The sequence below is a fragment of the Micromonospora sp. WMMD1128 genome (assembly GCF_027497235.1).
Lineage (GTDB): Bacteria > Actinomycetota > Actinomycetes > Mycobacteriales > Micromonosporaceae > Micromonospora.
Map to the genome: position 1 here is coordinate 961,164 of NZ_CP114902.1, position 54,449 is coordinate 1,015,612.

Annotated in this window: 56 protein-coding genes, 1 tRNA gene and 3 pseudogenes (2 of these 60 cut by a window edge); 32 read left to right on the plus strand and 28 right to left on the minus strand. The window is 73.9% G+C overall.

Annotated features, from left to right (window positions below; all coding sequences use genetic code 11):
* Positions 1-21, minus strand: partial view of a C40 family peptidase gene (locus O7602_RS04655; RefSeq protein WP_281586987.1) — the 5' portion only. 945 nt of this gene lie to the left of the window's left edge; only the first 21 of its 966 coding nucleotides appear in the window; the start codon lies at positions 19-21; its stop codon lies beyond the left edge, outside the window.
* 397 nt (positions 22-418) lie between these two features.
* On the opposite strand from O7602_RS04655, the gene O7602_RS04660 reads away from it, so the two are divergent.
* Complete coding sequence (locus tag O7602_RS04660) at positions 419-919, plus strand: DUF6232 family protein (RefSeq protein WP_281586988.1); 501 nt, start codon at positions 419-421, stop codon at positions 917-919.
* Positions 920-925: 6 nt separating this feature from the next.
* On the opposite strand, the gene O7602_RS04665 is transcribed toward O7602_RS04660, so the two are convergent.
* Both O7602_RS04665 and O7602_RS04670 read right to left on the minus strand, forming a co-directional pair.
* On the minus strand, positions 926-1,255 hold the full coding sequence (locus O7602_RS04665) for a DUF3817 domain-containing protein (RefSeq protein ID WP_269690258.1): 330 nt from the start codon (positions 1,253-1,255) through the stop codon (positions 926-928).
* 24 nt (positions 1,256-1,279) lie between these two features.
* Positions 1,280-1,702: a hypothetical protein gene (locus O7602_RS04670; protein WP_281586989.1), complete on the minus strand. Its 423-nt coding sequence runs from the start codon at positions 1,700-1,702 to the stop codon at positions 1,280-1,282.
* Positions 1,703-1,824: 122 nt separating this feature from the next.
* On the opposite strand from O7602_RS04670, the gene O7602_RS04675 reads away from it, so the two are divergent.
* The 3 genes from O7602_RS04675 to O7602_RS04685 are packed head-to-tail and all read left to right on the plus strand — an operon-like array spanning position 1,825 to position 3,013.
* Positions 1,825-2,124 (plus strand): DUF6158 family protein, encoded by a 300-nt coding sequence (locus O7602_RS04675; protein WP_281586990.1) that lies wholly within the window; start codon positions 1,825-1,827, stop codon positions 2,122-2,124.
* The gene (locus O7602_RS04680) at positions 2,124-2,441 is read left to right on the plus strand and encodes a hypothetical protein (protein ID WP_281586991.1); all 318 of its coding nucleotides are present in this window, start codon (positions 2,124-2,126) and stop codon (positions 2,439-2,441) included. The genes O7602_RS04675 and O7602_RS04680 overlap by 1 nt, the downstream gene beginning before the upstream one ends.
* Entirely contained in the window at positions 2,441-3,013 is a 573-nt protein-coding gene (locus O7602_RS04685; RefSeq protein WP_281586992.1) for a DUF1360 domain-containing protein, read from the plus strand. Before O7602_RS04680 ends, O7602_RS04685 begins: the two co-directional genes overlap by 1 nt.
* Positions 3,014-3,071: 58 nt before the next feature.
* Here the strand turns inward: O7602_RS04685 and O7602_RS04690 are convergent, their stop codons facing one another.
* Genes O7602_RS04690 through O7602_RS04700 form a run of 3 tightly spaced genes read right to left on the minus strand, consistent with a single transcriptional unit; the run spans position 3,072 to position 4,730 of the window.
* Positions 3,072-3,275, minus strand: coding sequence for a hypothetical protein (locus O7602_RS04690; protein ID WP_281586993.1), 204 nt, complete (start codon positions 3,273-3,275; stop codon positions 3,072-3,074).
* 24 nt (positions 3,276-3,299) lie between these two features.
* Positions 3,300-3,524 carry a hypothetical protein gene (locus tag O7602_RS04695; RefSeq protein ID WP_281586994.1) on the minus strand — a complete coding sequence of 75 codons (225 nt, stop codon included), beginning with the start codon at positions 3,522-3,524 and terminating at the stop codon, positions 3,300-3,302.
* Positions 3,525-3,575: 51 nt separating this feature from the next.
* Positions 3,576-4,730 carry a 3-deoxy-7-phosphoheptulonate synthase gene (locus O7602_RS04700; protein ID WP_281586995.1) on the minus strand — a complete coding sequence of 385 codons (1,155 nt, stop codon included), beginning with the start codon at positions 4,728-4,730 and terminating at the stop codon, positions 3,576-3,578.
* 195 nt (positions 4,731-4,925) lie between these two features.
* On the opposite strand from O7602_RS04700, the gene O7602_RS04705 reads away from it, so the two are divergent.
* Positions 4,926-5,141 (plus strand): hypothetical protein, encoded by a 216-nt coding sequence (locus tag O7602_RS04705; protein WP_281586996.1) that lies wholly within the window; start codon positions 4,926-4,928, stop codon positions 5,139-5,141.
* A gap of 87 nt (positions 5,142-5,228) precedes the next feature.
* Here O7602_RS04705 and O7602_RS04710 read toward each other — a convergent pair whose 3' ends face one another.
* Positions 5,229-7,367, minus strand: a complete 2,139-nt coding sequence (locus O7602_RS04710) for a trypsin-like serine protease (RefSeq protein WP_281586997.1) — start codon at positions 7,365-7,367, stop codon at positions 5,229-5,231.
* A 240-nt stretch (positions 7,368-7,607) separates the two neighbouring features.
* On the opposite strand from O7602_RS04710, the gene O7602_RS04715 reads away from it, so the two are divergent.
* The 6 genes from O7602_RS04715 to O7602_RS04740 all read left to right on the plus strand — a co-directional run bounded on the left by O7602_RS04715 (position 7,608) and on the right by O7602_RS04740 (position 14,446).
* Entirely contained in the window at positions 7,608-8,900 is a 1,293-nt protein-coding gene (locus O7602_RS04715) for a pitrilysin family protein (protein ID WP_281586998.1), read from the plus strand.
* Entirely contained in the window at positions 8,897-10,240 is a 1,344-nt protein-coding gene (locus O7602_RS04720) for a pitrilysin family protein (RefSeq protein WP_281586999.1), read from the plus strand. The genes O7602_RS04715 and O7602_RS04720 overlap by 4 nt, the downstream gene beginning before the upstream one ends.
* Positions 10,241-10,340: 100 nt before the next feature.
* Positions 10,341-11,363 (plus strand): aspartate-semialdehyde dehydrogenase, encoded by a 1,023-nt coding sequence (locus tag O7602_RS04725; RefSeq protein ID WP_281587000.1) that lies wholly within the window; start codon positions 10,341-10,343, stop codon positions 11,361-11,363.
* 75 nt (positions 11,364-11,438) lie between these two features.
* The gene (locus O7602_RS04730; RefSeq protein WP_281587001.1) at positions 11,439-11,855 is read left to right on the plus strand and encodes a CBS domain-containing protein; all 417 of its coding nucleotides are present in this window, start codon (positions 11,439-11,441) and stop codon (positions 11,853-11,855) included.
* 159 nt (positions 11,856-12,014) lie between these two features.
* Positions 12,015-12,386, plus strand: a complete 372-nt coding sequence (locus O7602_RS04735; RefSeq protein WP_281587002.1) for an SCP2 sterol-binding domain-containing protein — start codon at positions 12,015-12,017, stop codon at positions 12,384-12,386.
* Positions 12,386-14,446 carry a glycogen debranching N-terminal domain-containing protein gene (locus O7602_RS04740; RefSeq protein WP_281587003.1) on the plus strand — a complete coding sequence of 687 codons (2,061 nt, stop codon included), beginning with the start codon at positions 12,386-12,388 and terminating at the stop codon, positions 14,444-14,446. The genes O7602_RS04735 and O7602_RS04740 overlap by 1 nt, the downstream gene beginning before the upstream one ends.
* Positions 14,447-14,501: 55 nt before the next feature.
* On the opposite strand, the gene O7602_RS04745 is transcribed toward O7602_RS04740, so the two are convergent.
* Together O7602_RS04745 and O7602_RS04750 are read right to left on the minus strand one after the other, a co-directional pair.
* Positions 14,502-14,894, minus strand: coding sequence for a VOC family protein (locus O7602_RS04745; protein WP_281587004.1), 393 nt, complete (start codon positions 14,892-14,894; stop codon positions 14,502-14,504).
* Between the two features lie 9 nt (positions 14,895-14,903).
* Positions 14,904-15,563 carry an alpha/beta hydrolase gene (locus O7602_RS04750; RefSeq protein WP_281587005.1) on the minus strand — a complete coding sequence of 220 codons (660 nt, stop codon included), beginning with the start codon at positions 15,561-15,563 and terminating at the stop codon, positions 14,904-14,906.
* A gap of 99 nt (positions 15,564-15,662) precedes the next feature.
* Here O7602_RS04750 and O7602_RS04755 point away from each other — a divergent pair, with 99 nt between their 5' ends.
* A complete protein-coding gene (locus O7602_RS04755) occupies positions 15,663-16,415 on the plus strand; it encodes a lysophospholipid acyltransferase family protein (protein ID WP_281587006.1) in 753 nt (250 codons plus the stop codon).
* A 518-nt stretch (positions 16,416-16,933) separates the two neighbouring features.
* Here the strand turns inward: O7602_RS04755 and O7602_RS04760 are convergent.
* The 5 genes from O7602_RS04760 to O7602_RS04780 form a co-directional block, all read right to left on the minus strand.
* Positions 16,934-17,677, minus strand: coding sequence for a hypothetical protein (locus O7602_RS04760; RefSeq protein WP_281587007.1), 744 nt, complete (start codon positions 17,675-17,677; stop codon positions 16,934-16,936).
* A 74-nt stretch (positions 17,678-17,751) separates the two neighbouring features.
* Entirely contained in the window at positions 17,752-18,468 is a 717-nt protein-coding gene (locus tag O7602_RS04765) for a response regulator transcription factor (protein ID WP_281587008.1), read from the minus strand.
* Positions 18,438-19,664 (minus strand): hypothetical protein, encoded by a 1,227-nt coding sequence (locus O7602_RS04770; protein ID WP_281587009.1) that lies wholly within the window; start codon positions 19,662-19,664, stop codon positions 18,438-18,440. Before O7602_RS04770 ends, O7602_RS04765 begins: the two co-directional genes overlap by 31 nt.
* Entirely contained in the window at positions 19,654-20,832 is a 1,179-nt protein-coding gene (locus O7602_RS04775; protein WP_281587010.1) for an ATP-binding protein, read from the minus strand. The genes O7602_RS04770 and O7602_RS04775 overlap by 11 nt, the downstream gene beginning before the upstream one ends.
* Before the next feature lie 147 nt (positions 20,833-20,979).
* Positions 20,980-21,813 carry an alpha/beta hydrolase gene (locus O7602_RS04780; protein WP_281587011.1) on the minus strand — a complete coding sequence of 278 codons (834 nt, stop codon included), beginning with the start codon at positions 21,811-21,813 and terminating at the stop codon, positions 20,980-20,982.
* A gap of 103 nt (positions 21,814-21,916) precedes the next feature.
* Here O7602_RS04780 and O7602_RS04785 point away from each other — a divergent pair, with 103 nt between their 5' ends.
* The 3 genes from O7602_RS04785 to O7602_RS04795 all read left to right on the plus strand — a co-directional run bounded on the left by O7602_RS04785 (position 21,917) and on the right by O7602_RS04795 (position 23,708).
* On the plus strand, positions 21,917-22,510 hold the full coding sequence (locus tag O7602_RS04785) for a hypothetical protein (RefSeq protein WP_281587012.1): 594 nt from the start codon (positions 21,917-21,919) through the stop codon (positions 22,508-22,510).
* Positions 22,511-22,514: 4 nt separating this feature from the next.
* Positions 22,515-23,222, plus strand: a complete 708-nt coding sequence (locus O7602_RS04790) for an alpha/beta fold hydrolase (protein WP_281587013.1) — start codon at positions 22,515-22,517, stop codon at positions 23,220-23,222.
* A gap of 72 nt (positions 23,223-23,294) precedes the next feature.
* Positions 23,295-23,708, plus strand: a complete 414-nt coding sequence (locus O7602_RS04795) for a nuclear transport factor 2 family protein (protein ID WP_281587014.1) — start codon at positions 23,295-23,297, stop codon at positions 23,706-23,708.
* A gap of 41 nt (positions 23,709-23,749) precedes the next feature.
* On the opposite strand, the gene O7602_RS04800 is transcribed toward O7602_RS04795, so the two are convergent.
* Both O7602_RS04800 and O7602_RS04805 read right to left on the minus strand, forming a co-directional pair.
* Positions 23,750-23,947 carry a DUF397 domain-containing protein gene (locus tag O7602_RS04800; protein WP_281587015.1) on the minus strand — a complete coding sequence of 66 codons (198 nt, stop codon included), beginning with the start codon at positions 23,945-23,947 and terminating at the stop codon, positions 23,750-23,752.
* Positions 23,940-24,818: a helix-turn-helix transcriptional regulator gene (locus O7602_RS04805; RefSeq protein WP_281587016.1), complete on the minus strand. Its 879-nt coding sequence runs from the start codon at positions 24,816-24,818 to the stop codon at positions 23,940-23,942. Before O7602_RS04805 ends, O7602_RS04800 begins: the two co-directional genes overlap by 8 nt.
* Positions 24,819-24,996: 178 nt before the next feature.
* Between O7602_RS04805 and O7602_RS04810 the strand changes: the two genes are divergently transcribed.
* Genes O7602_RS04810 through O7602_RS04820 form a run of 3 tightly spaced genes read left to right on the plus strand, consistent with a single transcriptional unit; the run spans position 24,997 to position 25,630 of the window.
* The gene (locus O7602_RS04810; protein WP_281587017.1) at positions 24,997-25,206 is read left to right on the plus strand and encodes a hypothetical protein; all 210 of its coding nucleotides are present in this window, start codon (positions 24,997-24,999) and stop codon (positions 25,204-25,206) included.
* Entirely contained in the window at positions 25,203-25,370 is a 168-nt protein-coding gene (locus O7602_RS04815) for a hypothetical protein (protein ID WP_281587018.1), read from the plus strand. The genes O7602_RS04810 and O7602_RS04815 overlap by 4 nt, the downstream gene beginning before the upstream one ends.
* A complete protein-coding gene (locus tag O7602_RS04820; protein WP_281587019.1) occupies positions 25,358-25,630 on the plus strand; it encodes a hypothetical protein in 273 nt (90 codons plus the stop codon). The genes O7602_RS04815 and O7602_RS04820 overlap by 13 nt, the downstream gene beginning before the upstream one ends.
* Before the next feature lie 97 nt (positions 25,631-25,727).
* Here the strand turns inward: O7602_RS04820 and O7602_RS04825 are convergent, their stop codons facing one another.
* Both O7602_RS04825 and O7602_RS04830 read right to left on the minus strand, forming a co-directional pair.
* The gene (locus O7602_RS04825; protein WP_281587020.1) at positions 25,728-26,414 is read right to left on the minus strand and encodes an HAD-IA family hydrolase; all 687 of its coding nucleotides are present in this window, start codon (positions 26,412-26,414) and stop codon (positions 25,728-25,730) included.
* A 162-nt stretch (positions 26,415-26,576) separates the two neighbouring features.
* Positions 26,577-26,649: transfer RNA gene (locus O7602_RS04830), tRNA-Arg, on the minus strand.
* A gap of 169 nt (positions 26,650-26,818) precedes the next feature.
* Between O7602_RS04830 and O7602_RS04835 the strand changes: the two genes are divergently transcribed.
* Entirely contained in the window at positions 26,819-27,544 is a 726-nt protein-coding gene (locus O7602_RS04835) for a hypothetical protein (protein ID WP_281587021.1), read from the plus strand.
* 183 nt (positions 27,545-27,727) lie between these two features.
* Here the strand turns inward: O7602_RS04835 and O7602_RS04840 are convergent, their stop codons facing one another.
* Positions 27,728-28,759, minus strand: a complete 1,032-nt coding sequence (locus tag O7602_RS04840) for an alpha/beta hydrolase (RefSeq protein ID WP_281587022.1) — start codon at positions 28,757-28,759, stop codon at positions 27,728-27,730.
* Between the two features lie 191 nt (positions 28,760-28,950).
* On the minus strand, positions 28,951-29,361 hold the full coding sequence (locus tag O7602_RS04845) for an HPF/RaiA family ribosome-associated protein (protein ID WP_281587023.1): 411 nt from the start codon (positions 29,359-29,361) through the stop codon (positions 28,951-28,953).
* Between the two features lie 260 nt (positions 29,362-29,621).
* Here O7602_RS04845 and ssb point away from each other — a divergent pair.
* A pseudogene (ssb, locus tag O7602_RS04850) lies at positions 29,622-30,056 on the plus strand (single-stranded DNA-binding protein); the annotation flags it as partial.
* A gap of 691 nt (positions 30,057-30,747) precedes the next feature.
* Here the strand turns inward: ssb and O7602_RS04855 are convergent.
* Positions 30,748-31,953: a pyridoxal phosphate-dependent aminotransferase gene (locus O7602_RS04855; RefSeq protein ID WP_281587024.1), complete on the minus strand. Its 1,206-nt coding sequence runs from the start codon at positions 31,951-31,953 to the stop codon at positions 30,748-30,750.
* A gap of 271 nt (positions 31,954-32,224) precedes the next feature.
* Between O7602_RS04855 and O7602_RS04860 the strand changes: the two genes are divergently transcribed.
* From O7602_RS04860 to O7602_RS04870, 3 genes and pseudogenes are all read left to right on the plus strand, one after another.
* On the plus strand, positions 32,225-32,440 hold the full coding sequence (locus tag O7602_RS04860; protein WP_281587025.1) for a hypothetical protein: 216 nt from the start codon (positions 32,225-32,227) through the stop codon (positions 32,438-32,440).
* A gap of 60 nt (positions 32,441-32,500) precedes the next feature.
* Positions 32,501-33,442: pseudogene (locus O7602_RS04865) on the plus strand (cobalamin biosynthesis protein); the annotation flags it as partial.
* A 191-nt stretch (positions 33,443-33,633) separates the two neighbouring features.
* Complete coding sequence (locus O7602_RS04870) at positions 33,634-35,178, plus strand: cobyric acid synthase (protein ID WP_281587026.1); 1,545 nt, start codon at positions 33,634-33,636, stop codon at positions 35,176-35,178.
* 4 nt (positions 35,179-35,182) lie between these two features.
* On the opposite strand, the gene O7602_RS04875 is transcribed toward O7602_RS04870, so the two are convergent.
* Positions 35,183-35,584 (minus strand): rhodanese-like domain-containing protein, encoded by a 402-nt coding sequence (locus O7602_RS04875; RefSeq protein ID WP_281590119.1) that lies wholly within the window; start codon positions 35,582-35,584, stop codon positions 35,183-35,185.
* Between O7602_RS04875 and O7602_RS04880 the strand changes: the two genes are divergently transcribed.
* The 4 genes from O7602_RS04880 (at position 35,519) to O7602_RS04895 (ending at position 39,838) form a co-directional block, all read left to right on the plus strand.
* A complete protein-coding gene (locus O7602_RS04880; protein WP_348651309.1) occupies positions 35,519-36,379 on the plus strand; it encodes a hypothetical protein in 861 nt (286 codons plus the stop codon). The genes O7602_RS04875 and O7602_RS04880 overlap by 66 nt on opposite strands.
* A 21-nt stretch (positions 36,380-36,400) precedes the next feature.
* The gene (locus tag O7602_RS04885; protein ID WP_281587028.1) at positions 36,401-37,753 is read left to right on the plus strand and encodes a dipeptidase; all 1,353 of its coding nucleotides are present in this window, start codon (positions 36,401-36,403) and stop codon (positions 37,751-37,753) included.
* A gap of 147 nt (positions 37,754-37,900) precedes the next feature.
* Positions 37,901-38,107, plus strand: a complete 207-nt coding sequence (locus O7602_RS04890; protein ID WP_091069481.1) for a hypothetical protein — start codon at positions 37,901-37,903, stop codon at positions 38,105-38,107.
* A 147-nt stretch (positions 38,108-38,254) separates the two neighbouring features.
* Entirely contained in the window at positions 38,255-39,838 is a 1,584-nt protein-coding gene (locus O7602_RS04895) for an ATP-dependent DNA ligase (RefSeq protein ID WP_281587029.1), read from the plus strand.
* Between the two features lie 94 nt (positions 39,839-39,932).
* Here O7602_RS04895 and O7602_RS04900 read toward each other — a convergent pair.
* Positions 39,933-40,736 (minus strand): annotated as a pseudogene (locus O7602_RS04900) (SURF1 family protein); the annotation flags it as partial.
* A 134-nt stretch (positions 40,737-40,870) separates the two neighbouring features.
* On the opposite strand from O7602_RS04900, the gene O7602_RS04905 reads away from it, so the two are divergent.
* Positions 40,871-42,241, plus strand: coding sequence for a cobyrinate a,c-diamide synthase (locus O7602_RS04905; RefSeq protein WP_281587030.1), 1,371 nt, complete (start codon positions 40,871-40,873; stop codon positions 42,239-42,241).
* A gap of 124 nt (positions 42,242-42,365) precedes the next feature.
* On the opposite strand, the gene O7602_RS04910 is transcribed toward O7602_RS04905, so the two are convergent.
* A complete protein-coding gene (locus O7602_RS04910; RefSeq protein ID WP_281587031.1) occupies positions 42,366-44,498 on the minus strand; it encodes a transglycosylase domain-containing protein in 2,133 nt (710 codons plus the stop codon).
* A gap of 121 nt (positions 44,499-44,619) precedes the next feature.
* Here O7602_RS04910 and cobC point away from each other — a divergent pair, with 121 nt between their 5' ends.
* Genes cobC through cobA form a run of 3 tightly spaced genes read left to right on the plus strand, consistent with a single transcriptional unit; the run spans position 44,620 to position 48,079 of the window.
* On the plus strand, positions 44,620-45,765 hold the full coding sequence (gene cobC, locus O7602_RS04915) for an Rv2231c family pyridoxal phosphate-dependent protein CobC (protein WP_281587032.1): 1,146 nt from the start codon (positions 44,620-44,622) through the stop codon (positions 45,763-45,765).
* Positions 45,765-46,847: a nicotinate-nucleotide--dimethylbenzimidazole phosphoribosyltransferase gene (gene cobT / locus O7602_RS04920; RefSeq protein WP_281590120.1), complete on the plus strand. Its 1,083-nt coding sequence runs from the start codon at positions 45,765-45,767 to the stop codon at positions 46,845-46,847. Before cobC ends, cobT begins: the two co-directional genes overlap by 1 nt.
* The gene (gene cobA, locus O7602_RS04925; protein ID WP_281587033.1) at positions 46,844-48,079 is read left to right on the plus strand and encodes a uroporphyrinogen-III C-methyltransferase; all 1,236 of its coding nucleotides are present in this window, start codon (positions 46,844-46,846) and stop codon (positions 48,077-48,079) included. The genes cobT and cobA overlap by 4 nt, the downstream gene beginning before the upstream one ends.
* 52 nt (positions 48,080-48,131) lie before the next feature.
* Here the strand turns inward: cobA and otsB are convergent, their stop codons facing one another.
* The 4 genes from otsB to O7602_RS04945 all read right to left on the minus strand — a co-directional run bounded on the left by otsB (position 48,132) and on the right by O7602_RS04945 (position 52,936).
* The gene (gene otsB / locus O7602_RS04930) at positions 48,132-50,732 is read right to left on the minus strand and encodes a trehalose-phosphatase (RefSeq protein WP_281587034.1); all 2,601 of its coding nucleotides are present in this window, start codon (positions 50,730-50,732) and stop codon (positions 48,132-48,134) included.
* Complete coding sequence (locus O7602_RS04935) at positions 50,729-52,129, minus strand: trehalose-6-phosphate synthase (protein ID WP_281587035.1); 1,401 nt, start codon at positions 52,127-52,129, stop codon at positions 50,729-50,731. Before O7602_RS04935 ends, otsB begins: the two co-directional genes overlap by 4 nt.
* 143 nt (positions 52,130-52,272) lie before the next feature.
* Entirely contained in the window at positions 52,273-52,659 is a 387-nt protein-coding gene (locus O7602_RS04940) for a hypothetical protein (protein ID WP_281587036.1), read from the minus strand.
* Entirely contained in the window at positions 52,652-52,936 is a 285-nt protein-coding gene (locus tag O7602_RS04945) for a hypothetical protein (protein WP_281587037.1), read from the minus strand. Before O7602_RS04945 ends, O7602_RS04940 begins: the two co-directional genes overlap by 8 nt.
* A gap of 213 nt (positions 52,937-53,149) precedes the next feature.
* Here O7602_RS04945 and ettA point away from each other — a divergent pair, with 213 nt between their 5' ends.
* Positions 53,150-54,449, plus strand: partial view of an energy-dependent translational throttle protein EttA gene (gene ettA / locus O7602_RS04950; protein WP_281587038.1) — the 5' portion only. It continues 377 nt past the right edge of the window; only the first 1,300 of its 1,677 coding nucleotides appear in the window; it begins with the start codon at positions 53,150-53,152; its stop codon lies off the right edge, out of view.

Consider the following 54,449-nt stretch of genomic DNA (forward strand, 5'->3'; position numbering starts at 1 on the left):
CAGCATCCGTAAGGACGACAAGAGCGGAAAGCTCCTCTCCATGGTCGGCGGGGACGCCTGCGCGACCCGTCGACACCGACCCGGCGCCGTCCGGGCGGACGGCGGTCGACCGGACCGACCTGGACAACCTAACCCGTGATCGGAGTTGTCGGGAGTTCAAGCAGGGGCGAAAGTTGGCAAAGTGTCGGAAAGTGACAATGATGACGTTCACGGTCTGTGACCGTTTCGCGAACCGAATGGCCTCGCGTCGGGCTCCTCTGCGTAAAAGGTGAGGCTCGCCCCATTCGTCGTTCTGGGCGGATGCCGTGCCGACGGTTCGTGCCGAAGGCGAAAACCCGAGGTCGGGTGGCGGACCGGCCACACAATGGGACGCGGATCCGGGAATCCCACCACGGGACCCCGATCCCGGGAGGCCACCGTGCAGACCGATCGTTCCTCCACCCATCCGCCCGCCCCCACCCTGCTCTACGCCCGGCCCGGCATCGTGGTCACCGGCGAACGCTTCACCGTCGGCCGCAGCAGCTGGCCGGTGGCCGAGATCACCCAGCTCCGGACCGCCCGCGGACCGCACGACCGGCTCGCCGTCCGGGCGGTCGGCGTCTCCGCCGCGCTGATCGCCGCCGTCGGCGTGCTGCTCGGCTTCACCGGCGGCCTGCACCGGCTCACCGCCGGGGCGTACCTCACGCTCGGCGCGGCCGGCCTGCTGCCGCTGCTGCTCGTGCTCGCCGGCGACCGCTGGCGGCCCCCGGCGCACGAGCTGTGGGGACGGATCCGCGGCACCGAGGTGCTGCTGTTCAGCAGCGACGACGAGCGCCAGTTCGGCCAGGTCGCCCGCGCCCTCGGGCGCGCCCGGGAAGGAGCCCGCCTCGGCGGCTGGACCGACCCGCCGGGCGCCGGGCCGTGGCGGCCGGCGCGCTGAGCGCGGTCAGCCGGCGACCGGCTCCGGGGTACGGGGCCGGCGCTCGGCCGCCACCCAGTGGCTCACCCGCCGCTCGGCGTAGAACGAGACGAACGGCACCGTCCCGGCCAGCATCACCAGCAGCATCCGCTTCAACGGCCAGTCGGCCCGGCGGGACAGGTCGAACGTGAGCGCCAGATAGAGCATGTAGAGCCAGCCGTGCGCGACGCCCACCACGGCCACCACGCTCGGATTGTCGAAGCCGTACTTCAGCGGCATGCCGATCAGGACCAGCACCACCAGCGCCACGCCCACGATCCAGGCGATCACGCGGTACCGGGTAAGGGCTCCGCCCACCGTCGTCCGTCCTTCCGACCGGCCTCAGCCGGGATAGTCGCCGGGCCGCGCGCCCGGATTGGCGTTCAACCAGGAAAGGTAGCGGTTGTACGCGGCCAGATCGCCGTCGTCCGCCCCGTCGACCGGGCCCACCGGCACCCGGGCGGCGCGCACCGGCCGGCGTACCACCGGGGTCCCGGCGGCGACCGGCGCGCCGGCCGCGCTCACCGGCGGCGCGGGCTCGGCCGGCTGCCCGGGTTCGGCCCGCAGCGCCTGCCGGACCTCGCGCCACCAGACGAAGACCACGAAGCCGGCGAAGACCGGCCACTCGATCGCGTAACCGAAGCTCAACGAGTTGCCCCCGGCGGCCCGGGTGACCTGCCACCAGCCCAACCCGAGGAAGCCCACCACAAGCACGACCATGGCCACGTGGCGGACGATCCACGCCGGTGTCCGGAGCCGCTGCATGCCATCGAGGGTACCGGGGACGCCGGCCGTCTCCGACGCGGTGTCGTAGGTGGGCGTGGTTTGGTGGCACCCCCGCTGGGCAACCGTCTAGTCGCCAGCCCGAACGAGACGAGGGGGCGACGATGACCGAATCGGCAAGCCGGGACGCCAGCCCGGAGCAGCGGGTCACCGAGTGGGACGGCGACCACGCCCGCGCCGGGACCGTCGACGAGGAGCTTCCCGGCGTGGACCCCACCGAGCTGGGCGACGACGACCTCATCCGGGAGGTACGCAGCCTGCACCGGACCCGGCTGGACACGCTGCGGCACGCCACCGACTCCGCGCTCGCCAACCACCTGCGCCGCACCGCCGAACTGGAGACCGAGTACCTGGCCCGGCACCCCGGCCGGGAGGTCGACCCGCACCGGCTGCGGGACGTCTGATGGCCAGTCACGCCGAGCGCGGCATGTCCGCGCCGCCCGAGGTGGTGTTCAACACCGCGACCGACCCGGACCGCTCCTCCGCCTGGCTGCCCGAGGAACTGCGCCGCTCCGGCACCTGCCGGGTGGAGGTGCTCGACGCCGAGGACATGCGGGCCAGGTGGAGCAGCGCCGACTGGTCGGCGGAGATCGACGTGGAGCCGGCCGACGCCGGCGGCGCCCGGGTCCGGCTGGACCTGGCCGGCCCGGACCACGACCTGGCCGACGAGATCCTGGCCAACCTCGACCGCGAGGTGGCCGACAACCTGACCGCCGGTTGATGCCGGCCGGTACGACGACGAGGGAGGCCGGGTTGACCGGGAGTGGCCTGAAGCAGAAGGTGGCGCGGCTGCGCCAGGCGTACGCGCCGCACGAGCACCGACCGCTGGAGGGCTACCTGAAGGCGATGGGCACGTACGCCGGGGTGACCGCGGCCCTGGTCGGGGTGGTCCGGGCGACCGGCCGCCCGGTGCCCGAGCGGCCCACCCCGGGGGACGTGGTGCTGCTCTCCATCGCCACGCACAAGCTGAGCCGGCTGATCTCCAAGGACGCGATCACCAGCCCGTTGCGGGCGCCGTTCACCCGTTACGACCACCCGGGCGGCAGCGGCGAGGTGATGGAGCAGGTCCGCGACGAGGGCAGCCCCACCCGGCACGCGCTCGGCGAGCTGGTCAGCTGCCCGTTCTGCCTGGCGGTGTGGGTGGCCACCGGGCTCACCGGCGGCCTGGTGCTGGCGCCCCGGCTGACCCGGCTGGTGGCCACCGCGCTGACCGCGGTCGCCGCCTCCGACTTCCTCCAGATGGGCTACGCGGTGGCCCAGCGGGCGGCCGAGGGCGGCCACCAGGAGGAGTGAGCCGACGAACGACGGGGCCGGCGCGTGCGCGCCGGCCCCGCTTCGCTCGCGCCCGGGATCAGGTGGGGGTGGTGCCGTGGTCCTCGCCGGCCCAGCCCCGTGACGTCTCCGACTCCCGCTCGTCCTCCCCGGTGATGATGTCCCGGTCCACCGCGGTGCGGTCGTGCTCGTTGGCGAAGTCCGGCTCCGGCAGCGTGTCGGTGCCCTCCGGGGGCTGGCCCAGCGCCGCCAGGTGCTCGTGGTCGGGCTCGCGGTCGGTCATGCGCGTCCTCTCGTCGACGGGGGCTCAGGCGACCGTGCCGCCGAGCATGTCGGTCACCTCGTCCACCGCGTACTCGCCCTGTGGCAGCGCGGCGATCCGGGTGAGCAGCTCCGCCGGCAGCTCGGCGGCCACCGCCCGGCGGTAGATGTCCGCCTGGCTGATCCGCTCCTGGCCCTGGTAGAGGTGGTCGAGCAGGTCGTCGAGCGGCCTGGTGTCCGGCTGCTCGGTCACGGGCGCGTCGTCTGTCACGCCGACCACCTACCCGGCCCCGAACCGGTCAAACGCCACCCCGACCCCGGCTCAGGCCGGCGCGGGCAGGGTGGCGCGGCGGGCGCGGACCGCCTGCGCCAGGTGGTCGAGCACCTCGTCGGTGGTGTCCCAGCCGATGCACGCGTCGGTGATCGACCGGCCGTACTCCAGCTCCCGGGTCGGGTCCAGGTCCTGCCGGCCGGAGCGCAGGAAGCTCTCCAGCATGATCCCGACGATGCCGCGCTGGCCGGCGGCGAGCTGCGCGGCCACGTCCGCGGCGACCCGCGGCTGGTTGCGGTGGTCCTTGCCGCTGTTGGCGTGACTGGCGTCGATCACCACCCGCTCGGGCAGGCTCGCCGCGCGCAGCAGGTCCAGCGCCCCGGCCACCGACTCCGCGTCGTAGTTGGGTCGGCCGCCCCCGCCGCGCAGCACCAGGTGGCCGTCGGCGTTGCCCCGGGTGTGCATGATCGCCGGAGTGCCGGACACGTCGATGCCGGGGAAGACGTGCGGCACCCCGGCCGCCCGGATCGCGTCCACGGCGGTGGCGATGCTGCCGTCGGGGCGGTTCTTCATGCCGATCGGCATGGACAGGCCGGAGGCGAGCTGCCGGTGCACCTGGCTCTCCACCGTCCGGGCGCCGATCGCGCCCCAGGCCACCGTGTCCGCGATGTACTGCGGGGTGATCGGGTCGAGGAACTCGCAGCCCACCGGCAGGCCCAGCCGCAGCACGTCGAGCAGGAGGGCACGTGCGGTGCGCAGGCCGGTGTTCACGTCGCCCGAGCCGTCCAGCGCCGGGTCGTTGATCAGGCCCTTCCAGCCCACGGTCGAGCGCGGCTTCTCGAAGTAGACCCGCATCACCACGAGCAGGTCGTCGGCGACCCGGTCGGCGGCCTCGCGCAGCCGGCCGGCGTATTCCAGCGCGGCGGCCGGGTCGTGCACCGAGCACGGGCCGACCACCACCACCAGCCGGTCGTCGGCGCGGTCGAGCACCCGACTGACCGCGCGCCGGCCGGCCACGACGGCCTCGGCGAGGGCGGCGTCAAGCGGCAGGTGGTGGTGGAGCAGGGCCGGGGTGGTCAACGGCACGACGCGGTCGATCCGCTGGTCGATGACCCGGCGGGCATCCGGGGACGTGGTCACGGTGGGTTTCCTTTCGCCGACCGTGCCCCGGGGCCGGCGCCCGGGGACCGAGCCGGCAGCTCGCATGCGAAAGGGCAGGGAACCATCCCTGCCCGGCCGGCTCGAAGAGGTGGTGACGTCAGCTCACGGTCGAGTCACCGGCTCCTCCAGCCGGCTGCCTAAACCATCGATACGACCGCGTCACGCCGGCCAGCGTACCCGGATGCGCCCGCGAACGCCCGCGCCGTTCCGCGAAGCGGGACGCGGGGTATGGGAACAGCCATGAGCCACGACCAGAGCGACCAGGACCGGATCTCCTCCCGCGCGCACCTGCTGCCCGAGGAGGCGGCGGCGGGCAGCGACGACGCGCAGGCCCAGGCCGACGCGATCCTCGCCGAATCCGACCTCCGGGAGGAGGACCGGAACGCCGCCCCGGACACGGTGCTGGAGCACCGCAGCTCCGCCGAGACCGTCAACCCCGTCGAGCCGCCCGACTGAGCGTCACGCCCCGGCCCCGGCGGGACCCCCGGTAGGTGGCGCCGTGCCGCGCCGGCCCCGCGACGTGCGGGGCCGGCGCGGGCCGGGTCAGGGCGTCGCGACGTCGAGGACCGTGACGGTCACACCGGCGGCCGGCTCGCCCGGCACCGCCTCGCCGGGGCTGCCCAGGAACGCGTCCGCCCGGCCGTCCCGGTCGAGGTCGGCGAGGGCCACCGCGCCACCGAACGCGTCCCCGACCTCGCTGGTGCCCTGCACGTCGGGCTGCCGGATCAGTCGGCTGGCCACCAGCGACGTCGGCTGCGAGGTGGTGCGGGCCCGACCGGTGAGCACGGCCACGAAACCGGCTCCCTTGGCCCCGCCCTCCGTCGCGCCGGGGGCGCCGACGATCAGGTCGGCGCGGCCGTCGCCGTTGACGTCCCCGGTCGCCAGCGCGGAGGCGAAGAGGTCGTCGGCCCCCGGGGTCCGGCCGAACGCCAGCTCGGTGACGCTGAAGCCGGCGGCCACCTGGCTGGACGCGCCCGGGTAGACCGCGAGGGCGCCCGACTTCGCCTCGCTGCCCGGCGCCTCGCCGGTCACGCCGACCGCGATGTCGGCGTAACCGTCGCCGTCGAAGTTGCCCACCGCGAGCGCGGCGCCGAAGTTGTCGCCGGCCTCGTTGACCCCGCCGGACGTGCCCTGACTGCGGCCGAAGCCGGTGGTGACCTCCCCGGCGGCGCCCGGCACGACGTAGATGCTGCCGGCGGCGGGCAGCGTACCCGGCGCCTCGCCCGGTGCGCCGATCACGAGATCGGCGTGGACCGAGCCGGTCACGTTGCCGGCCGCCAGCGCCGCGCCGAAGCGGTCGCCGGCCTCGTTCGCGCCGCCGGCGTTGGTCTGGTCGAGGTTGTACGCGTACGTGAGGGTGCCGGTGCTGTTGCCGCGCATGACGCTCACGTCGCCGCTGTGCACGTTGTCGCTGCCCGCCTCGTTCGGGGCGCCCACGGCCAGGTCGGCGTACCCGTCGTTGTTGAAGTCCCCGGCGGCGAGCGCCGCGCCCCAGCGGTCGTCGGTCTCGTCGCCGCGCCCGATGTCCCCCTGGTCGTAGCCCTTGCCCCGGGCCAGTCCGGAGGGGCCGCCGGGGAACACCGCGATGGCGCCGGCCGCCTTGACCGTGCCGATCGCCTCGCCGGGGGTGCCGACGGCCAGGTCGGCGTACCCGTCCTTGTTGAAGTCGCCGGCGGCGAGCGCGGCGCCGAAGCCGTCCCCGGCCTCGTCCGCGGCGCCGAAGTCCGCCTGGATCAACCGGTGACCGGCGCCGAGGCTGCCGCCGGCGGCGCCCGGGAACACGGTGACGCTGCCCGAGGTCTGCCCGTTCACCGTGTCACCCGGGGCGCCGACGGCGAGGTCCGGGTAGCCGTCCTTGTTGAAGTCGCCGGTCGCCGTCGCGGCGCCGAACCGCGCGCCCGCGGCGGCCGGGAGGCCCCCGTCGGACGGGGTGACGGCGAAACGGCCGAACGGTCGGCCGCCGAACAGGCCGGTCAGGCCGCTCGCCACCGCGGCGGTGGCCTGGTTCGAGGTGTCGGTCTCGCCGAGGCACCCCAGTTGCCCCGAACCGGTCGCGACCGCCACCAGCTCCGGCTGGCCGTCGGAGCCGGTGCGCAGCCCCGCCGCGCCGCCGTCGCCCCGGCAGAGGCCGCCGGTGCCGGTGAGATCGGCCGAGTCGGTGCCGGCGGCGGTCACCGTGAAGGTCGCGCTGTGCGGGGCGTCCGGCACCCACTCGGTGGCCGTCCGGCCGAAGCCGACGAACCGGAGCTGGTCGCCGGTGTGCGGGCCGGTGGCGGCCACCGGCACCGGGCTGACCGTGGTCTCGGCCCGGGACAGGTTCGCCAGGGCCAGGCCGCGGGCGTCGTCGAAGCGGACCGCCAGCACCGGGATGCGGTGCGGGTGGCCGTCCTGGTCGGGAGCGAAGGTGGCGGTGACCGGCCCGGGCAGGTCGGCGGAGGTGAAGCAGGTCCGGGCGGTGAGCACCCAGCGGGGCGCGACGAGTGCCCCGGAGCAGGCCCGGGCGCCCGGGGCGCCGGGGCTGAGGATGTTGAGCCGGACGCTCTGGACGTCCTGGCCGGAGGGCACGGGTGTGCCGCCGGAGATGGCTACCGCCGGGGCGCGGCCGGCCGCGGAGAGCGCGGCGACCACGCTCACCACCGCCAGGATCCGGGCCCCGGTGCGGGCCGGGTGGGACTGGGACATGTTGTTCCCCCGTTGTCGCGGTCGCGGCGCGGTCGCGCCGTGCGGGTCGCCGGCCGGCGCGGGCGGACCGTCCGCAGTGGCCGGACGGCAGTCATAGTGAGCGATGGATGGCCGATTTGTCAGCCCGGGTCGGGCTCGCGGCCTCACCGTGATCCACATCACACTCCGATGGGCGGTGGGCCCGCGGCGGCGGGACGGCGATCCGGTGCCGGACGGCCGTCCTCGGCTAGCGTGGGTGCCATGCCCGACAGCGGTTTCCCCTGGCCGATCGAGACGACCCGACTGGACAACGGCCTGCGCGTGGTGGTGAGCGAGGACCGTACCGCCCCGGCGGTGGCGGTCAACCTCTGGTACGACGTGGGTTCCCGCCACGAACCGGCGGGACAGACCGGTTTCGCCCACCTCTTCGAGCACCTGATGTTCGAGGGTTCGATGCACGTGGCGAAGACCGAGCACATGAAGCTGATCCAGGGCGCGGGCGGCTCGCTCAACGCGACCACCAACCCGGACCGGACCAACTACTTCGAAACCGTCCCGGCCGAGCACCTGGAGCTGGCGCTCTGGCTGGAGGCCGACCGGATGGGCGGCCTCGTGCCGGCGCTGACCCAGGAGACGCTCGACAACCAGCGCGACGTGGTGAAGAACGAGCGGCGGCAACGCTACGAGAACGTCCCGTACGGCGACGCCTGGCTGCGGCTGCTGCCGCTGCTCTATCCGCCCGGCCACCCCTACCACCACGCCACCATCGGGTCCATGGCCGACCTGAACGCCGCCGACCTGGCCACCTTTCAGACCTTCCACGACACCTACTACGCGCCGAACAACGCGGTGCTCACGGTGGTCGGCGACACCAGCGCGGCCGAGGTGTTCGCGCTCGCCGACAAATACTTCGGCGGCGTCGGGGCGCGCACCGACATCCCACCCGCGCCGGACGGGCGCGCGGTGCCGCCCACCGGCCGGCCCGCGGTGGAGACCGTCACCTCCGACGTCCCCGCCGCCCGCGTCTACCTCGCGCACCGCACCCACCCGTTCGGCACCCCCGGGTACGACGTGACCACCGTGCTCGCCACCGTGCTCGGCAGCGGCCGGGGCAGCCGGCTCTACCAGCGGCTCGCCGACGGCGAGCGGATCGCCCAGCCGGACCTGGTCGGGGCGTACGGGGTCGACCTGGCGCACGCGCCGGCCCCGCTGATCGCCACCGCCACCGCCCGCCCCGGCGTGACCGCCGACCGGCTGCGCGACGGGCTGGCCGAGGTGGTCGACGAGCTGGCCACCGTGCCGGTGACCGCCGCCGAGCTGGAGCGGGCCAAGGCGCTGCTGAGCACGTCGTGGTGGCGGCAGATGTCCACGGTGGACGGCCGGGCCGACACGCTCGGCCGGTACGCCACCCAGTTCGGCGACCCGGCCCGGGCCGCCGACCGGCTGCCCGCCTGGCTCGCCGTCACCGCCGAGCAGATCGCCGAGCAGGCCGCCGAGCTGCTCGGCGCCGCCGACCGGGTGATCCTGACCTACCTGCCCGAGGAGACCTCATGACGCTGATCGCCGCCCGTCCCGGTCCCGGAGCCGCCCGCGCCTACCGGTTCCCGCAGGTGGTCCGGCGCGCGGTGGCCGGGGGGCAGGTGGTGGCCGCGCACCTGCCGGGGCAGAACCTCGCCGTCGCGCTGCTGCTGCTCGACGGCGGCGCGGGCCGGGAACCGGTCGGCAAGGAGGGCCTCGGCGCGGTGCTGGCCAAGGCGCTGGAGGAGGGCACCGCGCAGCGGGACGCCACCGGGTACGCGCTGGCCATCGAGGCGCTCGGCACCGAGCTGGTGACCGGGCTCGACTGGGACTCGTTCCAGGTCAGCGTGCAGGTCCCGGTGGACCGGCTGAGCGCCGCGGTGGAGCTGATGGCGGAGGCGGTCCGCACGCCCCGGCTCGACCCGGCCGACGTGCTGCGGGTCCGCGACGACGAGGCGACCGCGCTGCGGATGGACTGGGCCAACCCGGGCCCGCGCGCCGACGCGGTGCTGCGCGCCGACCTGTTCGGCGCCGAGCACCGGTGGGGCCGCCCGCTCTACGGCGACCCGGGCAGCGTGGCCGCGCTGGAGGCCGACGACGTCACGGTCTTCCACTCGGAGTGGTTCATCCGTCCCGGCACCCTGATCGTCGCCGGTGACCTGGAGCGGGTCGACCTGGACGCGCTCGGCGCGGCGGCGTTCGCCGGCACCGGCGGTGGCCCGGTGGACCGGGGCGGCCCGATCGAGGTGCCGATCGCCGACCGGCGGCGGATCATCCTGGTCGACCGGCCCGGCTCGGTGCAGTCGACGCTGCGGCTCGGTCACCCGTCCCCGCACCGCGCCCACCCCGACCACGTGCCGATGACGCTCGCCGGCACCGTGCTCGGCGGCGCGTTCACCTCCCGCCTCAACCACCTGATCCGTGAGGTGCGCGGTTACACGTACGGGATCCGGGGCGACTTCGCCTCGTCCCGGCGGTTCGGCCGGTTCGGGGTCAGCTCCGGGGTCCAGACCGCGGTGACCGTGCCGGCGCTCGTCGAGTGCGTGGGCGAGGTGTCGCGGACCCGGCTGACCGGGGTGACCGAGGAGGAGCTGGAGGTGGCCCGGTCCTGGCGGGCCGGCCAGCTCTCGGTCGAGTTGCAGAGCCCGCGGGCGATCGCGTCGGCGCTCACCACGCTCGTGGTGCACGACCTGCCGGACGACTACCACGCCCGGCTGCGGGAGGCGCTGCTCGCGGCGACCGTCGAGGAGGTCTCCGCGGCGGCTGCCGCGCACCTGCACCCGGAGGCGATGACGATGGTCGTCGAGGGCGACGCGGCGGTGATCCGGGACGAGCTGGTGGCCTCCGGCGTCGGCGAGGTGGCCGACCACGTGTGACCCGGCGGGCCGGGGCGACGGCGTGTGATTCCCGTCGCCCCGGCCCGCGCGCTGGGAAACGCTTCCCGCCCGGCCGGCCCGGCTGGGTAGCCTCGCGGGCATGAGGATCGGCATTGTGGGTGCCACCGGCCAGGTCGGTGGCGTGATGCGGCAGGTGTTGGCGGAGCGCGAGTTCCCGGCGGAGCAGGTGCGGTTGTTCGCCTCGGCCCGGTCGGCCGGGCGCACCCTGCCCTGGCGCGACGGCGAGGTCACGGTCGAGGACGCGGCCACCGCGGACTATCGCGGCCTGGACATCGTGCTCTTCTCCGCCGGCAAGGGCACCGCGAAGGAGTTGGCCCCCCGGGTCGCCGAGGCCGGCGCCGTGGTGATCGACAACTCGTCGGCGTTCCGGATGGACCCCGAGGTGCCACTCGTGGTCGCCGAGGTCAACCCGCACGCGATCGCCGACCGGCCGCGCGGCATCGTGGCCAACCCCAACTGCACCACGATGGCCGCCATGCCGGTGCTGCGCCCACTGCACGACGAGGCCGAGCTGGTCGGCCTCGTCGTCGCCACCTACCAGGCGGTCTCCGGCGCCGGCCTGGCCGGCGTGGCCGAGCTGGACGAGCAGGTCCGCAAGGTGGCCGAGGACGCGAGCGCGCTCGCGTTCGACGGTTCCGCCGTCGCGTTCCCGGCGCCGCGCTCGTTCGCCCGCCCGATCGCCTTCAACGTGCTCCCGCTCGCCGGCTCGATCGTCGACGACGGCTCCGACGAGACCGACGAGGAGCAGAAGCTGCGCAACGAGAGCCGCAAGATCCTCCAGATCCCCGACCTGAAGGTCTCCGGCACCTGCGTGCGGGTGCCGGTGTTCACCGGCCACTCGTTGCAGATCAACGCCCGGTTCGCCCGGCCGATCGACCCGGCCCGGGCCCGGGAGCTGCTCGACGGCGCACCCGGGGTGGCACTGTCCGACGTGCCCACCCCGCTCCAGGCGGCCGGCCAGGACCCGACGTACGTCGGGCGGATCCGGGCCGACGAGACCGTCGCGCACGGGCTGGCGCTGTTCTGCGCCAACGACAACCTGCGCAAGGGCGCGGCGCTCAACGCCGTGCAGCTCGCCGAGCTGGTCGCCGCCGAGCGCTGACCCCTCCGGGCGGCCGGCGTTACCCCGCCTCCGGCGGCGGGTAGACGGCCGTGCCGACACCGAGAGGGGAGCACCATGACAACGGTCGGAGAGTTCATGACGACCCGGTTGGTGACGATGGACGGCAACGACACGCTCACCGCGGCGGCGCAGGAGATGCGCGACAGCGCCATCGGCGACGTGGTGGTGACCGACGGCGACAACGTGGTCGGCATCGTGACGGACCGGGACATCACGGTCCGCGGTGTGGCGGAGGACAGGAACCCGGCCACCACCCGGCTCAACGAGATCACCAGCAAGGACGTGGTGACGGTCAGCCAGTACGACGACGCGGTGGCCGCCGCCGACCTGATGCGCACGTACGCTGTCCGCCGGCTCCCGGTGATCGAGGACGGACGGCTGATCGGCCTGGTCTCGATGGGTGACCTGGCGGTCGAGCGGGAACCCCAGTCGGTGCTGGCGGACATCAGCGCCGACGATCCCAACAACTGACCCGTCCGCCGCGACGACGCCGGTCCCCGGTTCGGGGGCCGGCGTCTCGCGTCCGCGCGGTCCGCCGCCTCACCCGATCCGGGCGAGGTTGACCCGGAACCCGCCGGGGACCCGTCGTGTCGACGAGGAGACCGCTGACCGCGGGAGGAGTCACCTGCGATGGTGGACACGACCACGAGATTCTTCGAGGACCTGGACCGGCGGGGGTTCGAGCCGCTGCTGGTCAAGACGTCCGGAACGCTCCGGTTCGACCTGCACGAGGGCGCGCGGTCCACGCACTGGCTGCTGGAGATCGACCGGGGCCGGGTGCGGGTGCGGCCGGAGGACGGTGAGGCGGACACCGTGGTCGGCACCGGGCCCCGGTTCTTCGGCGACCTCGTCGAGGGCCGGGAGAACGCCATCGCGGCGCTGCTGCGGGGCGACATGACGGTCGTCGGCGACCTGCGGCTCGTACTCCAGATCGAGCGCGTCTTCCCCGGCCCGCCGGACTCCCGCGGGCCGCGCCACACGTTCTCCGGGAGGGGCGCCTGATGGCCGGGAGCAACACCGTCCGGATCCTGGACGGCAACACGTTCGTGGTCTCCGAGGAGACCGGCGACATCGAGGCCACGCCGACCGAGCCGACCGGTCTCTTCTCGATCGACACCCGGTACCTGTCGAAGTGGGTGCTCACGGTCGACGGCGAACGGCTCAACGCCCTCTCCTACGACGACGTCCAGTACTACGAGGCCCGGTTCTTCCTGGTGCCGGGCGTGGCCACGCACTACGTCGACGCCAAGATGTCGATCATCCGGGAGCGGGTGGTGGGTGGCAGCTTCCGGGAGACGCTCACCGTCATGAACCACGACGAGAAGGCGGTCGACCTGGAGATCCGGGTGGACGCCGGCGCCGACTTCGCCGACCTCTTCCAGGTCAAGGACGAGATCCTCAACAAGAAGGGCGAGCTGTACGCCGAGGCCGAGCCGGACCGGCTGCGGCTGGGCTACCGGCGCGGGAACTTCAAGCGGGAGACGGTCGTCTCCGCGAACCAGCCGGCCCACTACGACAACCGGGGCCTCGCCTGGACGGTCCACCTGGAACCCAACGAGCAGTGGGACGTCACCATCGAGGTGGAGACCTTCGCCATCGGCCCCGGTGGCCGGGACCTGCGGATGGGACTGCGGGCACACGGCACGGAACGCCTCGCCCTGCAGCACGACCTCCAGGAGTGGATCGACCGGGCCCCCAAGGTCAACAGTGAGCACGGGCGGATCGCCGCGACCTACCGGCGGTGCCTGGTCGACCTCGCCGCGCTGCGCTTCTCACCGCTCTCCCTCGGCGGACAGGCGCTGCCCGCCGCCGGCCTGCCGTGGTTCATGACCATGTTCGGCCGGGACAGCATCCTCACCTGCCTCCAGGTGCTGCCGTTCGCCCCCGAGATGTCCCGGACCACGCTGCGCATCCTCGGCGCCCTCCAGGGCACCCGGTTCGACGACTTCCGGGAGGAGGACCCGGGCCGGATCCTGCACGAGATGCGCTACGGCGAGACCGCCGCGTTCGAGGAACAACCGCACTCGCCCTCCTACGGCTCGGTGGACGCGACTCCGCTGTTCGTGGTGCTGCTCGACGAGTACGAACGGTGGAGCGGCGACGTCGCGCTGGTCAAGGAGCTGGAACGGGAGTGCCGCGCGGCGTTGAAGTGGATCGACGACTACGCCGACCTGATCGGCAACGGCTACATCTGGTACGAGCGGCGCAACACCGAAACCGGCCTGGAGAACCAGTGCTGGAAGGACTCCTGGGACTCCGTCTCGTACGCCGACGGCTCACTGCCGCCGTTTCCGCGGGCCAGCTGCGAGGTGCAGGGGTACGCGTACGACGCGAAGATGCGGGCCGCCCGGCTGGCCCGGAAGTTCTGGGGCGATCCGGCGTACGCCGATCAGTTGGAACGGGAGGCGGCGGAGCTGAAGGCCCGGTTCAACCGCGACTGGTGGGTCGCCGAGGGCGGCTTCTACGCGCTCGCCCTGGACCCCGAGGGGCGGCAGTGCGACGTGCTCAGCTCCAACATCGGCCACCTGCTGTGGAGCGGCATCGTCGACGACGAACGGGCCCCGCAGATCGCCGCGCACCTGGTCGGGCCGCGGCTCTGGTCCGGCTGGGGAGTGCGGACCCTGGCCGAGGGCGAGGTCCGCTACAACCCGATCGGCTACCACAACGGCACGATCTGGCCGTTCGACAACTCGTTCGTCGCCTGGGGCCTGCGCCGGTACGGCTTCGCCGAGGAGGCGGCCACCGTCGCCAACGGGATCCTGGAGGCGGCGACGTACTTCGACGGACGGCTGCCGGAGGCGTTCGGCGGCTACCAGCGGGAGCTGACCAAGTTCCCGGTGGAGTACCCGACCGCATGCACCCCGCAGGCATGGTCGACCGGGGCGCCGCTGCTGCTGATCCGGACCATGCTCGGGTTGGAGCCGCACGAGGGTCACCTGGCGGTGGACCCGCGGCTGCCGGTGGGCATGGGGCGGATCGAGGTGCTTGACATTCCGGGCCGATGGGGGCGGGTGGACGCGTTCGCCCGAGGTCGGCTGGACCTGCACAACCTGGCCGGCTGACCGGGCCGGCGTGGTGGCTGAGTGGCTCAGTGGCCGGCTGGTCCGGCGTGGTGGCTCAGTGGCCGGCCGGCGGCTCGACGGTGTGCGCCTCGTGCGGCGGCAGCAGGCAGAACTCGTTGCCCTCCGGGTCGGCCAGCACGGTCCACCGGGGCAGCTCGCGGACCACTGTCGCGCCCGCCTCCAGCACCGCGGCCCGTTCCTCGGCGTCGCCGACCAGGTCCAGGTGGATCCGGCCGGGCGCGGGCAGTTCCCCGGCCGGGCTGATCCACAGGTCCGGCCGACGCCCGTGCGGATCGCGCAGCAGCACCGCCTCGGTCGGTGCGAGCGTCCGGCCGGCGAGCTTCGCGCGGTCCTGCTCGACCACGGGCAGCCCGCTGACCGCACTCCAGAACGGGGCCAGCAGGTAGGGATCGCGGCAGTGGATGACGATCGCGGCGATGTCGGGCATGCCTCGAACCTAGTGCGCCGGCGTCGCCGGCAGGACGTGGTCGAGAAACGCGGCGGCCACCGCGCGCAGGTCCGGGCGGGCCAGGTCGAGCGCGTGGCCGCCGTGGGTCAGCCAGAGGTGGGTCGGGTGACCGGCGGCCAGCAGCCGGCCGGCCAGCTCGACCGCCTGGGCGGCGGGCACCGGGACGTCGTCGCAGCCCTGCACCAGCAGCACCGGCACACCGCAGCCGAGATGACTGGCGACGGCGGCGTCGGCGGTGGCTGGGTCGCCGTCGACCGGTGGATGCCCGAGCAGGTCGGCCCACGGATCGTCGCCGGCAGGACGCCGCCGCCGCTGAGCCGCGTCGAGCGGGTCGACCGGCGCCCAGTACGCCAGCGCCGCCGCCACGTCGCCGGGCCGGTCCACCCCGCGCAGGGCCAGATGCAGGGCGAGCATCCCGCCGGCCGAGTCGCCGCCGACCAGCAGCGGCAGCCCGCCCCCGGTGGCCCGGGCGGCGCGCGCCGCGGCGCGTACGTCGTCGAGCTGCGCCGGCCAGCGCGCCTCGCGGGAGAACCGGTAGGTCGCGGTGACCACCCGCAGCCCGAGCGGCGCGAGCGCGGCGCCGTTCTCGTCGGAGCGGGCCCGCCACCCTCCACCGTGGATCCAGAGCAGCACACCGCGTTCGGTCATCGGCCCATCGTGGTCGCGTCCCGGCCGGTCCGCGACCCCGGTCTGCTCAGGGCAGATTGGCCCTACGGTTCCGTAACCTACCCGGGGTAAAGTTGCCGGATGCCGGAGCTCGTGTACCCGCCCGTGATCACCGCCGCCAAGACGATGTTCCGCGCCCTCGACCTGCGCCTGGACGTGCGGGGCAGCGAGCACGTGCCCGCCACCGGCGGAGCCGTGCTGGCGTCCAACCACGTGAGCTACCTCGACTTCATCTTCTGCGGCTACGGCGCGCACAAGTCCCGCCGGCTGGTCCGGTTCATGGCCAAGGACAGCGTCTTCCGGCACCGGATCTCCGGTCCGCTGATGCGCGGCATGAAGCACATCCCGGTCAACCGCGCCGCCGGCGCCGGGTCCTACTCCGCCGCGGTCGGCGCGCTGCGCCGGGGCGAGGTGGTCGGCGTCTTCCCGGAGGCGACGATCAGCCGCTCCTTCACCGTCAAGGACCTGAAGAACGGCGCGGCCCGGATGGCGCAGGAGGCCGGCGTGCCGCTGCTGCCGGTCGCGCTCTGGGGGACCCAACGGCTGTGGACCAAGGGCCGCCCGCGCACGCTGACCCGCCGGCACACCCCGATCACCATCCTCGTGGGTGAGCCGATCGACCCGGCCACTCACCCGGACTCCGCCGCCCTGACCGCCGAGCTGCGCACCCGGCTGTCGGCGCTCGTGGACCGCGCCCAGCGGGAATACCCGGAGCAGCCGGCCGGCCCGGACGACTCCTGGTGGCTGCCGGCCCACCTGGGCGGCGGCGCGCCCACCCCGGAGCAGGCCGCCGAGCTGGACCGACCGGCCCGCCGCTCCCGCAGCACCCCCTGACCAGGCCACAGGCCCCCCCCGCCCCCGCGCCGCCCCCGCGCCGCCCCCGCCCCCGCGCCGCCCCGCCCCCGCCCCGCCCCCGCCCCGCCCCCGCGCCCCGCCCCGCGCCGCCGCGCCCCGCCCCGGTGATCATGAACTTGACAGCATCAACAGAGATCAACAGCGCCGTTAACTTCATGATCACCACCCTTCGGGAGCCCCTCGGGAGCCCTTCAGGGCCTTCGGAAGCCCCTCGGGAGCCCTCCGGTGGGCTTCTTTGGCGTGATCAAGGAGTTTGCGTTGGAGTCGATCTCCGCGGTGACGCGAACTCCTTGATCACCTGGGTGCTCCCATGTGGTGGAACAGGAGGGGAGCCCGCCGGGCCTTGGCACCTATGCCGTTCATCCATGGGCGGGGTGGGAGTGGTGGGACGTCAGGCTTGATCGCCGGCCGAAGCGGCCGATCCCACCCCACTCGACTGCCCCACTCACAGATCACCGCGGGGACCGCCGCCGTCCTCGGCGCTGCCGGCGAACTGGTCAGCAGGCGGAGCCGGGCTGGTCGCGGGCCGGGGAGTCGAGCTGCGGCCAGGGGGACGAATCCGCCACCGGCTGGCGGTAGTAGTCGTCCCGGGACAGGAACTCCACCGGAAGGGATCCCGGCAGGGTCACCGCGCCGAACACCGGGCCGGGGGAGGCGGCCACCCTCGTGGCGAGGACGTCGCGTTCCGGCGGGGACAGGTCCACCAGGTCGGGGTGGGCCAGGCGGTACGCGGCCACCGAGCGGCGTACCTGCCGGGCCAGCGCGGTGATCACGGCGACCGGGCCGGTGATCGCGAGCGCCGGCTGGCGGATGGTGCGCAGCGCGTCGCAGACCACGCGCAGCTCCGCGCCGTTGCCGTCGCCCTCGGCCAGCTCCAGCCGGGACGGCCACTGCCAGCGGATCTGACCGCTGACCAGGCGGGACAGCCGGACCGGGCGCCGGTGCCGGGCGCCGGTCGGGCTGTCCCGCCCGGGGACCAGGGACAGCTCGGATCCGGTGCAGACGTACGCCAACCGTCGGTCGGTCACGGTGATCGTCGCCGGGTCGGGCAGCGCCCAGCAGCGTACGTCCTCGGTGGGGCCGAGCAGGTGGCCGGCGACCGGCAGGCGGTGCTGGCCGAGCAGCCGCTCGCCCGGCTCGGGCACCAGCGCGTAGCGCCGGTCGAGCAGGGGGCGGGTGGGATCGTCGTCCGCGTCGAAGCGGTGTGGCCCGATGAAGAAGGGTGCGGCGTCCTCCGGCACGGTACGACCTCCCGGCGACGGTTGGCGGTACCCGTGATCCTGGACGATTCCTGGGGTGATTGTCATGACACCCGTTAGGGGGTCGGCCGGTCGGCCGACGCCTGCGACCGGTAGATGCCGATCTCTTCCGGTCGGACGAGGCCGTCCTCAATCGCCCGGGCGAGCAGGGCCGCCTTGGTGGCCGCCGGACGTCCCGCCCGGGTGTACTTGATCCGCGCCCGGTCCACGTACTGCTTGACGGTGTGCTCGCTGATCTGCATCCGGCGTGCCACCGACGCCTTCGACATCGACTGGAACCACAGCAGCAGCGCCTCGCGTTCCTTGTCGGACAGGGCCGGCCGGTCCGGACGGGCGTCGCCGACCATCGCGCCGGCGAGCGCCGGCGGCACGTACGGCCGGTCGTGCGCCGCCGCCAGCACGGTGTCGACGCAGTGTTCCCGCCCCTCGTGCTTGGCCAGGAACGCCACCGCGCCCGCGTCGAGCGCGGCAAGCATGGTCTGCGGGTCGGTGTGCTCGGAGTAGACCACCACCCGCCGCCCGGCCGCGCTCAGCTCGGCCAGCTTGTCCAGCACCATCCGCCCGTGTAAGCGCAGGTCGAGCAGCACCACCTCGGCCTCCGGCGCGTCCCGCAGCACCGCGTCCGGGTCGTCGCCGGTCGCCAGCACCCGCAGCCGCGGCTCGGTGGCCAGCCAGGCGCGCACCCCGTCGATCACCACGGGATGGTCGTCGACGATCGCCACGCCGATCGGGTGCCCGGCGTTCACGTCCGCCGCCAGCGGGTCTGCGTCCATCTGATCTCCCCGTCCCGCTCGTGCAGGTGCTCCACCGGCCCGTCCCCGCCGGGTGGCGCCACCACATCGTCCCCGCCGGGTGGCGCCATCGGATCGTCCGGGCCGTCGTGCTCCGGCGTCACCAGGCTCACCACCACCTCGTCGGGGCCGGCGACCACGGTCAGCCGCGCCCAACCGTGTGCGCCGGCAAGTGCCGCCGTGAGCGGGTCGGCCAGCCCTCGGCGTACGTCGACCGGCAGCTCCGGTGGCGTACCGACCGCGACCAGGTCGATCGGCAGGCCGTTCCGTTCGGCCAGGTCGGCGGCGGCGCGCAACTCGTGCAGCAGCGGGTCGGGCACGTCGTCGGACTCGGCGATCAACCGGCGCAGCCGGGCGGCGGCCAGCACCGCGCGGCGGCGTACCGCCGGGTCGGCCGGGTCGGCGTCGCCGGCCGCGAGCGCGGCGAGCACCTCCTCGGCGGTGCCGCTGACGAGCGCGAGCCGGGCCTGCCGCTCGCCCTGGGCCCGTTCGGCCGCCTCCCGTTCCGCGGCCACGGCAAGCACCGCCGCGGCGGTGCCGGCCCGGTCCCGGGCCAGCGCGGTGAGCGCCGCCGCGCCGGCGAAGACCGCCACCGGCAGCGTGGAGGTGCCGTAGACGTACATGGCGTAGCGGCTCAGGTCGGCCGGCGCGGTCGCCCCGTGCAGCACCACCGCCACCAGCGCGATCGTCGCGTGCGCGGCGAGCAGGGCCAGCAGCCACCGCACCGGTCGCCGCCAGAGCGCCAGCAGGAAGAACCAGGCCAGGCCGCCCCACACCCAGTTGGCGCTGGTGAACAGGAACCGCTCACCGGCCGCCGCGAAGACCGCCGCGTCGACCACCAACAGCACCACGGCCAGCCGCCGGGCCGGGGGCAGTCGGCCGCGCAGCAGGCGTACGCCGGTGGCGACGCCGACAAGCGCGGTCACCAGCCAGCCGACCGCCACCACCGCCGGGGCGGCCATCCCGGGCCCCGCCTCCAGCACCGCCGGCAGCCCGATCACCAGGTGCCAGGCCAGCGCGATGACGACCGCGACGAGCCGCGCGCCCCGGTCCGAGGCGTCCGCCACGGCGCGTGCCTGCGGCGGGGTGACGGCCGCCCCGGAGCGCACCGACGTCGGCGGGCGGGGCCGGGGGAGCAGCGCCGCGCCGGTGGCCGCCGGCGGGGACTCAGTCGCCATCCGACCACTCCAACCGCACCCGGGTGCCGGCACCAGGGGCGGAGGTCACCACCGCCCGGCCGCGTACCGTGGCCATCCGGCCGTGGATCGACTCGCGCAGCCCGTACCGGTGGGCCGGGACCGTGGTCGGGTCGAAGCCGGGACCGTCGTCGACCACCTCGACCACGACGGCGTCGCCCGCGCGGGCCAGGCGCAGCGCGGCGGTGGCGCCCGGCGCGTGCCGGGCCACGTTCGCCAGCGCGGCGGCGGCGCTGTCGGCGAGCGCCGCCGCGGCCTCCGCCGGCAGCCGGCACGGCGGTAGCGTCGCGGTCACCGTCACCTCCGGCAGTCCGGCGAGAACCGTGCGCAGCCGCTCGTCCAGGTCGGCCTCGCCGGCCGCGCCCGCGGTCCGCGCTCCGGCCAGGGCGCTGAGGGTACGCAGGTCCGCAGCGCACCGTTCGCGCAGCGCCGCCGAGGAGCCGGGCACCGCGCCGAGCCCGATCATCGTCAGCGTGCCGAGCACGGTGTCGTGCAGGTCCCGGTTGTGCCGCCGTTCGGCCTCGCGCGCGGTGCGCGCCACCACCGCCTCGTGCGACAACCGCTGGTAGTCGGCGAACGTGGCGTCGCCCCGGCCGATCCAGCGGCGCATCACCGCGGTCATCACCGCCGTGCAGCCGGTCTGCACCAGCAGCGTGCCGGTGTGCGCCCGCGCCTCGACCGCGTTGCCGGCAAGCGTGGCGCCTGTCGCATAGGCGGCGGTGACCAGCAGGCCGGCCGGCACCGACAAGCGGGCCGGGGCGGTGGCCTGCGCGTTGATCACCGTGGTGCTCGCCAGCACCGCGACCCAACTCCCCTCGCCCGGCAGCACCTCCGGCGCGACAAGCCACGGGACGGCGAGCGCGGCGGCGGTGGTCAGGGCCACGTCGCCGGCCACGAGCGCGCCGCCGACGCCGTGCCGGAACGCGCGGACCGCATACCAGCAGGACCACACGGTGAGCGCGACGACGGCCGGGACCAGCAGCGCCACCCGCACCGGCGGCGTCCGCACCGACAGCGCGACCGCCGCGCCGACCAGGCCGCAGGTGAGCCGCAGCAGCGCCGGCAGGGTCGTGAAGATCAGCGTGAACGCGCCGCCCGCCGGACGGTCCAGTGGGGATCGTGGCAGGGTCGTGGCGACAGCCACCGGCATCGGGGAGGTGTCCTTCCGGCAGCGACCCGACCGGGTCCGCACGGCATAGATTGACGCCGGAGAATAGCACGTTTTGTCGGGCCGGTCACCCACGGTGCGCGGCGCGTCGCTCTGCTGTCGCCGAGAAGCGGACGATCAGCATCCGGTTTACGCGCGGCTCGCCAGCCACTCCAGGGCCGACCCGGCGTGCCGGAGCACGGAGATGTGCCCGTCGTCGGGGAAGCGGCGCAACTCGGCCGACGGGCACCGCCCGGCCAGCCACTGCGCGTGCGCCACCGGCGCGATGCCGTCGCGGTCGCCGTGCAGCAGCAGCACCGGCGGCGTGACCCGGGCCGGGTCGAAACCCCACGGCCGCACGTACGCCAGGTCGTCGTCGATCAGCCCGCCGGGGCCGGCCGCGACCGCCGGGCCGACCACGCTGTCGAACCAGGACCACTCGGCGTGCAGCGCGGCCAGGTCGGCGTCGGTGAACCCGGGGTCGTACTCGGCGTCGGAGGACTCGTGCGCCTCCTTCGCCGCGCGCCCCGCGGCGGCGGCGCGCAGCGACGCCACCCCGGACGGCACCATGCCGGCGAACCAGTCCAGCCCGGCCGCGTCGTAGGGCGCCAGCCCCGCGCCGGCCACCACCGCGACCACCCGGTCCGGCAGCAGCGCGCCGCAGGCCAGGGCGTGCGGGCCGCCGCCGGAGTGACCCATCACCGCGAACCGGTCGAGGCCCAGCGCGTCGGCCGCCGCCGCCACGTCGGCCGCCGCCGACGCCACGTCGCGATCCGGCAGCGGGGTGGAGCCGCCGTAGCCGGGGCGGTCGTGCGACACCCAGCGCAGGCCGAGCCGGTCGGCGGCGGCGAACAGCGGCGCGGGCGGGGCGCCGACGTTCGGCGTGCCGTGGTGCCAGAACACGGGCAGCCGACCCGCCCCGCCGGTGTCGTAGACGTGCAGCGTGCGGCCGTCGGGCAGGCGAAGATCGGTCTCGGTCACCATGGCCGGAGACTAGCCGTGGCACCCGACAATCCGGGTGCGGGCTCGGACATCCCGGCGACGGTCTCGGTGCCATAGTGAACGGGGTGACGGACGCGGACGGGGGATGACGATGGTGGAACCGCGGGCCTTCTGGATCGACGAGAACTTCGACCGGGAGCACGGCGCCGGCGGGCGCGGGCGCTACGAGAACGAGGTGCTTCGGCGTACCGCCGAATTTGCCGACACGTGGGGCGACATCGCCCCCGTCGCCTTCGCCGCGACCGCCTGGCGGCTGGCCACCGAGCTGTCACCCGGCTATGTCCGGTGGCACCGGCGGATCGTCTCGGCCACGTGCGCGCCGAGCCCGTGGGACGGCAGCCTGATCTGCACCGTGGCCGTGGTGTCCCGGTGGCCGGCCGAACTCACCTGGACCCGGCAGTGGCAGCGCGACCGGGGCTGGCGGGACTGGCCGCAGTTGTTCGGCCAGTACACGACGCCGACCGAGCAGGACCTGACGCGCAGCCCGCACCTGCGCGCGATGCTCCAGGTCGAGGCGCCGCTCCCGCTCGGGGACCTGCCACCGGCCCCCGACGGGCCGGACGACGCCGTGGCAGCGGCGGCGCGGCGGGCGGTCGTCGTGCTGGCGCGGGAACTCCACGAGCTGCTCGGGCCGGTGATCGGCCAACTGGAGGCCGGCGTGCCGGCGGACAGTGACTGACGGGATGGCTCGCCACCACACCGTGGCCGCCGAACCGACGATGCTTCTCGTCCACAGTCCGCTCCTCACCTCGGCGACCTGGGACGCGCTGCGTCCGTACCTCGAAGCGGCCGGGTGGCGGGTGACGGTCCTGGACCTCCGCCCGTTGGTCGGGTCGCCCTCCTTCCACGCGGCGGCGTGCGCGGCGGCGGCCGGCATCATTCGGGGTACGCCCACGGTCGTCGTCGGCCACAGCCGTGCCGGTCCCTACCTGCCCGGCATCGCCGACGCGGTCGGTGGCGACCGGCTGGACGTCGTCTTCCTGGACGCCCGCCTGCCGCACCCGGGCACGAGCTGGCTGGGGTCGCTGCCGCCGGAGCAGGCCACGTGGCTGCGTGACCTGGCGGTGGCCGGCCGGCTGCCGACGTGGGACACCTGGTTTCCCACCGCCTCCACCGCCGACATCCTGCCCGACCCCGAGCAGCGGCGACGGGTGCTGCGCGACCTGCCCGAGCTGCCGTGGTCGGTGGTCTCCGAGGTGCTGCCCGCGCCGGGTCGGGCGTGGGACGCCGCCCGGCGCAGCTACCTGCGGTTGAGCGCCGGATACCAGTCCACGGCCGAGGAGGCGGCGGAGCGCGGATACCGGGTCCGGAGCGTGGACGCCGACCACCTGGCGATGGTCACCCGGCCCGCGATGGTGGCGGACCTGCTTCTGTCGGCGTTGCGGCCGTAGGCGTCGTCCTCGTGCTGACCGGGCTCGGGGTCGCGATAACCTGCCCGTTGGTCACGCAGTCCTTCTACGGGGATGGGTTCGCTGATGGCGCTGTCGGCGGAAGACAAGTTGGCGATCCACGAGCTGATAGCCCTGCACGGGCATCTCATGGACGCCGGCGAACTCGACAGGATGGACGAGCTGTTCACCGTCGACGTGGTCTACGACCTGACCGCCTTCGGAGCCGGCGAGCTGCACGGCTGTGCGGCCATCAAAGAAGCAGCCCTGGCCCTCGGGGACGGGAATCCGGTGGGCCACCACGTCACGAACGTCTACGTGACCGAAGGCCCGGACGGCACCGTCCGGGCCACGTCGAAAGGGATCGGGGTCACGTCCGACGGATCGGTCGGCAGCGTGGTCTACGAGGACATCGTCCGCCGAGAGGTTGCGGGATGGCGGATCGCCTATCGGAAGGTGACACCCCGGCGGGTGCCGCTGCGACCGTGACGGTTATCGCTTGCGCCGGTCCTTCCCTCGGATCGCGAAGCTCAGTCGCGGGTGCGGTCCTTGACGAACTCGACGAAGGAGCCCCACTGGGCGGCGGGGAAGGTCAGCGACGGGCCGGCGATGTCCTTGCTGTCGCGCACGCCCACGAGGCCCGGAAGGTTGTCGGCAACCTCGACGCAGGCACCCTCGTTCGCGCTGTAGCTGCTCTTGCGCCAGTGAGCCTTGGTCATCTCAGTCATCGTAAGTCTCCTTGATCAGGGCGGCCACGAGATCCTCGGACGCGCGTTCATCCAGGGCAAGGCTCCACAGAGTCTCCCAGACCGAAGAGTACGTCTCTACCTCGCTGGGACGGTCGAGGTAGATACTGCCGGTCAGGGATTCGCTGTAGACGGTGCTGGGCTCTGCGGGACGGGTGCCCTTCGCGGGGAAGTCAAGCATCACGAACGCGCCAGCGACGGACGCGCGGTGCGGGCCTACGGTCCTGGGCAGGACGCGGACTTTGATGTTTGTGGCCTGGGCAGCGTTGACCAGGTAGGCCAACTGGGCCCGCCAGGCTTCCACGTCGCTGATGGGGCGGTGAAGGACGGACTCGTCGACGATTGCTGCGAACTGAGGAGCTGCCGGGCTTTTTCGAGTCAGAAGCTTCTGTCGCTCCATGCGCAGGGCGACCTTTTGGGCCACCTCCGCTGGCGTACGACCGGGTTTAGTCTCGAAGACCGCGGACATGTACTCGGGCGTCTGGATGAGCCCTGGGATCAGATTCGGTTCGTAGTGCCGGACATTGCAGGCCGCTGCTTCCAAGCCGACGTACAGCTCGAACCACGCAGGGACCACTTCACCGTAGGCGTGCCACCAGCCTCGGCTCTTGCTCTCCCTGGCGAGTGAGACGAGGACTTCGGTCAGGTCCGCTGAGGTGCCGTAGAGCTGGCACATCAGGTTCACGTCGTGGGTCCGGAGTGCTGTCTGGCCAGCCTCCAGGCGATACATCTTCGCCCGCGACCACTCCAGCGTCGTCGCCGCAGCCTCCAGATTGATGCCGGCTTCCTCGCGTGCCTGCCTCAGCAGCCGCCCGAGTTGCCGCCGTGGGACGGAAGATCCCGTCTCGGCCATCTGGCCCCCCAATCTCACCTCAGATGCCTGTCTGTCTCATTCCAGCCACCTTGCACGCGCGCATGGCACGCCGTCAATCTTTTCCCTCGAATCGCTGGGTGAGACGTTGCAGATGGGAGCTGCGTGGCCCCACGTTGGCTGCTGGACGAGGTGGCCGACGAATCCCCGGAGGTGCGCGATGCCCCGCTGGAAGTGGTTCCAACGCAGCAACGAACCGGTCGATGTGGTGCAACGACCGATCACGAACGAACGCCCTCGTGTGGCCGACGAGATCGGCAACCGGAACGGCGAGGCCCAAGTCCTGCCGATGGTCCGGCCCGCAGCGAACAAGGCCTCCCAGGTGCGGTCAGGTCGCAGCCAGAAACGTCCTAACGGCGGCGGGTCGTGAAGCCCGACACGCCCTTCCTGGTGGCGCTGTCCTGGGCCATCATCGACTACCACGTCGCGTACACCTGCTCGCGTTGTCGTCCCTACGGCTGGTGTCCGCGCGTCGTCGTCGCACGCGCCCGCATCCGCGCCTGGCGCAAGGTCTGCGACCAGTGGCGACCCTGAAGGCCGGCGACCTGCTGCACATCACGCGAGCTGCCAGCCCTCAGTTCGTGAAGTCGTTCCACTTCCGCGTCATCCGCGTCCTGGACTGGACGACCTTCGACGGCTGGATCTGGCTGGAGGGATACCAGCTCGATGCGCGAGGCGATGCTGTGGCCCGGCGCTCGATCTTCGTGATGCAGAGCGGCTTGACGGCGGTCGAGCGACACCTGTGCGCCCGGCAGGATTCGAACCTGCGGCCTCGGGCTCGGGCTCGGAGGTAGATCGCGGATGGCTGGTCGGAGGGCTTCGCTCCTGGTCAGTTGTCCGTCGATGTCGAGGGCGTCGGCGTCAGCCGGTGATCTGGCTGTACCGACCGCTCTACTCGGCCGGCTCCATGACCTTCGACGGCGCTCGAAGTGTGGCGGGCAGGTCGCCCAGGGTGGCGAAAGCCGGCCCACCCCAGCCCGGATCGGTGTCCTTGTGCTCCGTGGTGCGGAAGACGGTCATACCGACCGCTGCCGCCCCGGCCAACTCGCCATCCGCGCCGTCGCCGACAAAGACGCACTCCGCCGGCTCGACCCCCAGGCGTTCGGCGGCAAGGTGATAGATCGCCGGGTCGGGCTTGGCCAGCCCGACATCGCAGGAGAAGATCGCGACCTCGAACCGCCCGGAGAGCGGACTCTGCGACCATGACTCGGAAGTGTCCGAGGTGGCGTTGCTGATGAGGGCCAGCGGATGCCCGTCGCGGCGTAGCGCGTCGAGCACGTCCAGGGTGGCGGTGGAGACGCTGTCCAGCACTCGGCGTCCGAGGGCTCGCCGGTGCTCACCGGCCCGGGCCACCTGTTCGTTCGTCGGTGTGCCGCCGAGGCGTCCGGCGAGGACGCGGATGGTCTCCTCCACGTCCCACCGGACCAGCCGGTCCCGCCAGCTGGCGTGGTACGCGGCGACCAGTTCGGCCGGAGCCACGTCGACCATGACCGCCATTTCGCCGACCACCCGATCGCGCTCCTCGTCAGCCCCGTGGATCAAGGTATGGAAGAGGTCGAAGATCACCGGTCGAGACATCTCGGCATCCTACTGAGATCGTCACCGCTGTCACCGGGCTTGCCGTCTGTCTGCCGCCGACCCGCACACCGTGAAGCGCCCACAGGACTGGAACGGCCTCGTTACCCTGGTCTGCCCGGCTCTGCGTGGGAGTGGAAAGCCGCTGACCTGTGCTGATGAATGTGCGCCCGGCAGGATTCGAACCTGCGGCCTTGGGATTAGAAGTCCCCTGCTCTATCCGCTGAGCTACGGGCGCGCGTCGACGATCGTCGCGCCAAGAGGGTACCGCCGGCTCCGGCCCGGTCGCGGGTACGGGTCGGCGCGTCCGCGTCGCCCGCCAGCGTCCCACGCCGGGGTTCCGCCCGGCATCTGAGTTCCGGCGGGTCCCGGGCCGGCGGTCACAGCCCGGTCCGTACCCTCGTCGGATGCTGCTCGACCAGGAAACCGAAAACGAGATCGTCTTCGAGCTGTGCCAGCACCTCGGACGGTCGATTCTGCCGCTCGCCGGCTCGGCGCGACCCGGTGCGCCGGCCGGCACAGTCGGTACCGCCTTCTTCTACAGCGAGCTTGTCGGCACCGCCGACGACGGGGAACTCGCGCACGAGTGGCTGCTCACCGCCGACGCGCTGACCGACGGGGAGTACGGGGAGATCGGGCTGCGGCCCAGCGTCACCGAGCCGGCCGAGGGGGCGGACGAGCCGATCGAGCTGCCCGGTTTCGCCGACTACTGGCTGCACCTGCCGGAGCTGGGGGTGGCCGCGATGCCCACCGGCGGGCTGCACGGCTACGCCGACGACCGGGGCTGGCAGTGGCGTACCCAGCAGGTGACCGAGGCGTTGGCCGCGCCGGCCGACGCGGTCGCCCGGATCGGCGCGGCGCCGGGCTCGGCGTTCGTGCTGGCCCTGGGCGTGGGCGGGGACGGGTCGCGGCCGTTGGAGGCGGTGGTCGAGCGGGTCGCCCGGGACGGCGACGGGACGCGGGTCACCACCGAGCTGCCGGCCGGGTACGTGGGCGCGCCGGTGTTCACGGTCGAGGCCGGGCCGGACGGCGCACCGACGCCGCGCTGCCTCGGTGTGCTGCTGCCGGCCCGCGACGGCGCTCATCCAATCGCCACGTTCGACCGGATCCGGTCGGCGCTCGCCGAGGTCTGAAAGGAGGGGGCCCTTGTTAACGCCTCCGGTAGAGAAGGGGCCCCTTCTCACCACCACCGGCGGATGACGGCCGGCAGCGGCCTGCCGCAGAGCGACGCCGCGTCGACCGACGGCGACCCGGCGCCGAGCGACCCGAGATGGTGGCCCGCGCGGCGGCGAAGGGGTGACGGCGGGACTGTCGGCTCAGCCTTCGGCGGTGGCGGTGGCGGTGGCTGGCTCGTCGGCCGGCTGGCGTGAGGCCGGGGGCGTGGGCTGCGGGTCGGTCGGGCCGGCGCGGAGGAAACCCTCCGCCCACCGTCCGACCTCCACGAACACCTTCTCGCGTACGGCGGGACTGGACAGCGTCAGGTCGTGCAGCCCGCCGTCGAAGCGGGCCAGGGTGACGTGCCGGCCGAGCCGGGGCGCCCAGCGCACCATGTGCTCCACGTCGAGCACCGCGTCGGCGCCGGTGGCGCTGTCGTGCCACTTCGTGCCCCGGAAACTGCGGGTGGAGCAGGCCAGCAGCACCGGCACCTCGATGTCGAGCCCGGCCCGCAGCCGGCGCTGACCGGTGCGGATCGCGTCCAGCCAGCCGACCCGGACCGGGAACCCGGCGAGCGGCTTCCACGCCAGGTCGTACCGCCACTCGCCCCGGTGGTCGGCGTGCAGGCTCTCGCCGTACACCGTGCCCAGGCCGAACGGCAGGATGCGTTGCGGCGCCCGACGGCCCAGGCGGGAGACGGCGGCGGCGAGGGGTCGACGGACCAGCCAGGGAGCGTTGATGTCGAAGAAGGGACTGTTCAGCACGATGCCGTCGACCAGGCCGGCCTCGCGGCGGGCGTGCGCCCAGAGCGAGATGATCAGGCCGCCGGTGGAGTGGCCCATGGCGAGCAGCGTCTCGTGTCCCTCGTCGGCGCGGATGATCTCGGCGGCGGCGTCCAGCTCCGGGAAGTAGTCGCTGAGGTCGCGGCAGAAGTTCGGGGTCTGGTGCGGGAGCAGGCTACGGCCATACTTGCGCAGGTCGAGGGCGTAGAAGTCCCAGCCGCGCTCGGCGAAGAAATCGGCCACGTGGGTCTGGAAGAAGTAGTCGACGAAGCCGTGCACGTAGAGCACGGCGCGGCCGGTCGGGCGGTCGGCGCGCCGGCGGACCAGCGTCGCGACCACCGGCCCCTCGTCGTCGGTGCCCAGCTCGATCGTCCGCCGCTCGTAGGGCGCTCCCAGCACGTCCGGTTCCACGACCGCGACGGTACGCCGCCAAGCTACCCGGCGGTAGGGGTGTAAGGAGGGGGCCCTTGTTAACGCATTCGGTAGAGGCGGGGGCCCCGCTTAACACTGACGGTTAAGCGGGGCCCCCGCCTAACACAGGTGAGTCGGCCGCGTGGGACCCCCGCCCGCCGGCACCGTGCGGGCGGGGGCGTACGGGGAACTCAGGCGGTCTCGGCGTCCTGGCGCAGCGCGTCCTCGATCGGGACGGCCGGGGGCTGCTCCGTGGGGCGCAGGTGCTTGTTGTTGCGCGGCTCCTGCCGGGTCTTCGAGTCGTTGAGCTTGCGGCGCAGGTCGTCCCGGACGTCGTTGAGCGCGGCGTGCAGATCCTCCTCGGTCGAGGTGGTGACGATCTTCTGCCGACCGGCGACCCAGCACTCCAGGGTCACCTTCTGGCCCCGGGCCTCGCGGTCCTTGACGGTCACCTCAAGCTCGGTGGCGTCGGCGTGGAAGCTGGCGAGCCGCGCGTCCAGGGTCGCGAACTGCTCGGCGATCCAGTTCCGGTCGCCCTGGGAGAACCCGGCACCGACCCGCAGGCACTCGGCCACGGTCGCGGGGTTCGCCACGGCGCTCATCGCCGGGCCTCGCGGACGTCTCGGAGAAGCATCGGCGCTCCCTTTCTCTCGGTTGATCATTACTTACCCAACCGACCTGAATCCGGAACGCCTCCCGCCGGTCACGATCCGGTACTCCGCCGTCGCCGTATCACACCGGGGCCTTGATCAGGCGGTTGTCCACAAGGCGGTCCTTGTCCACAGGCTCGGGGCCGGCGGGTGGCCCCGGCCGGTCGACTCGGCCCACGCTGACCCGGACAAGCCGATCCCTGGGAGGGGCGATGTTCGATACCTACGTCACGGTCGTCGGCAATGTGCTGACCGCGCCGGAATGGCGCCGGACCAACCAGAGCGGGACGCTGGTGGCCAACTTCAAGGTCGCCTCGACCGCGCGCCGCCTCGACCGCGACAGCGGACGCTGGGTGGACGGCAACAGCCTTCGGGTACGCGTCAACTGCTGGCGACGCCTGGCCGAGGGAGTGGCCGCCTCGGTGGCCCTGGGTGACCCGGTGATCGTCGCCGGCCGCCTCTACACCCGCGACTGGACCGACGAGGCCGGCAACCACCGCACGATCTACGAGCTGGAGGCGATCGCGGTCGGGCACGACCTGTCCCGGGGGCGTTCCCGCTTCCTGCGTAACCAGCCGCGCGCGACCACCAGCACGGTTGAGGACGCCGAGGCGGAGCAGCGGGTGCACGGCGAGCTCACCGAGGCGGTGCCCGACGAGGAGGCGCCCGCCACGCTCGACGACCGTCCGTTCGACGACGACTTCCCGCCGCCGGAGTTCGAGCCGGCGCGGGTCGGCCTCGCCGGCTCGCTCGGCCGGACGGTCGAATTCGACCCGTTCGACGACCAGCCCGGCGGCGTGCGATCCGGTGGCGGCACGCGGCCCGGCGGCCTGACCGGCGACGGGACGGTCCGGTCCGGCGCGTTGGCCGGCGGCGAGGGCATCCGGCTCGGCGGGCGGCTGGGCGTCGGGCCGGACGATGGGCCGGGCATCGGGACGGGCGATGGGCCGGGCATCGGGCCGGGTGACGGGCCGGGTATCGGGACGGGCGATGGGCCGGGCATCGGGACGGGCGAAGGGCTGGGCGTCGGGCCGGGTGACGGGCTGGGTGCCGAGGAGGAGGACGAGCTGGGCGTCGAGACGGGCGACGAGTCGGTCAGCACCGGGGACGACGAGCTGGCCGAGGTGAAGCCGCCCGTCGTCGAGGGGCGTGCGGGTGCGGGGTCGACCGGCGCGGACCCGGGTGCCGAGGGGGCGGTCGGCGGCCGGGCCGCCTCGGGGCGTCGCGGCCGGCGGCGTACCCCGGTGCCCGCCTGACCGTCCGGACGTGCGACGGGGGTGCGGGGTGGCGACGCCGACGCCGCCACCCCGCACGTACGACGGGTGCCGCGCCGCGGCGCTACTGGTGGTAGGTGGAGAGGAAGGTGCGGAGCCGGGAGACGGCGTCGTCGAGGACGTCGGTGGCGGCCAGGAAGACCATGCGGAGGTGGTCCGGGGTGTCGAGGTTGAAGCCGGTGCCGTGGGAGATCAGGAGGTGCTGCTGCTCCAGGAGGTCGATCACCAGGCGCTCGTCGTCGTGGATCTTGTGGACCTGGGGGTCGAGGCGGGCGAAGAGGTAGAGGGCGCCGGCCGGTTTCACGCAGTCGACGCCGGGGATGTCGACGAGGGACTGCCAGGCGTGGTCACGTTGCTCCAGCAGGCGGCCTCCGGCACGGGTCAGCTCCTCGATGCTCTGGTAGCCGCCGAGCGCGGTCTGGATGGCGTGCTGGGCGGGCACGTTCGGGCAGACGCGCATGTTGGCGAGCAGTTGCAGCCCGTCCAGGTAGTCCGAGTCGCCGCCGCTGAAGCCGCTTGTGGCGAGCCAGCCGGAGCGGAAGCCCGCGGCCCGGTAGACCTTGGACAGGCCACCCATGCTGACCACTGGCACGTCCGGCGCGAGCGCGGCGAGCGTGTGGTGCGTCGCGCCTTCGTACACGATCTTGTCGTAGATCTCGTCGGCGAAGATCAGCAGATCGTGCTTGCGGGCCAGCTCGATCATGCCGAGCAGCACCTCCCGGGAGTACACCGCGCCGGTCGGGTTGTTCGGGTTGATCACCACGAGCGCGCGGGTGCGGTCGGTGATCCGCGACGCCATGTGCTCCAGGTCCGGCGCCCAGTCCGCGCTCTCGTCACACCGGTAGTGCACCGCGCGACCGCTGCACAGGTTCACCGCGCCGGTCCAGAGCGGGTAGTCCGGACTCGGCACCAGCACCTCGTCGCCGGTGTCCAGCAGCGCCTGGAGCACCATCACGATCAGCTCGGAGACCCCGTTGCCGAGCAGCACGTCGTCCGGCTGCACGTCGGGCACCCCGAGAGTCTGGTAGTGCTGGGCCACCGCGACGCGGGCGGAATAGATGCCGCGCGCGTCGCTGTACCCCTGCGCGGCCACGATGTTCTGCACGACGTCGGCGACGATCGGCTCCGGCGTGGCCAGCCCCCATGGCGCCGGGTTGCCCAGGTTCAGCTTGAGGATCCGGTGCCCGGCCGCCTCCAGCTCCTGCGCCCGGCGCAGCACCGGGCCGCGGATGTCGTACCGGACACTCTTCAGCCGCTGCGCCTGCCGCATCGGACCCCCTCCACCAAACGCCGTGTTCCGATGCTCGATGCTAGGGCGTTGTGGTCGCAGGTTCGCCGGGTGTGACCAGTCACGCGACCGTGGCGACTAGCCGCCGATGGTTTTGTCCCCGTATGTCGCCGGGCCTGGCGAACGCTCGTGGTCAACCCGCTGGCGACGATGCAAGGTCGACTCCACTTCGGCGAGGTGGTGGCATCGGTGGGGCGTTGATCCCGCCACCTCGGCGAGATGGAGTGGATCTTGCGGCGATCTCCGGCTCCAGGTGACGTGTCCGGGCGCGCCGGCGCGGGCCGCGCTGCTGCGGGAGTACGAGGGAGACATGGTCGGGCTGGCGGTCTACCTGGCGGTGCTGCTGCACGACGCGGTCGGTGATCTCTACCGGCTCAACCCGAACGAGATGCCGGAACCCGCCGTCCTCTGGGACCGCTTCCTGGCGTGGCTCGACCGTTCCCGCCGCGGCGCGGACGGACCGCCGTGAACCACCGGTACGGCTAGGCTGGCCGGCCGGAGGTGGTGACGGGTGCGGCAGGCGACCGCCATGGCGAACGCGACCGGGCTGGTGGCGGGCTACGCGCTCGACGCGCTGCTCGGCGACCCGCGCAGGTGGCATCCGGTGGCCGGGTTCGGGCGCGCGGCAGGTGCCCTGGAGCGGCGGATCTACCGTCCCGACCGGGCGGCGGGCGTCGCGTTCACCGCGCTCGCAGTCGGTGCGCCGGTGCTGCTCGGGGCCGCCGCCGCGCGTGCCACCCGGCGTCATCCGGTGGCCCGGGTCGCGCTTGTGGCCGCCGGCACCTGGACCGTGCTGGGCGGGCGCACGCTGCGGCACGAGTCCCGGGTGATGGGGCGGGCGCTGCGCCGGGCCGACCTGCCCGCCGCCCGGGCGCGCCTCGGTCACCTCTGCGGGCGGGACCCGTCCGCGCTCGACGAACCCGAGCTGGCCCGGGCCACCGTCGAGTCGGTCGCCGAGAACACCTCCGACGCGGTGGTCGCGCCGCTGCTCTGGGGCGCGGTCGCCGGGCTTCCGGGCCTGCTCGGCTACCGGGCGGCGAACACGCTCGACGCCATGGTCGGGCACCGCTCACCCCGGTACGCGCGGTTCGGCACCCCGGCCGCCCGGCTGGACGACCTGCTGAACCTGGTGCCGTCCCGGTTGACCGGGCTGCTCACCGTGGCCGTCGCGCCGGTGGCGCACGGGGACCGGGCCGCGGCCTGGCACGTGTGGCGGCGGGACCGGGCCGACCACCCGAGCCCGAACGCCGGGCAGTGCGAGGCGGCGATGGCCGGCGCGCTGGGCGTGCGGCTGGGCGGGCGCAACGTCTACTTCGGCCGGTCCGAGACGCGGCCGTACCTCGGTGACGGGCCCCGGCCGGAGGCGCGGCACCTGAAGCGGGCGGCGCGGATCTCCGGCGCGGTGGGCCTGGCCGCGCTCGGCCTGGCCGCGCTCTATCCAGTCACCGTGGGCCGGCTGGCCGGCGCCGCCGCCCGCGGCGGGCTGCGCCCGCTCGCCCGCGGCGGGCTGCGCCCGCTCGCCCGTGCCGGCTGGGCCGCGTCCGGCGACGCCGGGTCGGGCCGTGCCGGGCTGCGTCCGCTCGCCCGCGGCGGCTGGGCCGCGTCCGGCGACGCCGGGTCGGGCCGCGTCGGAGGGCGGCCGGAGCGTCGGGGGAGCGGGCGGTGAGCGGGGGACTGCTTGTCGCCGGCACCACCTCGGACGCCGGCAAGAGCGTGCTCACCGCCGGCATCTGCCGCTGGCTGCGCCGCCGGGGCGTCCGGGTCGCCCCGTTCAAGGCGCAGAACATGTCGAACAACTCGGCCGTGGTGGTCGGCCCGGACGGTCGGGGCGGCGAGCTGGGCCGGGCGCAGGCGATGCAGGCCGCCGCCGCCGGGCTCGCCCCGGACCTGCGGTTCAACCCGGTGCTGCTCAAGCCGGGCAGCGACCTCGCCAGCCAGGTGGTGCTGCTCGGCGAGGCGGTCGACACGGTCACCGCCGGCAACTACCACGCGCTGCGACCCCGGCTGGCCGCCACCGCGTACGCGGCGCTGGCCGAGCTGCGCGCCGAGTACGAGGTGGTGATCTGCGAGGGCGCGGGCAGCCCGGCGGAGATCAACCTGCGGGCCGGCGACTACGTGAACCTGGGGCTGGCCCGGCAGGCGGGGCTGCCCACGATCGTGGTCGGTGACATCGACCGGGGCGGCGTGTTCGCCTCGATGTTCGGCACCGTGGCGCTGCTCGACGCGGCCGACCAGGCGCTCGTCGCCGGGTTTGTGATCAACAAGTTCCGCGGTGACCTCGGGTTGCTGCGGCCCGGGCTGGACATGCTGCGTCAGGTCACCGGCCGCCCCACGTACGGGGTGCTGCCCTGGGCGCTGGACCTGTGGCTGGACGCGGAGGACTCACTCGCGTACGGGCGGGTGCTCGGCCGACCGGCGGCGCCGCGCGGCACCGACTGGCTCGACGTGGCGGTGGTCCGGCTGCCCCGGATCAGCAACGCCACCGACGTCGAGGCGCTGGCCACCGAGCCCGGCGTGCGGGTCCGGCTGACCGTCGAGCCGGCCGAGCTGGCCGCCGCCGACCTGGTGGTGCTCCCCGGCTCCAAGTCGACAGTCGCCGACCTGGCCTGGCTGCGGGAGACCGGACTGGCCGACGCGGTGCGGACGCACGCCGCCGCCGGTCGCCCGCTGCTCGGCATCTGCGGCGGGTTCCAGATGCTCGGTCGGGCGATCCACGACCCGGTGGAGAGCCGCCGGGGCAGCGTCCCCGGCCTCGGGCTGCTGCCCGTCGAGGTCACGTTCGACAGGCGCAAGACGGTCCGCCGGGCCGAGGGCACGGCGGCCGGCGACGCGGACGTGCCTGTGCACGGGTACGAGATCCACCACGGTCGGGTCTCCGCCGCCGACCCGGGCCTGCCGCCGCTGCTGCGGTATGCCGACGGCGCCGGCGAGGGCGCCCGGCTCGGCACGGTGTACGGGACGCACTGGCACGGCGCCTTCTCCTCCGACGCGTTCCGTCGGCGGTTCCTCACCGAGGTCGCCGGCGCGGCCGGGCGGACCGGTTTCAAGGTCGCGCCGGACACGTCGTTCGCGGCGGCCCGGGAGCGGACGCTCGACCTGCTCGGCGACCTGGTGGAGGAACACCTCGACACCGACGCGCTGTGGCGGCTGATCGAGTCCGGCCCGCCACCCGGCCTGCCGTTCGTGCCACCCGGCGCACCCGGCTGAGGGGTCAGGGCCGCACGTCGGCCGGGCGGTCGGACATCGGCAGCCCCGCTTCCCGCCAGCCCTGCACGCCGCCGATCATGTCGGTGGCGTGGCGCAGGCCGAGCGTCTGGAGGCTGGCGGCGGCCAGGCTGGAGCTGTAGCCCTGCCGGCACACCACCACGATCTCCCGGTCGTACCCGGTCGCCTCCGGGATGCGCCACGCGCTCGCCGGGTCGAGCCGCCACTCCAGCACCGTGCGGTCGATGACGATCGCGCCGGGCAGCTCACCCTCCTCGCGACGCTGCGTCTCGGTGCGCGTGTCGATCAGCAGCGCGCCGCCGCGTACCGCCTCGACCGTCTCGTGTGGAGTGAGCCGGCGGAGACCGGCGCGGGCCTGTTCCAGAAGGGCGTCGACGCCCGGACACATCACGTCATGGAGCACCCCCAGATCATGCCCGCGGCACCGCCACGTCGCCTGGCGAAACGGCCCGCCCGGGTCGCAGGATCCAGCGGACGGGGGAACGTTAACGTCGGTCGGGTGAACGTGGCGGTGGTCGAGGCGTACACCGGGTTGGCCCGCCGGGTGCTGGCCGGGCCGGCACGGTTGGGGCGTACCCGACTGGTGGCGGTCGACGGGCCGAGCGGCGCGGGCAAGAGCGTGTTCGCGACGCGCCTCGCGGACGCGCTCGCGGCGGTGCCGGGCGGCGGCCGGCCGCCGCTGGTCCGCACCGACGACCTGCTCGACGGCTGGGACGACCAGCTCACGTTCTGGGACCGCCTGGAGGAGTGGGTGCTCGGGCCGGTGCGCGCCGGCCGGGCGGGCGGCTACCGCCGGTACAGCTGGGTCCGCCGCCGCTTCGCCGACCGGGTGGTGCCGGTGCCGGCCGCGCCGGTGCTGATCGTCGAGGGGGTGAGCGCGGCGCGCGCCGCCATACGCCCGGAGCTGACGCTTGCCGTGCTGGTCACCGCGCCGGCCGGGCTGCGGCTGTCCCGGGCGCTGGCCCGCGACGGCGCGCGGATCCTGCCCGAGCTGCGCCGCTGGCACGCCGGGGAGCGGGCGCACTTCGCCGCCGACGGTACGCGGGCCGCGGTGGACCTGGTCGTCGACGGCGCCCCCGACGTGCCGCACGATCCGGACCGCTACTACGTGCGGGCCGGGCGGCGACCGGGCTCGGACGGCGTGGCCGGGCGGCGACCGGGCTCGGACGGTGTGGCCGGGTAAGGCCGGCATACGATTCCGGTCATGACCACTCCGATCATCTCCGAGTCCGAGGTACGGGCCGCCGTCGCGCGCGAACTACCAGGTGTCCGTGCCGACCTGGAGCGACTCGTCCGCATCCCGGGCATCGCCTTCGAGGGCTTCGACCACTCGCACGTGGAGCGCTCCGCCGAGGCGGTGGCGGAGCTGCTGCGCGGCTGCGGCCTGGACACCCGGATCGTCCGCTCCGGCGGCCAGCCGGCGGTGATCGGGACGAAGGCGGCCCCGGCCGGCGCGCCCACCGTGCTGCTCTACGCCCACCACGACGTGCAGCCGGTCGGCGACCTGGCGCTGTGGGAGTCCGACCCGTTCGAGCCGGTGGAGCGCGACGGCCGCCTCTACGGCCGGGGCGCGGCCGACGACAAGGCCGGCATCATGGCGCACGTGGCCGCGTTGCGGGCGTACGGCGACCGGCTGCCGGTCGGCGTGGTGCTGTTCGTCGAGGGCGAGGAGGAGTACGGCTCGGACTCGCTGGAGCGGCTGCTCGCCGAGCACCGTGACGACCTGGCCTCGGACGTCATCGTGATCGCCGACTCCACCAACTGGGACGTCGGGGTCCCGGCGCTGACCACCTCGCTGCGCGGCATCGTGAACTGCTTCGTGGAGGTGCGCACGCTCGACCACGCGGTGCACAGCGGCATGTTCGGCGGCGCAGTGCCGGACGCGCTCACCGCGCTGGTGCGGCTGCTCGGCACGCTGCACGACGACGCCGGTGACGTGGCGGTGGACGGGCTGGCCGGGCGCGCGGGTGCGAGCGTCGACTACCCGGAGGACCGGTTCCGCGCGGAGGCCGGCCTGGTCGACGGCGCGCGGCTGTTCGGCACCGGCCGGATCACCGACCGGCTCTGGACCAAGCCGGCGCTGGCGATCCTCGGCATCGACGCGCCGGCCACCGGGGAGGCGCCGAACGCGCTGGTCCCGGCCGCGAAGGCGAAGCTGAGCGTACGGCTGGCGCCGGGCGACGACCCGAAGAAGGCGTACGCCGCGCTCACCGCCCACCTGGAGCGGAACGCGCCGTGGGGCGCGCAGGTGACGGTGACGTTCGAGCACGACGGCGCGCCCTGCGTGATCGACGCCGGCGGGCCGATGTTCGACGCGGCGCGGGCGGCGTTCCGGGCCGCGTGGGACGGCACCGACCCGGTCGACATCGGGGTGGGCGGCTCGATCCCGTTCATCGCCACGTTCCAGGAGATGTTCCCGCAGGCGGCGATCCTGGTGACCGGCGTGGAGGACCCGCACGCCCGGGCGCACGGGCCGAACGAGAGCCTGCACCTGGGCGAGTTCGCCCGGGTCTGCCTGGCCGAGGCGTTGCTGCTGGCCAAGGTGGCGGAGGTGTAAGGCGGGGGCCCCGCTTAACGCATTCTGCATAGGCGGGGGCCCCGCTTAACGTCCGACACCGACACGTGAGGTGTCAGAACCGTAACTTCGGGATGGATGTCGGAGTTTGCGGTGTGTCGCCTGGCCGGGTGTTATAGCCTTTCGAACATGCGTACGAACGACGAGATGGCGCGGCTCCAGGCCGCCGTCCGTGCTCTGGGGGACGTCGACGTCTCCGCGTGGCCCGAGGCCACGCTCAAGGAACAGCTCGGTGAGCTCTCGGCCACGCTGGTCACGCTCGACGCGCTGCTCACCCGGGTCGCCGAGGGGGTGCGCGGGCGCGGCCTGCGGGTCGAGGAGCCGGTCTCGGCCTGACCGGCCGGGACCGCCAGAGATCTTGGTACGAAAGTGCCCCAGGAGGGGCCGTTTCGTACCAAGATCTCGGCCCGACTCCACGGACCCGCACCCGCGCGGGTTGCCGGAAGCGCCCGGGTTGTCGCAGGTGACTGGCAGGATGTGGGCGTGCGTTTCGCGGAGTTGGCGGCCACCTCGGCCGCGGTCGGCGCCACCGGCGGCCGGCGGGCCAAGGTGGAGCTGCTGGCCGCCGCGCTGCGCGGGCTCGACCCGACCGAGATCCCGGCCGGCGCCGGCTACCTCGCCGGTGAGCTGCGGCAGCGGCAGACCGGTGTGGGCTGGGCGGGCCTGCGTGACCTGCCCCCACCGGCGGCCGTGCCGACCCTGACCGTGGGCGCGGTCGACGCGGCGATCGACGAGATCTCCCGGGTCGCCGGTGCCGGCTCGCAGGCCCGGCGGCGGGAGCTGGTCGGCCGGCTCTTCGCCGCGGCGACCGCCGACGAGCAGCGGCTGCTGGCCGGGCTGTTCCGCGGCGAGCTGCGCCAGGGCGCCCAGGCCGGCCTGCTCGCCGAGGCGGTGGCCCGGGCCGCCGACGTGCCGGTCACGGCCGTCCGGCGGGCCCTGCTGCTCGCCGGTGACCTGCGGGCGGTGGCAAGCGCGGCGCTCACCGGTGGCGCCGCCGCGCTGGCCGGGTTCGGGCTCCAGGTGGGCCGTCCGCTCGCGCCGATGCTGGCGCAGAGCGCGCCCACTGTCGACGAGGCGCTCACCGCCACCGGCGCGCCGGCCGTGGTCGACGTCAAGCTCGACGGCATCCGCATCCAGGTGCACCGCTCCGGGGCGGACATCGCGGTCTTCACCCGCAGCCTCGACGAGATCACCGGCCGGCTGCCCGAGGTGGTGGCCGCCGTCCGCGCGCTGCCCGCCCGCGAGCTGGTGCTCGACGGCGAGGCGATCGGGCTGGACGCCGCCGGCCGGCCGCTGCCGTTCCAGCAGACGTCGAGCCACGCGGCGCGGCGCACCACGCCCAGCACCACCGGCGGCAGCCCGGTCGCGCCCGCCGTGCTCGCCGCCGCCGAGCGGGCCGGCGAGCCGGTGCTCACGCCGTACTTCTTCGACCTGCTGCACCTCGACGGCGCCGACCTGATCGACCTGCCCGGGCGGGAGCGGTGGTCGACGCTTGCCCGCGCGGTCGACCCGGCGTTGCTCGTCGGCCGGGTGGAGGTGGCCGACGCGGCGCAGGCCGGCGCGGCGTTCGCCGCCGCGGTCGACGCCGGCCAGGAGGGCGTGGTGGTCAAGGACCCGGCCGCGCCCTACGACGCGGGGCGGCGCGGCGCGGCCTGGGTCAAGGTGAAGCCCCGGCACACGCTCGACCTGGTGGTGCTCGCCGTCGAGTGGGGCAGCGGCCGGCGTCAGGGTTGGCTGTCCAACCTGCACCTGGGCGCCCGCGACCCCGGCACCGGCGAGTTCGTCATGCTCGGCAAGACGTTCAAGGGGCTGACCGACGAGCTGTTGCGCTGGCAGACCGAGCGGTTCCTGTCGCTGGCCGTGGAGAAGGGCGACTGGGTGGTGCGGGTGCGGCCGGAGCAGGTGGTCGAGATCGCCTTCGACGGGGTGCAGACGAGCAGCCGCTACCCGGGCGGGATGGCGTTGCGCTTCGCCCGGGTGGTGCGCTATCGGGACGACAAGACCGCCGCCGAGGCGGACACCATCGACGCGGTCCGGGCGATCCACGCCGGCCGGGTCACCGGCTGAGCCGCTCCGCCGGCTCGGCGGCCTGGTCCGCAGGCGAAGCGGCGCGGTCCACCGGCGAAGCGGCGCGGTCCACCGGCGAAGCCCCCCGGTCCACCGGATCGGCGGCGCGGTCCACGGGCACGCGCGGGCCGTCCAGGCCGGCGCGGCGGCGGGCCTCCCGGCGCGCCACCCAGCCGTAGCCGACCAGGCTCATCACCGCGAAGATCCACCACTGCCACACGTAGCCGAAGTTCTGCCAGTTGTTGGTGTGCCCGATCGGCACCGCCTGGAAGGCCGGGTCGGCGGCCGGGGTCTGCCCGTCCAGCAGCACGTATCCGCCGGTCACCGGGTAGGGCAACTGCTTCGCCAGGCGGGCGATGTCGATCCGCCGGGCCTCCAGCTTGCCGTCCCGCCGGGCGACGCCACCGCCGCCGCTCTCGCTGCCCACCACCCGGCCGGTGACGGTCACCTCGCCGGTGGGCGCCGCCGGCACCGCGGGCTGGACGGTCGCGGCGCCGCCCGGGACCGGTGGGATCCAGCCGCGGTCCACGAGCACCGCGCTGCCGTCGGCCAGGACCAGCGGGGTCAGCACCTCGAAGCCGACGGTGCTGTCGACGGTCCGGCCGCGGACCAGGACGACGTTGGCGCTGTCGTAGCGGCCGGTGGCGGTGACCCGGCTCCAGGTGAGCCGCTCGGCCGGGGCGGGGCCCACGTTGCCGGGGCCGCCGGCCGGCGCGGGCAGCGCGTCACGCAGCGGCGCGGGGGTCATGGTGGCGCCGGCGTCGATCCGGTCGTTGATCGCCGTCCGGCCGTGGTAGCGGTCCAGTTGCCAGTTGCCGAGGAACACCATCACCGCGGCGGCCACCAGCGTCAGCGCCAGGTAGCCGAGCCAGCGCGGGGTCAGCAGGAACCGGTACACGATTGCCAAGGCTACCCGTATGAGCGGGCACACTTCCGCGGCCGGGCGGGAAAGCGACGGCGGGCGGACCGCGTAGACCGCACCGGGCGGGTAGGGTCACGCGGGCGGAAATCCCCGGGACCCAGGAGTCGATGATGACCGACGTGCCGCGCGTCGTGCTGAGCGCGCCCTCCTCGGGGCACGGCACCGGCGCACTCTCCCTCGGCCTGCTCGCGGCCCTCGGTGACCGAGGGCTGGCGGTGGCCGGGTTCAAGGTCGGGCCGGACCAGGTGGACGCGGCGTACCTCGGGCTGGCCGCCGGCCGTCCCGGCCGCACGCTCGACCCCCGGCTGGTCGGCCCGGAGCGGATCGCCCCGCTCTTCGCGCACGGCGCGGCCGGGGCCGGGTTCGCGCTGGTCCAGGGCACCATGGGGCTCTACGACTCGGTGGCCGGTCGGCCGGAGAGCGAGTCCACCGCCGCCGTCGCCACCGCGCTGCGCAGCCCGGTGGTGCTGGTGGTGGACGTGGCCGCGATGGGCCAGTCGGTGGCCGCGCTCGTGCACGGCTTCCGGGCGTACGACGAGCAGCTCTGGCTGGGCGGCGTGATCCTCAACCGGGTGGCTTCACCGCGACACGAGACGTTGCTGCGCGAGGCGCTCGACGACGTCGGGGTGCCGGTCTACGGCGCGCTGCGCCGGCACGAGCTGCCCCCGGTGCTGCCGGCCCGCCGGCACGGCACGGCGCCTGTGGTGCGCGGTGACGCCGAGGCCGAGCGCGGGGTGCGCCGCCTCGGTGAGGCGGTGGCCGCCACGGTCGACCTGGACCGGCTGCTGACGCTTGCCCGCTCGGCGCCCGCGTTGACCGTCGAGCCCTGGTCGCCGGAGCCGGCGGAGGGGCCGGCCACGTCCGCCGAGCGGCCGGTGGTCGCGCTCGCCGGCGGCCCGGCCGGCAGCTACAGCCACCCCGAGACCGCCGAGCTGCTGCGCGCCGCCGGGGTCGAGGTGGTCACGCTCGACCCGCTGCGCGACGAGGCGCTGCCCGCCGGGACCCGCGCGCTCGTCGTCGGTGGCGGGCTTCCGGAGGCGTACGCGGAGCAGCTCTCCACCAACCGCCGGCTCTGCATCGCGGTGGCCGAGCTGGCCCGCTCGGGCCGCCCGGTGGTCGCCGAGGGCGCGGGCCTGCTCTGGTTGGCCCGGGAGTTGGACGGCCAGCCGATGTGCGGGGTGCTCGACGCGGTCGGCACGGTCCGGGACGGCCTGGTGGTCGGCTACCGGGAGGCGACCGCGGTCACCGGCAGCGTGGTGGCGCCGGCGGGCGTCACGGTGACCGGGCACAAGCAGCACGCCGCCGTGCTCACCCCGCGGGCCGGTGACCGGCCGGCGTGGCAGTGGGGCGGCGGCACCCCGGAGGGCTTCGTGCGCCAGGCCGTGCACGCTTCCCAGCTCGTGCCGCACTGGGCCGCGCTCCCCGGCATCGCCCACCGCCTGGCAACCGCCGCCGCAGCCCCCACCCCCACCCCAGCCTGACCCCGCCCGGCCGCCCGCCCGGGGCGGCGACGTCGATCAAGGAGTTCGCGTCGGGGATCAGGTGGTCCCGGACGCAAACTCCTTGATCAACTGACCCGGGCGCACCCCCGGGCAGACCGAGAGGTCAGCCGACGATCTGGTCGGAGGGCGGGGTGAACTGGCGGGTGGGCTGGCCCTTCAGGGCGTCGCGCAGCGTCTGCGCCACCGCGTTCACCGGGACCTGGGACTGGCCGTCGCCCACCGCGTTGAACGGATTGTCCGGATCGGCGATGAAGCTCGCCGCCGCCAGCTCCGGCGTGTAGCCGACGAACCACGCCGACCGGGTGCTGTCCGTGGTGCCGGTCTTGCCGGCGACCGGCCGGCCGACCGTCTTCCGGACGCTGTCCGCCGTCGACCAGCCGCCGCAGCTCCCCTTGGCCGGGGTGTCGCCGGTCGGGCAGCGCGCCGCGTCGGTGGCCGCCCGGGCGGCGTCGGCGCTCACGACCTGACGGCACCGGGGCTTGGCCACCTCCCGCTGCACCCCACCCGGGGTGGACCAGGTGGCCGGCGTGCCGTCCCGGTTCATGATCGCGTTGACCGGGATCGCCTCGCAGTAGCGCCCGTCGGCCGCCACGGCCGCGTACGCGTTCGCCATCTCCAGCGGGGTGGCGTCGGAGACGCCGAGCGTGAACGCGCCCCACTTCTTCGCCTTGCCCGGTGACGCCTGCTCCTTGTCCACGTCGGTGCGCCAGCGCAGCCCCAACTGCTCGGCCAGGCGCACCCCGGCGTCCGCGCCCACCTTCTCCTCCAGTTGGACGAAGTAGGTGTTCACCGACTTGCCGAACCCGGACCACATGGTCTGCCGGCCGGTCATCGCGGCGCTGGCGTTCGACGGCGCCCACCCGTCGTAGACCGCGGACTGGTACTTGTACGGCGAGTCGTACGCGGTGGACAGCGGCATCCCGGCGTTGAGCGCGGCGAGCATCGGGAACATCTTGAACGTCGAGCCGGCCTGGTAGCCGGGGAGCGTCCCACCGCCGAGCAGCGGCGCCACCGTGTTCGGGTAGTTCGCCTTGACCTTCGGGCCGGCCTCCGGATTCGAGCTGTTCGGGTTCTCGGCCAGGTCCAGCGAGTAGTTCCGGTTCACCGCCATCGCCTTGATCCGCCCGGTGCCGGGTTCGGCGACCACGATCCCGTTGGCGAACGGGCTGCCGGTGTTGTCCTTTGCGCCCACATTCTTCTCGGCCGCCGCCTGGGCCTTCGGGTCGAGCGCGAGCACGATCCGGTAGCCGCCGCGACGCAGCTTGTCCATCCGTTCCAGGCGGTTCTCGCCGAACGCGGGCTGCGCGCTCCACCAGTTCTTCAGATAGTCGCAGTAGAAGCCCCAACTCCGGTGCGCGCCGTCGATCGCGGCGCAGTCGTTCGGCGGGTCGGTCAGCTTCAGCGTGATCGGCTGGGCCTTGGCCGACGCGGCGGCGTCCGGCGACAGGTATCCGAGGCGGGACATGTTGTCCAGCACGTAGTTGCGCCGGGCGGTGGCGTCCTTCTGGTCGGAGGTGATCGGGTCGTACTCCGACGGGGACTTGACCAGCCCGGCCAGCGTGGCGGCCTCGACCGGGCTGAGCGTGGCGGGTGTCTTCGAGAAGAAGATCTGCGAGGCGGCGTAGATCCCGTACGCGCGGTGGCCGAAGTAGGCCGAGTTGAGGTAGCGCTCCAGGATCTGGTCCTTGGTCAGGTGCTTCTCGATGTCGAGCGCCATGCGCATCTCCTTGACCTTGCGCAGGCTGGTCTGCTGGGTGGCCTCCTGGACCTCCTTCGGGGTGCTGGCGCTGTCCCGCAGGGCCATCCGGACGTACTGCATGGTGAGGGTGGAGGCGCCCTGGGAGACACCGCCGGAGCGGGCGTTGGAGACGAAGGCGCGCGCCACGCCCTTCGGGTCGACGCCGTGGTGCTGGTAGAAGCGGTTGTCCTCGGCGGCGACGATCGCCTGCTGGATGTTCGGCGACATGTTCTCGATCTTGGTGTACTGCCGGTACTCCTCGTAGAACATGGTCAGCACGGTCCGGCCGTCGGGCGCGTAGACGTACGAGGTCTCGGCCGGCAGGGCGGTCTTGAGGATGCTCGTCTTCTGCTGCACGGCGTGCGCGGTGGCCTTCGCGCCGATGCCGGTAGCGGCGGCCAGCGGGTACATCGCGGCGGCGACGACGATGCCGGCGATCAGCCCGGCGCGTAGGAGGGGCACGGCACGACCAGCAGAGGCAAGGGGTCGGTTGCTCACTGGGTCAAGCTATGACATTTCCGATTCGGAAATGAGAAGAATTCATAAACGGGTGGGCCGTGACGCGACGCACGCCCGGATGCGCTGTCCCGGGCGGCGGCTTCCCGGCAGGATCGCGGTCATGCCCGCAACACCGACCGGGACCGTCGCCGCGACGGTGACGCCCGCCGCGCCCGCCGAGCCCATCGCGCCTGCCGGGCACACAGCGCCCGCCGCGCCCGCCGAGCCCGACCTGGGCCACCACGGGGACGCCGAGGTCACGCCCGGCCTGGTGGACCTGGCCGTCAACGTGCGCCGCGCGCCGATGCCCGACTGGCTGGCCGACCCGCTCACCGCCGCGCTCGGCGAACTGGCCGCGTACCCGGACCCGGCGCCCGCCCGCGCCGCCGTCGGTCACCGACACGGGCGACCCCCGGAGGAGGTACTCCTCACCGCCGGCGCGGCCGAGGGTTTCGTGCTGATCGCCCGCGCGCTGCGCGACGCCCGCCACCCGATCGTGGTGCACCCGCAGTTCACCGAGCCGGAGGCCGCCCTACGCGCCGCCGGCCACCGGGTGGACCGGGTGCTGCTCGACCCGGCCGACGGGTTCCGCCTCGACCCGGCCCGGATCCCCGCCGACGCCGACCTGGTCATGGTCGGCAACCCCACCAACCCGACGTCGGTGCTGCATCCGGCGGACACGATCGCCGCGCTGGCCCGCCCCGGCCGGGTGCTCGTGGTGGACGAGGCGTTCGCCGACACCACGATCGCTCCCGGCGCCGACGGCGAGCCCGAGTCGCTCGCCGCCCGCCGCGACCTGCCCGGCCTCGTGGTGGTCCGCAGCCTCACCAAGACCTGGGGGCTGGCCGGGCTGCGGATCGGCTACCTGCTCGGCGACGCCGGGCTGCTGGCCCGGTTCGCCGCCGCCCAGCCGCTCTGGGCCGTCTCCACCCCGGCGCTCGCCGCCGCCACCGCATGCGCCGCGCCGGTCGCCGTCGCGGCCGAACGCGCGATCGCCGCCGCACTCGCCGCCGACCGCGACCACCTGGTCACCGGCGTGTCCGGCCTGCCCGGGGTACGCGTGGCGGGGCAGCCGGCAAGCGCCTTCGTCCTGATCCACACCCCCGGCGCCGCGGCGGTGCGGGACCGCCTGCGCGAGCAGGGCTGGGCGGTACGCCGGGGCGACACGTTCCCCGGCCTCGGGCCGGACTGGCTCCGGATCGCGGTGCGCGACCCGGCCACCACCGACGCGTTCATCGACACGCTGGCACGGATCCTGGAGGCATGATGCTGGAGTCCACCGTCGCGGCGATCCGGCCGCTGGACGAGACCGCCATGGCGGCGGCCCGCGAGCTCCAGGGCCGGCTGACCAAGCCCCCCGGCTCGCTCGGCGCCCTGGAACCGCTCTCGGAGCGCCTGGCCGGGCTGGCCGGGGCCTGCCCGCCGCCGCTGCCCGGGCCGGCTGCGGTGGCGATCTTCGCGGGCGACCACGGGGTGCACGCCCAGGGCGTCAGCCCGTGGCCGCAGGAGGTCACCGCCCAGATGATCGGCAACTTCCTGGCCGGCGGCGCGGTGGTCAACGCGTTCGCCCGGCAGGCCGGCGCCTCGGTCACCGTGGTGGACGTCGGCGTGGCCACCCCGCTCGCGCCCGCCGATCTCGTGGCGACGCCCGCCGATCCGGTCGGGCCGCGCCTGGTGGCGGCGAACGTGCGCGCCGGCACCCGGGACCTGACGGTCACCGCCGCGCTCACCCGGGACGAGACCCGGGCGGCGGTGGAGACCGGCATCCGGATCGCCGGCGAACTTGTCGACGCCGGCGCGGGCATCCTGCTCACCGGCGACATGGGCATCGGCAACACCACCCCGGCCGCCGCGCTCGTCGCCGCGTTCACCGGCGTGGACGCGGCGGCGGCGACCGGCCGGGGCACCGGGGTGGACGACGGGACGTACGCCCGCAAGGTCGACGTGGTGCGGGCCGCGCTGGAGCGGCACGCGCCCGACCCGGCCGACCCGCTCGGTGTCCTCGCGGCGGTCGGCGGGCTGGAGCACGCCGCGCTGGCCGGGCTGATCCTCGGCGCTGCCGCGCGCCGGGTGCCGGTGCTGCTCGACGGCGTGATCGCGGTGAGCGCCGCGCTCGCCGCCGCCGCGTTCGCGCCGGACGCCGTGGGCGCCATGGTGGCCGGGCACCGCAGCGCCGAGCCGGGCGCCACGGTGGCGCTGCGGCACCTCGGGCTCGACCCGCTGATCGACCTGGGGCTGCGGCTCGGCGAGGGGACCGGGGCGCTGCTCGCCCTGCCGGTGGTCACCGGGGCGGTCCGGGTGCTGCACGAGGTGGCCACGTTCGACGCGGCCGGGGTGGCCGAGAAGTGAGCGAGCCGAGCCCGTACCCCCTGGGGTTGCGGCTGGCCGGCCGGCGGGTGGTCGTGGTGGGCGGGGGAGCGGTGGCCACCCGGCGGGTGCCCGCGCTGCTGGACGCCGGCGCGGACGTGCTGCTGGTGTCGCCCGAGCTGACCCCGGCGCTGCGCGCGCACGCCGACGCCGGGCGGCTGCGCTGGGAGCCGCGCCGGTTCGCCGCCGCTGATCTGGACGGCGCCTGGCTGGTGCAGGTGGCGGTGGACGACCGGGCCCCCGCGGCGGCGGTAAGCGCCGCCGCCGCCGAGCGCCGGATCTTCTGCGTCCGGGCCGACGACCGGGTGGCGGCCAGCGCGTGGACGCCCGCGGTGACCCGGCACGGCCCGGTCACGGTGGCCGTCCTGGGCGGCGGCGACCCCCGCCGCGCGACGCGCGTCCGCGACGCCATCCGCACCCTCCTCAGCGCAAGGAAGGGGCCCCGGTTAACGGATTCGGTAGAGGAGGGGGCCCCGCTTAACGCCTCCGGCGGGCGGGTGGCGCTCGTGGGTTCGGGGCCGGGTGACCCGGAGCTGATCACCGTGAAGGGCTGGCGGCTGCTCACCGAGGCCGACGTGGTGGTCGCCGACCGCCTCGTCCCCGGGCTGCTCCTGGACGAGTTGCGGCCGGACGTCGAGCTGGTCGACGCCTCGAAGATCCCGTACGGGCCGTCGCGCGCCCAGGAGGAGATCAACCGCATCCTGGTGGACCGTGCCAGGGCCGGCCGGGTCGTGGTCCGGCTCAAGGGCGGCGACCCGTACGTCTTCGGCCGGGGCGGCGAGGAACTGCTCGCCTGCGCCGAGGCGGGCGTGCCGGTGACCGTGGTGCCCGGGGTGACGAGCGCGATCGCGGTGCCCGGGGTGGCCGGGGTGCCGGTGACCCACCGGGCGGTGGCGCACGAGTTCACCGTGGTCTCCGGCCACGTCGCGCCGGACGCGCCGGCCTCGCTGGTCCACTGGGAGTCGCTGGCCGGGCTGCGCGGCACCCTGGTGATCCTGATGGGCCTGAAGAACCTGGCCGCGATCGCCGCCACGCTCATCGCGCACGGCAAGCCGCCGCACACCCCGGTCGCGGTGATCCAGGAGGGCACCACGGCGGCGCAGCGCACGCTCCGCTCCACGCTCGCCGCGGTCGCCGCCGACGTCGAGGCCGCCGCGTTCCGCCCACCGGCGATCGTGGTCGTCGGCGACGTGGTGGACGCGCTGACCCGGTGAAACGCGGCGCGGCCCGGAACCGTGGTGGTCCCGGGCCGCGTCACGTTCTCGGCTACTGCTTGAGCATGTTGTCCAACAGCAGCGCGCAGCGGACCAGCCCGAGGTGGCTGTAGGCCTGCGGGTGGTTGCCCAGCCCGCGCTCGGCCAGCGGGTCGTACTGCTCCGGCAGCAGGCCGGTCGGCCCGGCCGTGTCGACCATCTGGGCGAACAGCTCCTCGGCGTCGGTGCGGCGGCCGGTGCGCAGGTACGCCTCGATCAGCCACGCCGTGCAGATGTGGAAGCCGCCCTCCCGGCCGGGCAGGCCGTCGTCCCAGTGGTAGCGGTAGACCACCGGGCCGCTGCGCAGGTCCGCCTCGATCCTGAGCACGGTGGAGAGGAAGCGCGGGTCGTCGCCGGGGAGCAGGCCGGACAGGCCGATCCAGAGCGACGAGGCGTCCATCTCGTCGTGCCCGTACGCGACGCTGTACGCCTCCACGTCCTGGTGCCAGCCGTGCTCCAGCACGTTGGCCCCGATCCGGTCGCGCAGCTCGACCCACTCCGGCCGGTCCTCGCCGCCGTGCTGCCGCACCACCTGCAGCGCCCGGTCGACCGTCATCCAGAGCATGACCTTGGAGAACACGTGGTGCCGGGGTGGGAGGCGGGCCTCCCAGATGCCGTGGTCGGGCTCGTGCCAGCGGCGGCGTACCGCCTCGACCATGTTCTCCAGCACCCGCCACTCGTCGTCCCGGACCGAGCCGCGGGCGTCGGCCACGGCGGCGATCAGGTCGGCCACCGGGCCGAAGACGTCGAGCTGGAGCTGGTGGTTGGCGAGGTTGCCGACCCGGACCGGCCGGGAGCCGGCGTAGCCGGGCAGCGTGTCGATGACCGCCTCGGCGCCCAGCTCGAAACCGTCGACGGTGTAGAGCGGGTGCAGCCGCTCCGGGTGCCCGCCGGTGCGCTCCACCACGCCGTCGATCCAGCGCAGCAGCCCTTCGGCCTCCTCGGTGGAGCCGAGGTCGACGAGCGACCGGGCGGTCATCGCCGCGTCCCGCAGCCAGCAGTAGCGGTAGTCCCAGTTGCGGACCCCGCCCAGCTCCTCGGGGAGCGACGTGGTCGCCGCGGCGAGGATCGAGCCGGTCGGCTCGTGGCAGAGCCCGCGCAGGGTCAGCGCGCTGCGGGCGACCAGGTCCCGGGCGGTGGCGGGCAGCCGCAGCGAGGCCACCCAGTCCTTCCAGGGCTGCTCGGCGGCGGCCTGCCGTTCGTGGATCGGCACCCGGTGCGGTTCCAGGCTCTGCGTGCCGAAGCGCAGCTCCAGCACCACCTGCCCGCCGACGGCGGAGAGATCCACCACCGCCTTCGCGGTCTCGTACCCGGCGTCGTTGGTGACCTCCCACTCCAGGCCGGGGGAGTGCAGCGCGACCGGCTCGTTGGAGCCGAGCACCAGCAGCCCGTCGTCGAGCGGCTGGAGCTGCACCGCGACCTGGCCGAACTCGGGGCGCGGCGCGAACTCGACGCGGGCCCGACCGGTGCCGCTGAGCACCCGGACCAGGGTCGAGTCGCCGCTGACCACGGCGGGGTCGTCCGGCGTGGTCTGGCGGACGGGCAGGTCCAGCCAGTCCGTGACGGTCAGGCCGGACCAGCGCGTCTCCACGGTCATCGTGTTGCTGCGGTAGCGCTGGCCCAGCGGGATGCCGCCGCGCTCCGGGCCGACCGTGAAGTGCCCGGCCGGGCTGCCGCCGACCAGGTCGGCGAAGATGGCCGCCGAGTCCGGTTTCGGGTGACACAGCCAGGTGATCTTGGCTTCCGGGGTGACGAGCGCGACCGTGCGCCCGTTGGCGAGCATCGAGTGCCGTTCGATCGGCACCGCCCGCTCGCCGAAGAGCCAGTGCCGCCGGGTCTCCAGCAGCAGCCCCAGCGCGCGGGCCGCCTCGATCGGCTCGGCCACCCGGTAGTCGGCCTGGGTGTCCCCGGGACCGATCTTGATGCCGACGTCCGGCCCCTGGAGGTTGCCGAACGCGTTCTCGTCGGTGACGTCGTCGCCGATGAACAGCACCGCGCCGGCCGCGAGCTGGGTGCGGAGCTGGTCGACCGCGGTGCCCTTGTGGGTCGCCACCACCGACAGCTCGATCACCTCCTTGCCCTGGGTGACGGTGACGTCGTCCCAGGTGGCGGGGCCGTTGCGGACCGCTTCCACGGCCGCGGCGGCGATCTGCGGGTCAACCCCCCGGGTGTGTACGGCCACGCTCGCCGGCTTGCGTTCCAGGCGGACCCCGGGGTGCGCGGCGGCGATGTCCCGCAGTTCCTGGCGGAGCCGGTGCCGGACCGCGATCAGCTCGGGGGTGAGGCGCTCGACGAAACCGATGTCGAACTCCGAGCCGTGGCTGCCGACGAGGTGCACCTCGCTCGGCAGCCGGGAGAGTGTGGCCAGGTCGCGCAGCGCGCGTCCGGAGACCACCGCCACGCTTGTCTGCGGCAGCGAGGCCAGGGCGCGTACGGCGGCCACCGACTCGGGCAGCGGCACGGCCTTGGTCGGGTCCTCGACGATCGGCGCCAGCGTGCCGTCGTAGTCACAGGCGACGAGGAGTTGGGGGATCCGGGCGATGCGGCCGATGGCGGCGCGCAGTTCCGGGTCGAGCACGCCACCGGGTGCGGTGGCGGCGGCGGGCGGGGTCACGCAGCCTCCGTATCGGGGACACCGAGCTCGCTGAGGAAGGACTTGGCCCAGTGGCCCACGTCGTGGCTGCGCAGATGGCGCTGCATGACGCGCATCCGACGACGGGCTTCGGGCTTTTCGATGTGCACGGCCCGGAGCAACGCGTCCTTCACCGCGTCCGGGTCGTGCGGATTACACAGGAACGCCTGGCGCAGCTCGGTGGCGGCGCCGGCGAACTCACTGAGCACGAGCGCGCCGCCCTGGTCGGCGCGCGATGCGACGTACTCCTTGGCCACCAGATTCATTCCGTCTCGCAGCGGGGTCACCATCATCACGTCGGCCGCGACGTACATCGCGGCCAGTTCGGAGCGACTGTACGACTGATGGAGGTAATGCACCGCCGGCACGCCGACCCGGCCGAATTCGCCATTGATCCGGCCAACCTCGCGTTCCACCTTCACCCGAAGTGCCTGGTAGTGCTCCACGCGCTCACGGCTGGGCGTGGCGACCTGCACCATAACCGCGTCCGGAACTGTCAACTTTCCGTCAGCAAGAAGTTCGCGGAAGGCCTTGAGTCGTAGCTCGATGCCCTTGGTGTAGTCGAGCCGGTCGACGCCCAGGATGATCGTCTTCGGGTTGCCCAGCTCCTCGCGGATCTGCTTGGCCCGGGCCTGGATCGCCGGATCCTCGGCCAGCCGCTCCATCTCCCGGGTCTCGATCGAGATGGGGAACGCGCCGGCCTTCACCTGCCGACCGTCGACCTGGATCATCTGCCCCTCGTAGCGCAGGCCGAGCAGGTGCCGGGCCAGCCGGACGAAGTTCTGCGCGGCCAGCCGCTGCTGGAAACCGACGAGGTCCGCGCCGAGCAGGCCGCGCAGGATCTCGGCCCGGAACGGCATCTGCATGAACAGCTCGATCGGCGGGAACGGGATGTGCAGGAAGAAGCCGATCCTCAGGTCGGGCCGGAGCTCGCGCAGCATCGACGGGACGAGCTGGAGCTGGTAATCCTGCACCCAGACCGTGGCGCCCTCGGCCGCCACGTCCGCCGCGGCCTCCGCGAACCGGGCGTTGACCAGCCGGTACGCCTCGCGCCAGCGCCGCTTGTAGGCGGGTGTCTCGACCGCGTCGTGGTAGAGCGGCCAGATCGTCGCGTTCGACTGGCCCTCGTAGTAGCGCTCCAACTCCTCGGCGCTCAACGGCACCGGGTGCAGCCGGATGCCCTCCAGGTCGAACGGCTCGGGTGCGGCGCCGGTGCCACCGGCCCAGCCGACCCAGGTGCCCTTGTGTTCGGCGAGCACCGGGTGCAGCGCGGTCACCAGGCCGCCCGGGCTGCGCCGCCACTGCCGACCCTCGGGGGTGCTCACCTCGTCGACCGGCAAGCGGTTGGCCACTACGACAAAGGAGCTACGGACGGTCACGATCGGCCACCTCCGGGTGCTGACGGGTCCACCGCGATGAGCGTACTGAGCGTAGCTGCGGCGTCTGATCCCCCGTGCCGGACTCCACTACCCGTCCCGAGCCCGCCGAATCCTGATGGTGATCTTGTCGACACCGGTGGTTCTCACAGGTCGATGATCGGCCACTCCTTCGGCAGCACCTCACCGATCAGCTCCCGCCGATCCGTCATGATCGGCGTGGTCGCCCGAGCGGCCTCCAGGGCAGTCTGGGCGAGGTCCATGCTGTCCAGGGTGCGCGACCAGCCGCCCAGGAACATGCACATGTCGTGCGCGACGGGCGCGACGACCACTTGGCCGAGGTCACCGAGGATGTCCAGGAGGCACCAGCCGTCGGTGCTCACCCGGCGGTACGCCTCGGCCAGACAGAGTGCGGGAACGATCACCGACTGCCCCCGGTCCGCCACCTTGGCGAGCTGCCCACCGACCGCCTCGGCGCCTTCGGAGTAGGCCAGGAGGCACGCGGTGTCGAGCACCAGACCGGCTTTAGTCACGGATGGCCAGCCGTCCGCGGGACGACTCGCTCAGCAGGGTTGCCGCCCGGGCGCGTAGCTCCGGCGTGATCTTCGCCTGCGCCTCGTCGAGTGCGCGACCCGCCTCGGCGAGCCCGTCCTCGGTGAGCCGGAAGCCGACCTCTCGCAGCACTCGCCGGGTGCGCTCACCCGCCATCCGCTGTCGCACGCTCTCGGTGACGAATGCGGACACGTTGGGCTCGTCGGCCAACCGCGCGGCCACGTCGTCCGGGACGCTGATCGCGATCTTTTTGGTCATACCGAATAGGTTAGTGAGTAGTATCGAGGGGCGCAATGCGCCACGCCGTACCTCTGCTGGGGTGGGGTGATGTGGGCGTGGCGGGCCGTACCTGTCAGGATTGACGACGGCGTGCGTGCGGCCGGCTCCCGGCCGGCGGCGGCGGGTGGAGGTCGAAGCCCGCGCCCGCAGCCCGCCAGCCCACGATCGCAACCGACGGAGGTAGCCCGCACCGTGGCCCAGTTCATCTACGTCCTGGACAAGGCGCGCAAGGCGCACGGCGACAAGGTCGTGCTCGACAACGTGACGCTCAACTTCCTGCCGGGCGCCAAGATCGGTGTGGTCGGTCCGAACGGCGCCGGCAAGTCCAGCCTCCTCAAGATCATGGCAGGGCTGGACCGGCCGAGCAACGGCGAGGCCCGGCTGATGCCCGGCTACTCCGTCGGCATGCTGGCGCAGGAACCGCCGCTGAACGACGCCAAGACGGTCCTCGGCAACGTCGAGGAGGCGGTCGCCGAGACCAAGGCGAAGCTGGAGCGGTTCAACAAGATCGCCGAGCAGATGGCGACCGACTACTCCGACGAGCTGATGGAGGAGATGGGCCGGCTCCAGGAGGAGTTGGACAACGCCGACGCCTGGGACATCGACTCCAAGCTCGAACTGGCCATGGACGCGCTGCGCTGCCCGCCGCCGGACGCCGACGTGACCCAGCTCTCCGGCGGCGAGCGCCGCCGGGTGGCGCTGTGCAAGCTGCTGCTGGAGGCGCCCGACCTGCTGCTGCTCGACGAGCCCACCAACCACCTGGACGCGGAGAGCGTGCAGTGGCTGGAGCAGCACCTGGCCAAGTACGCCGGCACCGTCCTGGCCATCACCCACGACCGGTACTTCCTCGACAACGTGGCCGGCTGGATCCTGGAGCTGGACCGCGGCCGGGCCATCGGGTACGAGGGCAACTACTCCACCTACCTGGAGAAGAAGGCCGCCCGGCTCTCCGTCGAGGGACGCCGCGACGCCAAGATGAAGAAGCGCCTCTCCGAGGAGCTGGAGTGGGTCCGGTCGAACGCCAAGGCGCGGCAGACCAAGTCCAAGGCCCGCCTGGACCGCTACGACGAGATGGCCGCCGAGGCGGAGAAGACCCGCAAGCTCGACTTCGAGGAAATCCAGATCCCGCCGGGCCCGCGTCTGGGCAGCACCGTCATCGAGGCGCACGGCCTGACCAAGGCGTTCGGCGACCGGGTGCTGATCAACGACCTGTCGTTCTCGCTGCCGCGCAACGGCATCGTCGGCATCATCGGCCCCAACGGCGTCGGCAAGACCACGCTGTTCAAGACCATCGTCGGGCTGGAGCAGGCGACCGGCGGCGAGGTCAAGGTCGGCCCCACCGTGTCGCTGTCCTACGTCGACCAGAACCGGGCGGGCCTGGCCGGCGACAAGAGCGTCTGGGAGGTCGTCTCCGACGGGCTGGACCACCTCATGGTGGGCAAGGTCGAGATGCCGTCCCGGGCGTACATCGCCGCGTTCGGCTTCAAGGGGC

Excerpts from the sequence above, each read along its gene's own strand:
- O7602_RS04710 (WP_281586997.1), bottom strand. The coding sequence starts at position 7,367 with ATGTCCCAGTCCCACCCGGCCCGCACCGGGGCCCGGATCCTGGCGGTG.
- O7602_RS04675 (WP_281586990.1), top strand. The coding sequence starts at position 1,825 with ATGACCGAATCGGCAAGCCGGGACGCCAGCCCGGAGCAGCGGGTCACC.
- O7602_RS04780 (WP_281587011.1), bottom strand. The coding sequence starts at position 21,813 with ATGGTGACCGAGACCGATCTTCGCCTGCCCGACGGCCGCACGCTGCAC.
- O7602_RS04785 (WP_281587012.1), top strand. The coding sequence starts at position 21,917 with ATGACGATGGTGGAACCGCGGGCCTTCTGGATCGACGAGAACTTCGAC.
- cobT (WP_281590120.1), top strand. The coding sequence starts at position 45,765 with ATGCTGGAGTCCACCGTCGCGGCGATCCGGCCGCTGGACGAGACCGCC.
- O7602_RS04800 (WP_281587015.1), bottom strand. The coding sequence starts at position 23,947 with ATGACTGAGATGACCAAGGCTCACTGGCGCAAGAGCAGCTACAGCGCG.
- O7602_RS04715 (WP_281586998.1), top strand. The coding sequence starts at position 7,608 with ATGCCCGACAGCGGTTTCCCCTGGCCGATCGAGACGACCCGACTGGAC.
- O7602_RS04835 (WP_281587021.1), top strand. The coding sequence starts at position 26,819 with ATGCTGCTCGACCAGGAAACCGAAAACGAGATCGTCTTCGAGCTGTGC.
- O7602_RS04770 (WP_281587009.1), bottom strand. The coding sequence starts at position 19,664 with ATGGCGACTGAGTCCCCGCCGGCGGCCACCGGCGCGGCGCTGCTCCCC.
- O7602_RS04680 (WP_281586991.1), top strand. The coding sequence starts at position 2,124 with ATGGCCAGTCACGCCGAGCGCGGCATGTCCGCGCCGCCCGAGGTGGTG.
- O7602_RS04735 (WP_281587002.1), top strand. The coding sequence starts at position 12,015 with ATGGTGGACACGACCACGAGATTCTTCGAGGACCTGGACCGGCGGGGG.
- O7602_RS04825 (WP_281587020.1), bottom strand. The coding sequence starts at position 26,414 with ATGTCTCGACCGGTGATCTTCGACCTCTTCCATACCTTGATCCACGGG.
- O7602_RS04875 (WP_281590119.1), bottom strand. The coding sequence starts at position 35,584 with ATGTGTCCGGGCGTCGACGCCCTTCTGGAACAGGCCCGCGCCGGTCTC.
- O7602_RS04720 (WP_281586999.1), top strand. The coding sequence starts at position 8,897 with ATGACGCTGATCGCCGCCCGTCCCGGTCCCGGAGCCGCCCGCGCCTAC.
- O7602_RS04730 (WP_281587001.1), top strand. The coding sequence starts at position 11,439 with ATGACAACGGTCGGAGAGTTCATGACGACCCGGTTGGTGACGATGGAC.
- O7602_RS04810 (WP_281587017.1), top strand. The coding sequence starts at position 24,997 with ATGCCCCGCTGGAAGTGGTTCCAACGCAGCAACGAACCGGTCGATGTG.
- cobC (WP_281587032.1), top strand. The coding sequence starts at position 44,620 with ATGCCCGCAACACCGACCGGGACCGTCGCCGCGACGGTGACGCCCGCC.
- O7602_RS04795 (WP_281587014.1), top strand. The coding sequence starts at position 23,295 with ATGGGTTCGCTGATGGCGCTGTCGGCGGAAGACAAGTTGGCGATCCAC.
- O7602_RS04750 (WP_281587005.1), bottom strand. The coding sequence starts at position 15,563 with ATGACCGAACGCGGTGTGCTGCTCTGGATCCACGGTGGAGGGTGGCGG.
- O7602_RS04905 (WP_281587030.1), top strand. The coding sequence starts at position 40,871 with ATGACCGACGTGCCGCGCGTCGTGCTGAGCGCGCCCTCCTCGGGGCAC.
- O7602_RS04700 (WP_281586995.1), bottom strand. The coding sequence starts at position 4,730 with ATGCGAGCTGCCGGCTCGGTCCCCGGGCGCCGGCCCCGGGGCACGGTC.
- O7602_RS04805 (WP_281587016.1), bottom strand. The coding sequence starts at position 24,818 with ATGGCCGAGACGGGATCTTCCGTCCCACGGCGGCAACTCGGGCGGCTG.
- O7602_RS04755 (WP_281587006.1), top strand. The coding sequence starts at position 15,663 with ATGCCGGAGCTCGTGTACCCGCCCGTGATCACCGCCGCCAAGACGATG.
- O7602_RS04765 (WP_281587008.1), bottom strand. The coding sequence starts at position 18,468 with ATGGACGCAGACCCGCTGGCGGCGGACGTGAACGCCGGGCACCCGATC.
- O7602_RS04740 (WP_281587003.1), top strand. The coding sequence starts at position 12,386 with ATGGCCGGGAGCAACACCGTCCGGATCCTGGACGGCAACACGTTCGTG.
- O7602_RS04775 (WP_281587010.1), bottom strand. The coding sequence starts at position 20,832 with ATGCCGGTGGCTGTCGCCACGACCCTGCCACGATCCCCACTGGACCGT.
- O7602_RS04690 (WP_281586993.1), bottom strand. The coding sequence starts at position 3,275 with ATGACCGACCGCGAGCCCGACCACGAGCACCTGGCGGCGCTGGGCCAG.
- O7602_RS04890 (WP_091069481.1), top strand. The coding sequence starts at position 37,901 with ATGCGTACGAACGACGAGATGGCGCGGCTCCAGGCCGCCGTCCGTGCT.
- O7602_RS04845 (WP_281587023.1), bottom strand. The coding sequence starts at position 29,361 with ATGAGCGCCGTGGCGAACCCCGCGACCGTGGCCGAGTGCCTGCGGGTC.
- O7602_RS04745 (WP_281587004.1), bottom strand. The coding sequence starts at position 14,894 with ATGCCCGACATCGCCGCGATCGTCATCCACTGCCGCGATCCCTACCTG.
- O7602_RS04790 (WP_281587013.1), top strand. The coding sequence starts at position 22,515 with ATGGCTCGCCACCACACCGTGGCCGCCGAACCGACGATGCTTCTCGTC.
- O7602_RS04670 (WP_281586989.1), bottom strand. The coding sequence starts at position 1,702 with ATGCAGCGGCTCCGGACACCGGCGTGGATCGTCCGCCACGTGGCCATG.
- O7602_RS04725 (WP_281587000.1), top strand. The coding sequence starts at position 10,341 with ATGAGGATCGGCATTGTGGGTGCCACCGGCCAGGTCGGTGGCGTGATG.
- O7602_RS04705 (WP_281586996.1), top strand. The coding sequence starts at position 4,926 with ATGAGCCACGACCAGAGCGACCAGGACCGGATCTCCTCCCGCGCGCAC.
- O7602_RS04685 (WP_281586992.1), top strand. The coding sequence starts at position 2,441 with ATGCCGGCCGGTACGACGACGAGGGAGGCCGGGTTGACCGGGAGTGGC.
- O7602_RS04885 (WP_281587028.1), top strand. The coding sequence starts at position 36,401 with ATGACCACTCCGATCATCTCCGAGTCCGAGGTACGGGCCGCCGTCGCG.
- O7602_RS04945 (WP_281587037.1), bottom strand. The coding sequence starts at position 52,936 with ATGACCAAAAAGATCGCGATCAGCGTCCCGGACGACGTGGCCGCGCGG.
- O7602_RS04855 (WP_281587024.1), bottom strand. The coding sequence starts at position 31,953 with ATGCGGCAGGCGCAGCGGCTGAAGAGTGTCCGGTACGACATCCGCGGC.